The organism is Flintibacter sp. (genome assembly GCF_046973065.1).
The window spans coordinates 1-46089 of the sequence record NZ_JBKVXZ010000027.1 but is presented as its reverse complement, the minus strand read 5'-3'; the positions used below and the strand labels follow the sequence as shown (position 1 = coordinate 46089).

At 59.2% G+C, this 46089-nt stretch carries 46 protein-coding genes and 1 pseudogene; 9 read left to right on the top strand and 38 right to left on the bottom strand.

Going from position 1 to position 46089, the window contains the following annotated elements; translation table 11 throughout:
• The 3 genes from ACLTXB_RS10815 to ACLTXB_RS10805 form a co-directional block, all read left to right on the top strand.
• A partial coding sequence (locus ACLTXB_RS10815; protein ID WP_428226986.1) for a ribosomal RNA small subunit methyltransferase A occupies positions 1-433 on the top strand: 433 nt, incomplete at its 5' end.
• Between the two features lie 188 nt (positions 434-621).
• Positions 622-2229, top strand: coding sequence for a phosphoenolpyruvate carboxykinase (ATP) (pckA, locus tag ACLTXB_RS10810; protein WP_428226985.1), 1608 nt, complete (start codon positions 622-624; stop codon positions 2227-2229).
• Between the two features lie 70 nt (positions 2230-2299).
• Complete coding sequence (locus tag ACLTXB_RS10805) at positions 2300-2971, top strand: YoaK family protein (RefSeq protein WP_428226984.1); 672 nt, start codon at positions 2300-2302, stop codon at positions 2969-2971.
• A 46-nt stretch (positions 2972-3017) separates the two neighbouring features.
• Here the strand turns inward: ACLTXB_RS10805 and ACLTXB_RS10800 are convergent.
• The 6 genes and pseudogenes from ACLTXB_RS10800 to ACLTXB_RS10775 all read right to left on the bottom strand — a co-directional run bounded on the left by ACLTXB_RS10800 (position 3018) and on the right by ACLTXB_RS10775 (position 7974).
• Positions 3018-4081, bottom strand: a pseudogene (locus tag ACLTXB_RS10800) (diaminopropionate ammonia-lyase).
• Positions 4082-4227: 146 nt separating this feature from the next.
• Positions 4228-4371, bottom strand: coding sequence for a hypothetical protein (locus ACLTXB_RS10795; protein WP_191905297.1), 144 nt, complete (start codon positions 4369-4371; stop codon positions 4228-4230).
• Between the two features lie 129 nt (positions 4372-4500).
• Positions 4501-5580: an S-layer homology domain-containing protein gene (locus ACLTXB_RS10790; RefSeq protein ID WP_428226983.1), complete on the bottom strand. Its 1080-nt coding sequence runs from the start codon at positions 5578-5580 to the stop codon at positions 4501-4503.
• Positions 5577-6248 carry a redox-sensing transcriptional repressor Rex gene (locus ACLTXB_RS10785; RefSeq protein WP_008980982.1) on the bottom strand — a complete coding sequence of 224 codons (672 nt, stop codon included), beginning with the start codon at positions 6246-6248 and terminating at the stop codon, positions 5577-5579. The genes ACLTXB_RS10790 and ACLTXB_RS10785 overlap by 4 nt, the downstream gene beginning before the upstream one ends.
• Positions 6249-6352: 104 nt before the next feature.
• A complete protein-coding gene (gene sigE / locus ACLTXB_RS10780) occupies positions 6353-7072 on the bottom strand; it encodes an RNA polymerase sporulation sigma factor SigE (protein ID WP_428226989.1) in 720 nt (239 codons plus the stop codon).
• Positions 7073-7080: 8 nt separating this feature from the next.
• Entirely contained in the window at positions 7081-7974 is an 894-nt protein-coding gene (locus ACLTXB_RS10775; RefSeq protein ID WP_428226982.1) for a sigma-E processing peptidase SpoIIGA, read from the bottom strand.
• A gap of 139 nt (positions 7975-8113) precedes the next feature.
• Here ACLTXB_RS10775 and ACLTXB_RS10770 point away from each other — a divergent pair, with 139 nt between their 5' ends.
• From ACLTXB_RS10770 to ACLTXB_RS10755, 4 genes are all read left to right on the top strand, one after another.
• Complete coding sequence (locus ACLTXB_RS10770; protein ID WP_428226981.1) at positions 8114-8428, top strand: PadR family transcriptional regulator; 315 nt, start codon at positions 8114-8116, stop codon at positions 8426-8428.
• Between the two features lie 47 nt (positions 8429-8475).
• Positions 8476-9768, top strand: coding sequence for a DUF2812 domain-containing protein (locus ACLTXB_RS10765; protein WP_428226980.1), 1293 nt, complete (start codon positions 8476-8478; stop codon positions 9766-9768).
• A 25-nt stretch (positions 9769-9793) separates the two neighbouring features.
• Positions 9794-11002: a DUF2812 domain-containing protein gene (locus ACLTXB_RS10760; RefSeq protein ID WP_428226979.1), complete on the top strand. Its 1209-nt coding sequence runs from the start codon at positions 9794-9796 to the stop codon at positions 11000-11002.
• A gap of 210 nt (positions 11003-11212) precedes the next feature.
• On the top strand, positions 11213-11926 hold the full coding sequence (locus ACLTXB_RS10755; RefSeq protein WP_428226978.1) for a hypothetical protein: 714 nt from the start codon (positions 11213-11215) through the stop codon (positions 11924-11926).
• 87 nt (positions 11927-12013) lie between these two features.
• On the opposite strand, the gene ACLTXB_RS10750 is transcribed toward ACLTXB_RS10755, so the two are convergent.
• The 6 genes from ACLTXB_RS10750 to ACLTXB_RS10725 form a co-directional block, all read right to left on the bottom strand.
• On the bottom strand, positions 12014-12835 hold the full coding sequence (locus ACLTXB_RS10750; RefSeq protein ID WP_428226988.1) for an N-acetylmuramoyl-L-alanine amidase: 822 nt from the start codon (positions 12833-12835) through the stop codon (positions 12014-12016).
• Complete coding sequence (locus tag ACLTXB_RS10745) at positions 12832-13161, bottom strand: hypothetical protein (protein WP_428226977.1); 330 nt, start codon at positions 13159-13161, stop codon at positions 12832-12834. The genes ACLTXB_RS10750 and ACLTXB_RS10745 overlap by 4 nt, the downstream gene beginning before the upstream one ends.
• A gap of 81 nt (positions 13162-13242) precedes the next feature.
• Positions 13243-13467, bottom strand: a complete 225-nt coding sequence (locus ACLTXB_RS10740) for a hypothetical protein (RefSeq protein ID WP_008980991.1) — start codon at positions 13465-13467, stop codon at positions 13243-13245.
• Positions 13467-13949 carry a hypothetical protein gene (locus ACLTXB_RS10735; RefSeq protein WP_428226976.1) on the bottom strand — a complete coding sequence of 161 codons (483 nt, stop codon included), beginning with the start codon at positions 13947-13949 and terminating at the stop codon, positions 13467-13469. Before ACLTXB_RS10735 ends, ACLTXB_RS10740 begins: the two co-directional genes overlap by 1 nt.
• Complete coding sequence (locus ACLTXB_RS10730; protein ID WP_428226975.1) at positions 13942-14388, bottom strand: hypothetical protein; 447 nt, start codon at positions 14386-14388, stop codon at positions 13942-13944. Before ACLTXB_RS10730 ends, ACLTXB_RS10735 begins: the two co-directional genes overlap by 8 nt.
• Positions 14389-14602: 214 nt before the next feature.
• Positions 14603-15439 (bottom strand): hypothetical protein, encoded by an 837-nt coding sequence (locus ACLTXB_RS10725; protein WP_008980994.1) that lies wholly within the window; start codon positions 15437-15439, stop codon positions 14603-14605.
• Between the two features lie 183 nt (positions 15440-15622).
• Here ACLTXB_RS10725 and ACLTXB_RS10720 point away from each other — a divergent pair, with 183 nt between their 5' ends.
• Positions 15623-16183 (top strand): DUF4364 family protein, encoded by a 561-nt coding sequence (locus ACLTXB_RS10720; RefSeq protein ID WP_008980996.1) that lies wholly within the window; start codon positions 15623-15625, stop codon positions 16181-16183.
• A 71-nt stretch (positions 16184-16254) separates the two neighbouring features.
• On the opposite strand, the gene ACLTXB_RS10715 is transcribed toward ACLTXB_RS10720, so the two are convergent.
• The 5 genes from ACLTXB_RS10715 to ACLTXB_RS10695 form a co-directional block, all read right to left on the bottom strand.
• Positions 16255-17679, bottom strand: a complete 1425-nt coding sequence (locus ACLTXB_RS10715; protein WP_428226974.1) for a VanZ family protein — start codon at positions 17677-17679, stop codon at positions 16255-16257.
• 166 nt (positions 17680-17845) lie between these two features.
• On the bottom strand, positions 17846-19222 hold the full coding sequence (locus ACLTXB_RS10710) for a PLP-dependent aminotransferase family protein (RefSeq protein ID WP_428226973.1): 1377 nt from the start codon (positions 19220-19222) through the stop codon (positions 17846-17848).
• A gap of 22 nt (positions 19223-19244) precedes the next feature.
• Positions 19245-20168, bottom strand: coding sequence for a LysR family transcriptional regulator (locus ACLTXB_RS10705; protein ID WP_162598958.1), 924 nt, complete (start codon positions 20166-20168; stop codon positions 19245-19247).
• 277 nt (positions 20169-20445) lie between these two features.
• Positions 20446-20820, bottom strand: coding sequence for a thioesterase family protein (locus ACLTXB_RS10700; protein ID WP_428226972.1), 375 nt, complete (start codon positions 20818-20820; stop codon positions 20446-20448).
• Between the two features lies 1 nt (position 20821).
• Positions 20822-21757, bottom strand: coding sequence for a DMT family transporter (locus tag ACLTXB_RS10695; protein ID WP_008981001.1), 936 nt, complete (start codon positions 21755-21757; stop codon positions 20822-20824).
• Between the two features lie 200 nt (positions 21758-21957).
• Between ACLTXB_RS10695 and ACLTXB_RS10690 the strand changes: the two genes are divergently transcribed.
• Entirely contained in the window at positions 21958-22839 is an 882-nt protein-coding gene (locus tag ACLTXB_RS10690) for a DMT family transporter (protein ID WP_428226971.1), read from the top strand.
• A gap of 46 nt (positions 22840-22885) precedes the next feature.
• Here the strand turns inward: ACLTXB_RS10690 and gltA are convergent, their stop codons facing one another.
• From gltA to ACLTXB_RS10585, 21 genes are all read right to left on the bottom strand, one after another.
• A complete protein-coding gene (gene gltA, locus ACLTXB_RS10685) occupies positions 22886-24271 on the bottom strand; it encodes an NADPH-dependent glutamate synthase (RefSeq protein WP_302667298.1) in 1386 nt (461 codons plus the stop codon).
• Positions 24264-25112 carry a sulfide/dihydroorotate dehydrogenase-like FAD/NAD-binding protein gene (locus ACLTXB_RS10680; RefSeq protein ID WP_040649014.1) on the bottom strand — a complete coding sequence of 283 codons (849 nt, stop codon included), beginning with the start codon at positions 25110-25112 and terminating at the stop codon, positions 24264-24266. Before ACLTXB_RS10680 ends, gltA begins: the two co-directional genes overlap by 8 nt.
• 123 nt (positions 25113-25235) lie before the next feature.
• Entirely contained in the window at positions 25236-27176 is a 1941-nt protein-coding gene (locus ACLTXB_RS10675; RefSeq protein ID WP_428226970.1) for a bifunctional metallophosphatase/5'-nucleotidase, read from the bottom strand.
• 142 nt (positions 27177-27318) lie between these two features.
• On the bottom strand, positions 27319-28314 hold the full coding sequence (locus tag ACLTXB_RS10670) for an asparaginase (protein ID WP_428226969.1): 996 nt from the start codon (positions 28312-28314) through the stop codon (positions 27319-27321).
• A gap of 6 nt (positions 28315-28320) precedes the next feature.
• A complete protein-coding gene (locus ACLTXB_RS10665) occupies positions 28321-29067 on the bottom strand; it encodes an EFR1 family ferrodoxin (protein ID WP_008981005.1) in 747 nt (248 codons plus the stop codon).
• A gap of 51 nt (positions 29068-29118) precedes the next feature.
• Complete coding sequence (rfbA, locus tag ACLTXB_RS10660; RefSeq protein ID WP_428226968.1) at positions 29119-29976, bottom strand: glucose-1-phosphate thymidylyltransferase RfbA; 858 nt, start codon at positions 29974-29976, stop codon at positions 29119-29121.
• A 215-nt stretch (positions 29977-30191) separates the two neighbouring features.
• Entirely contained in the window at positions 30192-30848 is a 657-nt protein-coding gene (locus ACLTXB_RS10655; protein ID WP_008981008.1) for a hypothetical protein, read from the bottom strand.
• A complete protein-coding gene (locus ACLTXB_RS10650; protein WP_428226987.1) occupies positions 30835-31317 on the bottom strand; it encodes an RNA polymerase sigma factor in 483 nt (160 codons plus the stop codon). The genes ACLTXB_RS10655 and ACLTXB_RS10650 overlap by 14 nt, the downstream gene beginning before the upstream one ends.
• Before the next feature lie 203 nt (positions 31318-31520).
• Entirely contained in the window at positions 31521-33479 is a 1959-nt protein-coding gene (locus ACLTXB_RS10645) for a pyruvate carboxylase subunit B (protein ID WP_428226967.1), read from the bottom strand.
• A gap of 281 nt (positions 33480-33760) precedes the next feature.
• Entirely contained in the window at positions 33761-33892 is a 132-nt protein-coding gene (locus ACLTXB_RS10640) for a hypothetical protein (RefSeq protein WP_020989714.1), read from the bottom strand.
• Between the two features lie 414 nt (positions 33893-34306).
• Positions 34307-34828, bottom strand: a complete 522-nt coding sequence (locus ACLTXB_RS10635) for a hypothetical protein (protein ID WP_008981013.1) — start codon at positions 34826-34828, stop codon at positions 34307-34309.
• A gap of 3 nt (positions 34829-34831) precedes the next feature.
• Positions 34832-35329 carry a pantetheine-phosphate adenylyltransferase gene (coaD, locus tag ACLTXB_RS10630; RefSeq protein WP_008981014.1) on the bottom strand — a complete coding sequence of 166 codons (498 nt, stop codon included), beginning with the start codon at positions 35327-35329 and terminating at the stop codon, positions 34832-34834.
• The gene (gene rsmD, locus ACLTXB_RS10625) at positions 35326-35886 is read right to left on the bottom strand and encodes a 16S rRNA (guanine(966)-N(2))-methyltransferase RsmD (RefSeq protein WP_428226966.1); all 561 of its coding nucleotides are present in this window, start codon (positions 35884-35886) and stop codon (positions 35326-35328) included. The genes coaD and rsmD overlap by 4 nt, the downstream gene beginning before the upstream one ends.
• A gap of 31 nt (positions 35887-35917) precedes the next feature.
• Positions 35918-37747, bottom strand: a complete 1830-nt coding sequence (uvrC, locus tag ACLTXB_RS10620) for an excinuclease ABC subunit UvrC (protein ID WP_428226965.1) — start codon at positions 37745-37747, stop codon at positions 35918-35920.
• A 75-nt stretch (positions 37748-37822) separates the two neighbouring features.
• Positions 37823-38086 (bottom strand): HPr family phosphocarrier protein, encoded by a 264-nt coding sequence (locus ACLTXB_RS10615; protein WP_008981017.1) that lies wholly within the window; start codon positions 38084-38086, stop codon positions 37823-37825.
• Positions 38087-38457: 371 nt separating this feature from the next.
• Positions 38458-40827, bottom strand: a complete 2370-nt coding sequence (locus ACLTXB_RS10610; protein ID WP_008981018.1) for an endonuclease MutS2 — start codon at positions 40825-40827, stop codon at positions 38458-38460.
• 122 nt (positions 40828-40949) lie between these two features.
• Positions 40950-41123: a hypothetical protein gene (locus tag ACLTXB_RS10605; RefSeq protein ID WP_428226964.1), complete on the bottom strand. Its 174-nt coding sequence runs from the start codon at positions 41121-41123 to the stop codon at positions 40950-40952.
• Between the two features lie 54 nt (positions 41124-41177).
• A complete protein-coding gene (locus ACLTXB_RS10600; RefSeq protein ID WP_428226963.1) occupies positions 41178-42236 on the bottom strand; it encodes a M56 family metallopeptidase in 1059 nt (352 codons plus the stop codon).
• A gap of 36 nt (positions 42237-42272) precedes the next feature.
• Positions 42273-43559, bottom strand: coding sequence for a M56 family metallopeptidase (locus tag ACLTXB_RS10595; protein WP_428226962.1), 1287 nt, complete (start codon positions 43557-43559; stop codon positions 42273-42275).
• A gap of 42 nt (positions 43560-43601) precedes the next feature.
• Positions 43602-44897: a M56 family metallopeptidase gene (locus ACLTXB_RS10590; protein WP_428226961.1), complete on the bottom strand. Its 1296-nt coding sequence runs from the start codon at positions 44895-44897 to the stop codon at positions 43602-43604.
• Between the two features lie 42 nt (positions 44898-44939).
• On the bottom strand, positions 44940-46089 hold a 1150-nt coding region (locus ACLTXB_RS10585), incomplete at its 5' end, for a M56 family metallopeptidase (protein WP_428226960.1).

Genomic DNA, 46089 nt, shown 5'->3' with positions numbered 1-46089 from the left:
CACGGTGATGATCCAGCGGGAGGTGGCCCGGCGGATCTGCGCCGCCCCCGGCACCGGCGACTACGGCGCCTTCTCGGTGTACTGCCAGTACCACACCAAGCCGGAGATTCTCTTTGACGTGCCCCCCTCCTGCTTTATCCCCGCACCCAAGGTGACTTCCTCCGTGCTGCGCATGGTACCCCAGACCCCGCCCGCCGAGGTGGACGACCCGAAGCATTTCTTCCAGGTGGTCCGGGCCGCCTTTGCCCAGCGGCGCAAAACCTTACTGAACAGTTTAAGTTCTGCCTTAGGCGGCACATATCAGAAGGAAGCAATTGCAAACGCCATTGCTCAGTGCAGCTTGCCTGAAAATATCCGGGGCGAGAGGCTGTCTATTTCCGACTTCGCCGCCCTTTCCAAGGCTCTGCGCCGGCAGGAGACGCGCTCCCTCTGATTTTGGCTGATTATCCAACCTTTGGATAGCAAAACAGCAATATCACCTATAACTAAATTGCAATCCTTTGGGGAATTGACTTTATTGCCAACTCCGTGTATTATTATTTGTGTTTTGGGACTTCTCCGCGCGGAGCAGAGGACGTTTCTGCCCAGGGGAAGATCATTATAGAAAAGAGGTCATGCGCTATGGCAACCATCGATCTGAGCAAATATGGGATCACCGGTACCACTGAGATCATCCACAACCCCTCCTACGAGACTCTGTTTGAGGAGGAGACCAAGCCCGGTCTGGAAGGGTATGATAAGGGTCAGGTCACCGATCTGGGCGCCGTCAATGTTATGACCGGTATCTATACCGGCCGCTCCCCCAAGGATAAGTTCATTGTTATGGACGACACCTCCAAGGACACCGTGTGGTGGACCTCCGACGAGTTCAAGAACGACAACAAGCCCGCCTCTCAGCAGGCTTGGGACGAGTGCAAGAAGCTGGCTCAGGAGGAGCTGTCCAACAAGCGTCTGTTCGTGATGGACGTGTTCTGCGGCGCCAACCACGACTCCCGCATGGCCATCCGCTTCATCATGGAAGTGGCTTGGCAGGCTCACTTCGTAAAGAATATGTTCATCGAGCCCACCGCTGAGGAGCTGGAGAACTTCGAGCCTGACTTCATCTCCTACAACGCCGCCAAGGCCAAGGTGGAGAACTATCAGGAGCTGGGCCTGAATTCCGAGACCGCCGCCATCTTCAACCTCACCTCCCGGGAGCAGGTCATCCTGAACACCTGGTACGGCGGCGAGATGAAGAAGGGCATGTTCTCCATGATGAACTACTACCTGCCCCTGAAGGGCATGGCCTCCATGCACTGCTCCGCCAACACCGATATGAACGGCGAGAACACCGCCCTGTTCTTCGGTCTGTCCGGCACCGGCAAGACCACCCTGTCCACCGATCCCAAGCGTCTGCTCATCGGCGATGACGAGCACGGCTGGGACGACAACGGCATCTTCAACTTCGAGGGCGGCTGCTACGCCAAGGTCATCAACCTGGACAAGGACGCTGAGCCCGACATCTACAACGCCATCAAGCGCAACGCTCTGCTGGAGAACGTCACCGTGGACGAGAACGGCCACTGCGACTTCGCTGACAGCTCCGTCACCGAGAACACCCGTGTCTCCTACCCCATCGACCACATCGAGAAGATCGTGCGTCCCGTGTCCGCCGGCCCCGACGCCAAGAACGTGATCTTCCTGTCTGCCGACGCCTTCGGCGTGCTGCCTCCCGTGTCCATCCTGACTCCGGAGCAGACTCAGTACTACTTCCTGTCCGGCTTCACCTCCAAGCTGGCCGGCACCGAGCGCGGCATCACCGAGCCCACCCCCACCTTCTCCGCCTGCTTCGGCCAGGCCTTCCTGGAGCTGCACCCCACCAAGTACGGTGAGGAGCTGGTGAAGAAGATGCAGAAGAGCGGCGCCAAGGCCTACCTGGTCAACACTGGCTGGAACGGCACCGGCAAGCGTATCTCCATCAAGGACACCCGCGGCATCATCGACGCCATCCTGGACGGTTCCATCCTGAAGGCGGAGACCAAGACCATCCCCTACTTCAACCTGGCCGTTCCCACCGAGCTGCCCGGCGTGGACACCAACATTCTGGATCCCCGCAACACCTACGCCGATCCCACCGAGTGGGACACTAAGGCCAAGGATCTGGCCGCCCGCTTCGTAAAGAACTTCGCCAAGTACACCACCAACGACGCCGGCAAGGCTCTGGTCGCCGCTGGCCCCAAGGCGGAGTAATCCCGTTTCCCATACATAGGTTATTCGGGGCGCCGCAGCTGCGGCGCCCCGAATTTTATGAGGTAACCCCATGAAAAAGCGCTATCAAACTTCAGAGACTCTGCCGGTCGGCCTTCTGCTGGCCCTGGCAGGAGGTTTTCTGGACGCATACAGCTATTTGAACCGGGGACAGGTCTTCGCCACTGCGGAGACGGGCAACCTGGTGCTGCTGGGCATCAATTTCTCCATGGGCAATTGGTCCCAGGCCCTGCACTATCTGCTGCCCGTACTGGCCTATACCGCCGGCGTGCTGGTCACAGAGCTGCTGCGCCGCCGACTGGGCGAGGAGGGCGGATGGCTGCACTGGCGGCAATACCTGCTGCTGATGGAGTGCGTAGTCATCGGAGCCGTGGCTTTTCTTCCCCACTCCCTGGATCCCCTGGCCAACATTATGATCTCCTTTGCCAGCGCGGTACAGGTAGACTCCTTCCGGAAATTCAACGGCTGCGGCTGTGCCACTACCATGTGTACCGGCAACCTGAGAAGCGGTACGGAACACCTGTTTTTCTGGCTGTCTCACCGGGAGCATGACGCCCTGGCTAAGATGGGTGTGTATTACGGACTCATCCTCACCTTTGTGGTGGGTGCGGTGGCCAGCGGTCTGCTCAGTCGTTGGCTGTACAGCCAGACCGCTCTGATTGCCATTCTTCCCCTGCTCATCGCCTTCATCCTCATGTTCCGGGAACGGGCTCAGGATAAATAAATGAAAAATCGGCGCGCGCCCCTAACGGGGCCGCGCGCCGATGCTATTATTTTCTCTCTTGCAGGATCTTCTGATAGTTGGCCCGGTCCGTATCTCCCTCGGTGCTGATGCACAGTACCCGGGATCGCTCTCCCAGTCCCAGTGTCCAGCACAGGTCGTGAAGCTCCTCCTCATGGAGAATACCCGCCAGGGCGCCCACTCCCACTGCGCCGGATTCCCCCGAAACGATCACCGGATCGCTCCCTCGGGGTTGCCCCAGCAGCCGCATTCCCAGGGCGGCATAGTCATCGGAGCAGGACAAAAAGGCGTCGGCACAGGCTCCCAGGATGTCCCAGGCCAGGGTGCAGGGCTCTCCGCAGCACAACCCCGCCATCATGCTGTTCATATCCCCGGTCACCGGGTGGAGCTGCCCACGCCGGCCTGCAAAAACAGGTGGGTAGGAGGCTCCTCCCCCGCCTCAGTCAGCTGATCAAAGATCTCCCCGGCCAGGGTGGTATACCCCTCCATGATCCAGGCGGGGATCTGCTCATACCCCGGCCAGGCGGTATCCTGGATCAACACCCAGCTGTTTTCTTCGCTCTTGCGGGTGGCCAGGCGCACCGCGTCGTCGTAGTTGAGGTCGGTGATCTCTGCCCGGGCCCCCAGGGCCAGAATATTGTCCAGCCGTTCCTGGGCGCTCCCCTTGGGGAGATAGACCACCGCCCGGCAGCCCAGTTCCCGGGCCGCCCAGGCCACGCCCCTGCCGTGGTTTCCGTCGGTGGCGGTGACGAAGGTGACCTCTCCCAGCTTTTCCCGGGCTTTGGGCTCGGTGAGGGCGGGGAACGTGAGCTCGTCCCCCTCCAGTCCCAGTTTTTCTCCCATCCACCGGGCAATGGCCCAGCTGCCTCCCAGAGTCTTAAAAGCATTGAGCCCAAACCGCTTGGACTCATCCTTCACCCACAGCTTGGCTACTCCCAGTTCCCGGGCCAGGGCTGGCAGAGAGACCAGCGGGGTTGGCTCATAGCCGGGGATGGTGCGGTGAAAGTTCATGGCCCGCTGCACCGATTGTGCGTCCGTATGAGACAGGGCGGCGGGCTTGGGCTGGGACTTATGATTGATATAATAGTTCATAGGCGCTCCTCCACCGCCCGGCTCGGAATCTCCGGTGGGCGTTTTTGATTTATTATATCATATCCCCGCCGCCTGTGTCAGCCGCTTCTTCTCCACAAAAGATACCGGCCGCCCCAAAGGGCGGCCGGCGCGCATTGCTATGTGTCTCAGCAGCAGCCGCAGCCACTGTTTCCGCCGCAGCTGTTGTTGTTATAGCTGCTCCCATTGCCGCAGCAGCAGCACAGGATGAGGATGAGTACGATGATCCACAGGCAGCCACCGCCGCCAAAGCCGTTATTGCAGCACCCCATAATGAGTACCTCCTGAAAATGAAGTTTTGAGATAGCTGTGAGCCGCTCTCAGTTCCATACTATGTACCTCAGGCAAAAGGGTGCAGAAAAAATCCGCCCGGGAAAACCCGGGCGGATGACAGGTTGGATTTAACCGAGGAAACGGTTGCTGAAGTTCATCAGGATCCCGGCCACCTCAGCGCGGCTGGCCGTGTCAGCGGGACGGAGGGTATTCTCCGCCGAGGGGGTGATAAGGCCGTTGGCTACCGCCCAAGACACTGCCTCCTTGGCCCAGTCGGCCACCTGGTTATAGTCAGCGTACTGGGTGAGGTCGGTCTGACCGGTGAGCTCCATGCCCAGCTGGGAGGACGCAAAGCCCCGCAGCATCACCAGCACCTGCTGGCGGGTAACGCTCTGCTCCGGAGCAAACAGCCCGTCGCCCATGCCGGCGGTCACGCCCTGAGAGGCGCCCCAGCGGACAAAGGGTTCATACCAGCTGCCCACAGGCACGTCATCAAAGGCGGCCGTGGCGCTGTTCATCTGATCCTGGGGGGAGCCCGCCAGGCGGTAGAGCACGGTGACCAGCATAGCCCGGTCCATGGTGACGCCCGGTCCAAAGGTGTCCTCACTCATGCCGGAGAACAGTCCGTTTTCATAGACAAATTTCACCGACGCCTGGTACCAGTCCCAGGAAGCCACGTCCACAAAGGGCAGATGACTGGATGTGCTGTCGGTAAAGGTATAACTCCCCTGGAGTCCAAGATACATGATCCCCGAGGTCACCGTCACCTGGGCGGTGGTGTTCTCCCCCACCAGGTAGCGGTGTCCCGCCGTCAGACGGGCGCCGGAGGCCACCTCACGGCCATCCGTGACGTCCACCACAACGCCGTTGTGGCTCACCTGGGCAGAACCGGAGATAGAGAGGAATCCCGAGCCGGTGGACAGCCCGATCACGTCTCCCTGGGTGAAGGTGCGGCTGCTCAGATTGTCGCTGTACAGGCCACTGCCCCCTTCGCCGCCCTGGAGCTTGGCCACCGCCTCGTCGTAGGCCTCCAGAAGGGGCTGGGTGGCAGTCTGCTCCAGCTGGGTCTGGGCGGAGGGAAGGAAGGTATTTTTTAAATAGCTGAGAGAGACCAGACTATCTCCCCCGCTCAGAGCCAGGGCGCCCCCGGCCAGCGCCGCAGTCAGGGCCAGAGCACCCGCCACGACAAGGATCTTTTTGTACTTCATGTCTCGTCCTTTCCATCCTCCTGCTCCTGACCGTCCTCCCGCTGAGAGATCATATAGCTCAGGGCAAGCAGGCTGTCGGAAAAATGTACGCTCTCCACCACCACGTCCTCGCCGGGGAAGGCGATCTCGCAGTTGGTGAAGTTCCAGATGCCGTGGACTCCCGCCGCCACCAGCCGCTCCCCCATCACTTGGGCAGCGGACTTGGGCACCGTAAGCAGGCCCACGCTCACCGGGTTCTTCTGCAAAAACTCCTCCAGAGTGTCCGCGTGGTAGACGGGCACCCCGGCGATCTGTGTGCCTACCGTCCGCTCCTGCACATCGAAGGCGGCCAGCAGCTGAAAGCCGTTGTTGGAGAATTTAAAGTTTTCAATTAGGGCGCGGCCCAGGTTGCCCGCTCCCAATACTACAATGGTATGACCCCGGTTGATACCCAGGATCTCCCCGATCTGTTCCTTCAGGCTGTCCACCTTATAGCCATAGCCCTGCTGACCAAAGCCGCCGAAACAGAACAGATCCTGGCGAATCTGGGAGGCGGTCAGCCCCATGGACTTTCCCAATGCGCTGGACGAGATCCGGATCACACCCTTGCGCTGCAGCTCGGAGAGCTGGCGGTAATACCGGGGCAGACGCCGGATCACCGCGGTGGAAACTCTGGTGTTGCGTTTCATAGTCCCGCTCCAATACTCGAAAATATCGTTTACAGTTTACCCCATCCCTCTTTTTCTGTCAAACCATTTTCCCCGTCCCACTCTGGAAATTCCTGCGCCACCCCTTACATCAGGCGCAGCATCTCCTTCTTCAGCCGCTGGATGATCCGCTTCTCCAGCCGGGAGATGTAGGACTGAGAGATACCCATCCGGTCGGCCACCTCCTTCTGCGTCTGCTCATCCCCTCCTCCCAGGCCAAAGCGCAACGTGATGATGGTCCGCTCCCGCTCATCCAACTTCTCCAGGGCCTGACGTAGAAGCTGGCGGTCCACATCGGCCTCGATGGGCCGCATGACCAGGTCTCCGTCGGTGCCCAGGATATCGCTGAGCAGCAGCTCATTGCCGTCCCAGTCGGTGTTCAGCGGCTCATCAAAGGAGAGCTCCGTCTTCTGGCTGGAGGTCTTGCGCAGATACATGAGGATCTCATTTTCGATACACCGGGAGGCATAGGTGGCCAGTTTGATACTCCGGGCAGGCTGGTAGGTGCCCACCGCCTTAATGAGGCCAATGGTCCCGATGGAGATGAGGTCCTCAATGTTGATGCCCGTATTTTCAAACCGCCGGGCGATGTAGACCACCAGGCGCAGGTTGTGCTCAATGAGAGTCTGCCGCGCCCGCTGGTCTCCCTGCTGCAGGAGCTCCATCAGCTCCCCCTCCTCCTCCCGGCTCAGCGGGGTGGGGAGCGTGTCGCTGCCCCCGATGTACATCACTTTTCCCGGCGACCAAAGCCCCAACCGTTCCAGCAGGGCCAGAACCCGCGCTTTCCATCCGTTTTTCATATCCATCCATCCTTTCAGCATTCCCCCAGCAGGGCACCATAGCCGCCTCCGTCGGACACAGGGGTGGGAGATAAGGCCACCACCATGGCCCCCCGGTCCTCTCCGTCCACCACGGCCCGGTCCACCCGCACCGCAAGCAGCAGCCCCCGGTCCACCCCCACGGCGCGGTAGGGCAGCAGGCGGAAGTGGCCTCCCGCTCCGGTCAACCGCTCCAGCGCTCCAGCCGGGTCCCGCAGCTCCTGGACACTGGGGCGCTGTGAGACAGCAAACAGAGGCAGCAGCCGCTCTCCCTCGGCCACCATCACCCCTTGGCCGGTCACCGGGTCCGTGAGGGTATTGCCTGTGTCGGTCAGGGCAGTGAGCTCTACCGTCCGATCCTCCAGCTCCAGGCGCACCGCCTTCAATTCTCCCGTAAAGCTAGTATGCCTTACAGCCTTTTGGAGCAGCAGCGACAGCACCGCGTAGCACCCTGCTGCCGACAGCAGCACGATCTTCAGATCCATCCCCGAGTAGATAACTCCCCGGTTCAGGCTCAGCCCCTGGCCGCCCAGCATGGAGATGGCCAACACCCCTCCGGCAAAGGCGCAGGACAGGGCAAAAAAAATCAGCACCTGCCGCCCCAGCCGCCGGCTGCCCCAAAAGGCGGCCAGCACCATCAGCACCGCCGCCGCCAACCGGCAGGCCGGCCGCTCCAGAAACCCCAGCCCCGGCAGGAAGATGGCCACCGCATAGCCTCCCCCCAGCACTGCTCCCAGGGCAAAGCGCAGACGCTTCAAGGGTTCCCCTGCCAGCCGGGCGGCACACAGCAGCAGCAGGTAGTCCACCAGGGCGTTGAGCAGAAACAGGGTGTCTACATAGATCACGGTCATGGTCTCTTCCTCCTCCCCCTGCTTGTCAACACCGTCCATTATAGTGTCTCTCCCCAACGAAAGCCGTCACAACCCGGTGTCGCCCAGGGGAGAATTTTCGCCGCCCGTTGACAATATCGAGGGGCGATATTATAATATCATTAGACGATATCGAAACGCGATATTAGGAGGTGACGCCATGGGAGGCAAGAGCCGCGGCCCGCTCACCGAGCCTATGTTTTACGTGCTTATGGCCTTTCTCCACGGGGAGATGTGCGGCATCGACGTGGCCGCCTTTGTGGAAAAAAAGACCCGGGGACGAGTAAAGCTGGGACCGGGAACCTTGTACACCCTGCTGAATAAATTTCAGGATGAAACACTGATTGAAGAGATCGAAGTGGAGGGCCGCAAACGCACCTACCGCCTCACCGCCAAGGGCCGGGAGGCCTATGCGGAGGAGCTGGAGCGGCTGCGGGCCTGCCTGAGGGATGCGGAGGAGGAAGAGGGCCTGTGATTGGAACTCCGGTCCAACGGCAGTGGAACCTGAAAGGAGGGTTACCCATGGCGCGTAAGACACATCAGATCAAAAAATGGCTTCCCTGTCCCCTGTGGGATTTTGCCGGACTTCAGGACTGGCTCAACGAGCAGGCCCAGGCGGGCTATGCTCTGGAAAAGTGGCCGGGGTTCTGGTTCATCGGCAGGGTGATCTTCCGGAAGGACTCGTCGGCTGTCCACGCCCGCTACTGTCTGGACCCCATCCAGGAACATTTCGGCATCGCAAAACTGCGGGAACAGGAGGCCGGCTACCAGGAACTGGGGTGGCACTATGTGGACAAAATCCAGAATTATTACGCCATTTACCGCTGCGATGATCCCCAGGCTCCGGACCTCTACACCGATCTGGAGAGCCTGTCCTGGGCCATGAAAAAGCAGGTGCGGATAGCCTGTCTGCGTCTGTTGTTCTGGCTGGTGTGGGCTGCGGTGCTGTTTCAGGACGAGTGGCCCCGGCTGCTACATGAGCGGGAGGCCGTGGTCATGGAACTGATTCTCCACTCAGACGTGCTGATCCCCCTCTATGCTATCCTGTTGATTCTAATCCTCAACGCTCTGTTTCATGGGATCAACACCCTGCGGGGCGTGCGTCGGATTCGGGCCCGCCTGCGCCGGGGCGAGCAGCCCATTCCCCGCCCACGCCGCTACCCGGAGCCTCTCCACAACTTGGTGGACTGGTCTCTTTTAGGCGCTCTGGTTCTTTATCTGGGCTGTTTGGGTCTGTCGGGTACCATGCGCACGAAAACCCTCTCTGGACCGGAGGAATGGGCCTTCCCTCACGTTACCCTGGAGGAGGTCCTCCCTGCCGGGGCCACGTTCCAAGACTATGTTCACCAGGGGGTTCTCTCCTCCGACACCTTCGACCGCTCGTGGCTGGCCCCCGAGCAGTACGACGTGGCCCAGGGCGGTATGGTGCGGGTGGGAGATGCCGTCCAGCAGGAGACCCGGCTCTACCAGGAGTCGGTGCAGACCCTCTCCCCCACTCTGGCGCAGGGGATATACCGGGGCCGGGTGGCTTCCCAACACCGCTCTCTGGAGCTCTATCGTCTCAACTGGGAGAAAAACGCGCCCTACCTCCACCCCAGTCTTCCAAACGCCTATGGCGAGTTCCAGGAGGAAGCCCTGTCCTATCCTGGTCTGGACGGCCTGACCCGCTTTATTTCCCAGGTTTCCAACCAAACCGCCCCACATACGTTCTACATCGGCTGGGCAGACGATCGGGTGTTTGTGCTCCACTGCTCCGGCGCGGTGGACAGCAAGGCCGCTCTGGAGCTGCTGGTCCAGCGTCTGGCGGAGGATTGACTCTCTGCGAAACGGAGGAATTCTTATGAAATACATCCGCAAGCTGACTGCTGTACATTCCTACGACATTCCCGGCCTGGAGAGCTGGCTGGAGGAGCAGGCCGCCAAGGGACTATATCTCAAGCAATATGGCGCTCAGATCTGCACCTTTACCCGCGATACCCCACACACGGTCCGCTACCGTCTGGACTACTGCAATACCGACCGGGATCCTGACCCCGTCCCCGGTCTGCTCACTCTCTACCGCGAGATGGGGTGGGACTATGTGTGCCGCAGTGGGCCTCTGTTTCTTTTCTGTACCCGAGACCCCTACGCTCCGGAACCTCACACCGCCCCCCAGACCCACGCCCAACTTCTAAGACAGCTGGAGAGCCAAATCAAGCGCGGGTGCTCCTTTTTGGCTTGGATGCTGGTACTTTTCCTTTTCTTCTTTCTTTTGGGAATTCTGAATTATGGTTCTCCTCTTGTTGCTCTGGCCCAGGGCACGCTTGCCAACATCGGTCTTTTCCTTGGCCTCATCCAACTGATAAAGATGATTCCTGCCCTGTTGGATTGGCGGCGGGTACACCGCATGATCACCCATCTGGAGGCAGGCATTCCTCTGACCCCCATCCCCTCCGCCTCCCGCTGCCGCAGGGCAGTCAATGGGCTCGCTTTGGTTGCCACGCCTCTGATTTTGTGCGCTCTTCTGGCCTATTGGCTGCTTCCACACCCGCAAACCCGCTGGTCCCTGGGGACGGAAGGCCGTCCCGGAGACTTTGAGCCGGTCCTTCTTACCCAGTGGGAGGGAAAATCCTACCGCCCCGATCTTTTGGAAGTCGACGGTGTTACCATTCTCAATTCCTGTCAATGGGATATGACCCTCCTGTGCCCCACCCGGTGGGAGGTACGACAGAGTGGCAGCATCGTCAAAGACCAGATCTCGGTGCATATGACGCTCCACTGGTACCGTCCCCTCTTCCCAGCCCTGGACCGGCCTCTGGCTAGGGACCTGATGAACTACCTGACCACCCACGAGGAAAACACCCGGCAGGTAGACGAGGCGTCTCTTGGTCCGTGGACGGTGACGGAACATCAGGTGGAGGGGACGGACTATCTGGCCACTGCTTATAACCCCAACAGTGTCTATCAGTACGCTGTGGCTGCCGGAAACGGACGGACTGTGTCTCTGAGCTACCGGGGTCCTCAGGACCTGGAGGATCACCTGCCTGAGATCGCTGCCATGTTATCCTGACTGCTCCTTTCCCAATATAAAAAATGGCCGCAAAAGCGGCCATTTTTTATATCATACATTCTCTTGCACTTTAAACAAATCATCCCATTTTGTTCCCGTATGTCATTATTTTTCTGAATTATGCAACAAAATAGTTGACTTATAATTGCATATGATATATACTCTCCGCAGGTTAGCTAATGCTAACTAATTTTTCACTGGAGGAATGGTATGTATCTCTATATTCTGGTCTCCTTGGTATTGGCACTCATCTTTGCTTTTTCCTGTCATACCGCGATCCGACGGCATCCTGGTATATTTTATGGGATTGCCTTTTTCCTCGTACTGTCTGAGGTAATCTATTATCAATTCGGCATCCACGATATAGCGCCTCAATGGTTTACTGCCTACATCGTAAACCCCTTTAAACGCGGCGCCTTCTCAACTGTGCTGTTTATTATCGTCATGTACCTTGGTGCATTGGACAGCAAGCATCTCTTTGTCAGAAAACTGATGGGTATCCGTGGCCAGCTATCCATCCTTGCCTGCATCCTGACCCTGGGACACAACATCATCTATGGGAAAAAGCATTTTGTCAATCTGTTTACAAATCCCTGGGCGATGAAGCCTCAAACTCTGCTCGCCGCTGTTCTCTCAATTCTAATGATCTGCATCATGCTTCCCTTGATGATGACTTCTTTTCCATCTGTTCGCCGCAAAATGTCTGCCGGCAGTTGGAAAAGATTGCAGCGGCTGGCCTACCTGTTCTTTGCTCTGACGTATATTCATGTTATGGTACTGTTCATCCCCAATTGGGAGAAAAAAATCCCAGATATCATTGCCTACACTGTGATCTTTGGCACCTACCTAATCCTGCGTGTAGCAAAAGCAACAAAAAAGTCTTCTCGCACACTGGGATATGCTGGTTGTAACCCCATCTTCTAATCCAGCCCGATTCCCATATGCACAAGAAGGGCGCCCGCAGCAAAGCGGGCGCCCTTCTTCTCTTTTTTCCGTTGTATAAAACGGATTTCAGCTCCGGTTACTTCTCAGCAGTGCCACCCCCATGGTGGCCATCTCCTCCCGGGTTGGATTTGACTTGGGTCTGGCAATGGTAATCCCGCCCTGTCCATCCTCTACACCGTCTAAGATACCGGCCTGGATCGCCGTTTCGATGTAGGGCTTGGCCCAGTCGTCTGCCGGCTCCGCCGCCCGTCTTGCCTCCTGGGCGGCCAGTTCCTCCCGGACAATGGCCCGCACCTGCTCCTCTGTCATCTCATTCTCTCCCTTCATCGCCTGGACCACATCGGCCCGGAAGGTATCCATATTCTTGCCGAACTTAGGAAACCAGTGCATCACATCGGCGTGATTGCTGGCCACTCCCCGCGCGTACCCCTCGCTGTGGCAGATCACCACTCCATCTGCTGCTGGGTCCAGACCGTACTGTCTGCACAGGTCTGCCGTCAGCTCCACTGCCGTCTGATACACCTTGCCAAAGTAGTCGGCGTCCTCCAGACCGTCTTCGCAGAGTTCAAAGGAGATATGTGTGTCATTAGCGCTGCCCCGGCTACCCCTGCCGCAGTGCCAGCCCCGCATGTTCCAAGGCAGGGTTTGCACCACCCCTACACTGCCGTCAGCCATTTTTCCGAGAAAGGCATGGACGCAGGCCCCAGTGCCCGACCTATCCCAGTGATTGCCGCCGGTGTTCCAACCGATCTCCTCACTGCCGGGAACATACCGGCTCAGGCGGGGATTGTTCGCTCCGGTGGAGTGTACCATTACTCCAACCGGAACGATAGTCTGTCCGGCCCGGTAGCAGTCATTCCGGGTCAAGATCTGTTGATACCACTTCACGCCCTCTTCTCCCCGCTTTTCAGCCACCCAGCCTGCTCCACCATCTGCACCAATTTGTCATAGCCGTACATGGCTGCAAAGGCCACCAGGAAGCACAGGCCAATTAAACCAGCGATCATCCACCCCGTAATGGAAAACCCATAGTAGGACCACAGGGCAAAGCCGGTGCTCGCCGTAACCACTGCTGCAGTGAGAAACGCCAGCAAATTTGTGGGAATACGATCATACAGCAGGCCCTTGAGCACCTGCACGATGACATTGGTCATCAAAGTCAAACCCAGTACCGCCGTGAGCAGTACAGGCAGATAATCCATCAGTTCAGACATTTCACTCCTCCTCTCCCACCGGCCTGTCCGGCCGCTTTTTGTATTTACGCCACGTTTTGAACCGATCTCTCAGCACATCCCTCATCCTTTCACTCCCTTGAGGTCCCGGATGTCGTGCTGCACCTCGGTCATCTGGCCTTCCAGCTTGTAGGTGCGCTCCACTACATTGTTGTGCTCGGCCACCTTCTTTTCCAGCTGCTCAATGCGGTAGTTGGTTAGCCGGTTGGACACCAGAATACCCCCAAAGGTGCCTGCCAATGTGCCCACCAGAGACATACCCGCTACCGCAAGGCTGGTCAGGTCCATTAGAGGGCCACCTCCTGCACGTCCTCCGTGCTCCCCAGATCCTCCCAGGAGTCAGGCAGCTGAGAGGGAGGATAGACGGTGCTGTCCTTTTTGCAGCGCCATACATGCTCCTGCTCCACGCAGCACTCCCCCTCCTGCCACATCCCCCGGGACCCCTGAGGTGCGGTGTAAGGTTTGGCCTTGACGGGATCGGTGGTGTGGCATACATCCCACATACTCACCGCCTGGTCAGGGGACCAGTCAGGCTGCTCTGTGGCGTCGTGCTGCTGCCACAGTTTGTACACCTGTCCCTGCCATTTGTAGGGAGTCCCCACAGAGACGGAAGAATAGTCCCGCTGCCGCCAGGTGGGGACCATCTCCTCATGGTCGATCAGTTCCGTACCATCGGCGCTCCCCTCCACCGCCTTGGCCGCCAGGGCGGCCGCCTCAGCCGCGCCTCTCGCTTTCAGTTCCTCCTGGGCCATGGTCACGATATCAGCCATTGCTTTCCACTCCTTCCTCATACGCTGCCTCCAGCGCCTGGATGGTCTCCTGCTGGCTCTGGATAGTGGCCTCTTTGCTCTCCAACTCCTGGGCCTGCTGGGAAATGGTGGCCTCCTTCTCAGCCACAGCGCTCTCCAGCTCGCTCACCTGGGCCTCGTAGCCTGCCACGTCTCCCAGGTACTGCTGGGCCACCTGGAGCTCCACCGTGTAGCTGCGGGTCGCTGCGCTGTATCGAATGTCCGCTACCTCAAAGCCATAGCCCACAGGCAGGATACACTCCCCCTGGATCTCAGGCTTGTCCCAGGAGATGGCCTCGATGTCCTCCAGGGAGGCAAACTCCCGCTCGAACACTGCCAGGTACTTGCCGTTGCCGCTCCCCCGCATGACGATGCCGCAGGTTATACCGCCGATTTGAAGTTTGGTGCCATAAAGACTCATCGTATTTGCTCCTTTCTGCACATAGGTTCAACCTGGGTGGGCAGAGCAGCTTTGGTGTATCTTTCCGTGCTCCTTGTACGCAAATTTTTTGTGTATCTCCCTCCTCCATTCCTTCTGCACAGAAACCGTGTATAATATTTTGTATAGCTTCTTTCTTTAATTCAGGCATAAAAAAAGACACGACCGAAGTCGTGTCTTTGCATGGGGCACAAGTTCAGCAGCAGCCCCGTACGTCCTGATACTCCACCGATTTGGGAGCCGGACAGTGGTTGGGCGGGAAGAACTCGCCCACCGGGAACTGGACCTTCCGGAACAGCTCGCAGGGGTCCTCCTGACGGCAGTCGCAGCCGCAGTCACAGTCCTTCTCGGGCATGCAGTAGTCGTAAGCGGGCATGAGCAGCTGGGTATCCCGCTCCAAACGGATGATGGAGAACTGACCCAGGGTGACAAACAGGCGGTGCACATCGCCGCCGGTGACCAGCTCCTCGGGGAAGCAGGCGCACACAGCAGGGGGAATCTCGCAGCAGTTGTCGTGATGATGGCACTGGCATACCTCCACCAGCTTCATTCCCAGGATGATGGGGTCCACCGACTCCACCACAGCGGTGGGAGCAGTGGTGGCGGGCAGGCCCTGGATATCGCTGCCGCAGTTCTTCCCGGTGGAGGTAAACACCTTGGCGCTTCCTTCGCTGCCAAAGAGAATCACCCGCTTGTCAAACACGGCCAGACCGGTGATCTCCACCGGCCGGGCGGCTCCCACAAAGGCATCGGCGGTAATGCGGTAGAAGTACCGCACATCCACGGTGTAGAATCCCCGGTTGAAGGTGACCGGCTCCACATCGATGTACGCGTACAGCAGCTCGGCGCAGCCAGCCTTTACCGACACTGCCCGGTCGATGACCTCCTGGCAGCCCCGGGTGGGGTAGACCCGCAGGTCCTCGATACAATCCTTATCTTTGCAGGAATCAAAAATTTTCTTCGTGTGTATGCACACGGCCTCCCGAATGCGGCGCTCGTCGCTCACGGGACCGGGCACGACCTTTTCAGGCATATGGAATCCCTCCTAAGCTCTGGATGGCCCCGGCAAGGCCCTGGCAGGCCGCGCCGGGTACACCTCATACTATGACCGGAAAATTTTTTGGTGCGGCCCAAACCACCGGAAAAGAGCCCTTGTCCTTGGCTGCGTTTTTGGGTATAATACTTTTGTATGAGCCTTTGGAAGGAGGAGGACCCCATGTCCCGGACCGGATTTATTCAAAATGAAATGGATTTGAAGCTATTGGTGCTGTACATTATGGACCGCGCCGTGGCTCCCATCACCTTTTTGCAGCTGCTGGATCTGGCCCTGTGCGATGCGGGGGTAGACTACTTCTCCCTCACAGAGGCAGTCAATCACCTCACAGAGACGGAGCATCTCTCTCTGAACGGAGAGCTCTACTCCATCACCGAAAAGGGTAGGCGCAACATCGAGATCTGCCAGAGCAGCTTGCCCTACTCCGTGCGTCTGCGGTGCGATGAAAATCTGGTCAAGCTCAACGACGCCCTCATGCGCCAGGCCCAGGTGCAGACCGGTCTGCAGCCCAACGAGGACGGGACCTGTACCGTCCGGCTCTATCTGGCCGACGAGGCTGGTCCTCTCATGGAGCTCAAGCTCATCTCCCCCTCTCTAGCCCAGGGGCAAACGCTCACCAGTAAGTTCCAGCAGTCCCCCGAGGCCATCTACCACGAGATCATGGCTCTGCTGGTACGCCATTCCCAGGAAGAATCTGATTCATCTTCGGAACAAGAAGCGTAAAAACAGCCGCAAGCAGCTTGCTTGCGGCTGTTTTTGTTTCAAATCATAGAGCGCTTTTCAACAGAGCTATGTCATTTCAGTGCAGAGACATAATCTGTCATCCTTTCTTGATCTTGAAGCTGCAATTCCAGACGATAGACCGGCTGATAAAAGCCCTTTGTATCCGCTTTCCACTCCAACACGCAGGAAAGGACCGTGACTTGAGGTACCTGGTAATACTCCAGTATTTCCCCGTAGAAGCTATGGCCGTCGTACAGCTCCTGTACGGCTTGCGCAGGCCTTAAAATGGATTCCTCCCTGCACGGCAAAAGCGTGACAATACGGTAATCGATTTGGTCCAGCTCTGTTTTTCCGTCTTGGTAGTGCAGATCACACTGCAATGTACCGTACCATTGCTTTTCTGCTCCGGGAACCAATTCCACTTCTGCACTCGCTGTAAAAAACTCATTTTTGTCTGGAGATTGGATGGTAAATTGTATATTCTCGGGAACTTCTATCCTCAACTGATACAGAGCGTCCAATACATCCTCTGACCGGATTTCTTCAGGGTGTACATCAAATACTGGGGTGGTCTTCCTGCCAAGATTATACTCCCAGGTGCCGTCCAATCGATTCACAAAAAGGAAGTCTCCGCTGGAGTGGTTGCCAAACCAAATGGTATCATCATAGTAATAGATATCTTCGACGGAAAATCCTGCTTTTTGAGCAAACTGAGTCCCAAATTGCTCACATGCCGCCTGGTCCAACCGTCCCACCTTATATACCCAGGCTGTGACTGGCTCCTCCTGCGGGGTAAATTCCAATTCCCATCGCACATTCTTCAGGTTTGCCGTAACCACAGGCGCATCCTGCAAATTACCATACGGTTTTACTGCATAGCCCACAAAAATCCCCGCAAGCACCAGAATCAAAGCCATTGGTATGGATAGATAGGCAAGGGTTTGGACTTTCCATCCATTTTTCCGCTCCAGCACGCTCAAAATCAGCATGACAATGCTCCATCCCACCATTGTCCCCAGGGTATTGGTAAACAAATCGTCTACATCAAACATTCCCCTTGCGGTAGCCAGCTGCACCAACTCAATGGCAAGGGAGGATCCAAATCCCGCCAGCAGGACGGCATACCATTTTCGAAACACCCGGGCCAGCAGCGGAAGCAAAGTGCCCAACGGAACAAACAGCGCGATATTCAGCAGCACATTGAGCCACGCGCGCAGGGCAAACTGGTTCCAGGCCTCTCTCCATGCCAGAAAAAAATGAAAATTCCACTGCCGAGCCCCAGGCTCACCTCGAAACAACGTAACAAACAAGGTCAGTCCAAGCCAGCTGATCAGCAGCAACAGGGCAATCGCCCGCCGCCACGGAAAGCGGCATCCCTTTTCCCTCGAAATCCCCCATCCAGCCGCTAAAACCAGCACACAAAGTAAAACTGCCGGTACAACAAAGCAGATCCCTCGCTGAAGTAAGTAGAGAATATACTGAATGAAATCGTTCATGGCGGACCTTCTCTCTCTGCGTCCTCAATGATATTCCGGGATATTACCATCATAGCATGAAATAGTCCTCTTTTTTCTTAACTTCTTCTTAATTCCGTATGCCTCCTCATTCATGCATATTGAAACGATGAAACGGTCCCCGGCTTCATTGGCCGGGGACCGTTTTTTACAACAAAACTGCCAGACGTTCCAGCGCCTGGGGCAACCGCTCCAGATCGGCGCCGGGGTAGTTGACCACAAGCCAGTGCTCCTCTCCTCCTCCGTAATCGGTAAGGAAGGACAGGCGGATGCCCGCCTCCTGAGCCAGCCGGGCCAGCTCCCGGTCGCTGCGCCGGGTATCCAGCCCCACCAGGAAGTGAAGCCCCGCATCCTCTCCCCGCACCGCATAGCGGCCCTTCAAGGGACTTTCTTCCAGGGCAGAGAGCACCCGGTCCCGCCGCCCCCGGTAAAAGACCCGCATCCGGTTGACGTGGGTCTCAAACCCGCCGCCGGAGAGAAAACGGGCTAAGGTGTACTGCTCCATGGCAGGAACGGTACAGGAATAGAAGCCCAGTCTGCGGTGGTAGTCCTCCAGCAGGGCTGGGGGAAGCACCATGTAACTGATACGCAGCGAGGGAGCCAGGGTGCGGGAAAAGGTGTTCATATAGATGACCCGCCCGCTCCGGTCGATACTCTGAAGAGTAGGGATCGGACGGCCTGTAAAGCGGAACTCACTGTCGTAATCGTCCTCGATGATGTACCGTCCCTCCCCCTTTTGTGCCCAGCGCAGCAGGCTCTGCCGCCGGGCAATGGGGGTGACCACTCCGCTGGGGAACTGGTGGGAGGGGGACAGATGGATCACCTGGGCTCCGCTGTCCTCCACGCTCTCCACCCGCACCCCCTGCTCGTCCATGGCCAGAGGGACACACTTGGCTCCATTGAGGGCATATACCTTGCCCGCCTTGGGATAGCCGGGCTGCTCCAGGCCAAAGACCTTGTCCCGTCCCAGGAGCTGCACAATCAGGTTGTAGAGATACTCAGTACCAGCTCCTACCACCACCTGCTCCGGGGACACGTCAATGCCCCGGAACTGACGCAGATAGCCCACAATGGCCTGGCGCAGCTCGGGCACTCCGCTGTGGGGGGATACTTTCAGCAGCCGCTCCCCCTCATCCGAGATGACCCGGCGGAGAAGACGTGCCCATACCGCAAAGGGAAACCCTTCGGTACCCGAACCGCCGCTGCGCAGATCCAGCAGCCACTCCCCCTCCGGCTCCTCCGGCAAGGGCATGGTCCGGGCAGGGGGCGGACGTGCCCCTGTCTCCAGAGCACTGACGAAGTAGCCGCTCTTCTCTCGGGTGTACAGGTAGCCCTCCGCCACCAGCTGGGCATAGGCGTTTTCTACTGTAACTACCGACACCTCCAGGTTCCGGGCCAGAGCCCGCTTGGAGGGCAGCTTCTCCCCCGGCTTGAGCACCCCCGCCCAGATATCCTCCTTGATGCGGCGGCTGAGATAGTCGTACAGAGGCAGATCTCCCCGCTCCTCCAGGGAATAGGTCAGCATGCTCCTCTCTCCTTCCGTGTCATCATAGGACGACCTCGTCATATTCCGCCTGGTCTCCAGGCAGGCGGCTCCCGGTCTGCTCCCGCACCCAGGCGATAAATTCCCGCACCAGGCGGGAGGAGGGTCCCTCCCGGTTCCACACCAGCACATATTCCACCCGCCGGGCGGGCTGGGTGATCACCTTCACCCGCACCAGGGCGCTGGGGGTCTGGGCGGTCTGGGGAAAGATGCTGATGCCCACTCCCTGCTCCGTCAGCGCCACCGCGTCCACATAGTTGGACATGGTACACAGAAGATCGGGTTCCGCACCAATCTCCTGAAACCACCGGCGGATAGCCTGCACCCGGGACCCTCGGGAGGGAACAATCAGAGGCTGTCCTACCAGACGCTCCAGGGGGATGGTGTCCCCTGGCTCCTGGGCCAGGGCGCTCTCCAAGGGCAGAATCGCGGCCCACGGCTCCTCTCCCACCTGAAAGCCCTCCAGACGCTCCGTGTCGTAGGGGGCAGCCACAATGGCCAGATCGGCCAGGCCCTGGCGCAGACGGTCCAGCACATCGTCGCTGCTGCCGTTCCACAGGTTATAGTGTACCAGAGGGCAGCGTTTCCGAAAGCCGGCAATCCAACCGGCGGCCAGATAGGGGGCCTGCCCCTCCACCATTCCCAGATACAACGTACCTGACACCTGGTTTCTCCGCTCCCGCAGCTCCTGAGCAGTCTTTTCCGTCAACTCCAGAATCTGCTTGGCCCGGCGCAGCAGCAGGGCGCCGTCATCGGTGAGTTCCAGGCGGCGCTTGCCCCGCACAAACAACTGTACACCCAGTTCCTCCTCCAGACAGCGGATCTGGTGGCTGAGAGGCGGCTGACTCATATTCAGTTTTTCCGCCGCCCGGGTGATATTCCGTTCCTGGGCAACCACGGTAAAATACCGCAGCGTACGAAGATCCATGGTCTCTCCCCCTTTGGGAGTTATCATATCAAAAAAATATGGTAAGCACAATATGATATGTATTTTATTTTTATTTCGGGATGTGGTATTCTTAGCTTGTCTCCGGGAGTACCCCGGATGTTTTGTGCGTTTCCCCACACCCCTTCCAACGCGGGGCAGTTCCATCCATCCCTGTCCGGCGTTCGTGTGGTTTCTTTCCCTCAATGGGTCTTATGGCTATCACGCCAACTCCTCTCAAGTAAACTGGGAGCAGGTTTTACCTGCTCCCAGTTTGCTTTTATTGTCCCGCTTTGTTCTGAATTCCTTTCGGAGTGACCATGATACGCAGGTGGGAGCCCTCTCCGCACTTGCCTTTCTCATCAAAGACCTCCAGGTCAAACCACATTTTCCGCCGCTCGATGCTCCGCAGTCGGGCGGTAGCGCTTACCTTCATCCCCACAGGGGTGGGCACCAGATGGCGGCAGTGGATCTCCGCCCCCACGGTGGTCATTCCTTCGTCCAGATAGGCCTTGGCCAGCTCCAGCGCGGCCCCCTCCATCAGGGCCACCATATTGGGGGTAGACAGGATCTTGGATCCGGCGCTGCCGATGCGCTTGGCGGTCATCTCGTCGGTGACCTCCCAGGTCAGGGTGTATTCGGTGGGCTTTTCCATATTATACTTCCTCCTTTGTCGCTTCGCTCTCCCCGGCACTCCCGGCCCGCAGGGCCTTCAGGGAGTCCCACTGAGAGAGGACCAAGCCTGCCAGGGTCAGGGCCGTGCCCACCCCGGACAGGACGTTTACCGTCTCATGCAAGATCAGCACCGAGCAGATCACGGTGATCACCGGCACCAGATAAATATATACCATGGTTTTCACCGGTCCCAAGGTCTTGATGGCGTAGTTCCAGGTGACAAAGCACATGGCGCAGGCCCCCAGCCCCAGATAGAGGAGCATAGCGGCATAGCTTCCGTTGGCCAGTCGCCCCAAGTCCCATCGGAAGGGCAGGAAGGCAGAGGCCGGGATCATAAATAAAATTCCATAAAAGAAAATGCGCCGGGTCGTCAGAATCACATTCCAGCCAAAGCTGCCGATCTTCTTGGTGAGCAGGGAGTACACCGCCCACACCATGGCGGCGATCACCGCCAGCAGGTCACCCCGCAGGTCCAGAGACATCTGGCTGCCGTTGAAGCTGATGAGGCAGATGCCGCCCATAGACAGCAGAAAACCGCCCAGGAAATTCCACTTGGGCCGGTCCGCTCCCCGGCTCAGAACCAGGGAGAACAGGGCGGCAAACAGAGGCGAGGCAGATACGATCACGCCTACGTTGGAGGCGGTGCTGAAAGTCAGTGCAATGTTCTCCAGCAGGTAGTACAGGCACACACCCGTCAGTCCCGCCGCGGCAAACAGCCCCTCCTTCTTCCAGTCCCCCACCTTAAGCCGCCGGGGACAAGCCACCGCCAGGGCCACATAGCCCAGCACAAAACGGAAAATCAAGATCTCCAGCGGGGTAAACGCCTCCAACAGCACTTTAGTAGCAATAAACGTCGTCCCCCAGTTGACCACCGTAAACAGGGCCGCCAGATGGCCAAAGGAAAGCTTTGATTCCATGTCCCTTCTCCTCTCTCTCAGCGCGCTTTCCCTGTCAGTGTACCATGCCGGACCGTCTATGTAAAGGCGGCCCGGCCTTTTCTTTTGTCATAGACGTGTATTTTTTCTTTCCCCTTCCACTTATTTTTGTAATATGGTACAATATGGCCGGATACTCCCCCATTTCCTTGAACCATTTCTTTCTGGAGAGGATGTTTCTTATGCGCACGCAGGTAAAGGCCGACCTGATGCTGGTCCTGGTGACCTTTTTCTGGGGAATTTCCTATCTGCTCACCGACCTGGCGCTGGGAGAACTGGGGCCGTTCACCCTCAACGCCCTGCGCTTTCTCATCGCCTTTGCTGCCGCCGGGCTTTTGTTTTTCCGGCGGCTGCGCTCGCCCAGCCGCGCCACCTTGAAGCTGAGCCTGTGTACCGGGGCGGCTCTGCTAAGCATCTACTCCTTTAACACCTTCGGGGTAAAGTACACTAGCCTCACAAACGCTGGGTTTCTCTGCGCCATGACGGTGGTCTTTACCCCCCTTCTGGACTACCTCTTCTTCCGCACCCGCCCGTCCCGGAAGCTGTTTGTGGTATTGGTCATGTCGGTGACAGGCATCGCTCTGCTCACCCTGTCCAGCGCTCTGCGCCCCGCCCTGGGTGATATCCTATGTATTTTATGCGCCGTCTCCAACGCCGCCTACCTGTTGATCACCGAGCGGGGCGTGGCAGGCCAGGAGATCAACGCCTTCCAACTGGGCATTTACCAGCAGCTCTTTGCCGGTCTGGGCATGCTGATCCTGTCTCTGATCTTTGAGACCCCCGCCCTCCCCCGCAGCCCGGCGGTGTGGGGCAGCGTGCTGATCCTTGCCCTTTTCTGCACCGGAGCGGCCTTTCTCATCCAGGCTGTCGCCCTCCAGTATACCACTGCCTCCCACGTGGGGGTCATCTTCTGTCTGGAGCCGGTATTCAATTCCATTCTGGCCTTCTTTGTCGCCCACGAGGTGCTGACGCCCCAGGCCTATTTCGGCGGACTGCTGCTGCTTGCCAGCCTGCTGGTCATGGAGACAGATCTCTCACTTCTTTTCCGCCGCCGGAAAAAATAGCAAAAGAGGCACAGGCAAAACGCCTGTGCCTCTTTTTTCAAAGGGATTAACCCTTGCTCTTGATGTACTCGTCGATGGACTTGGCAGCATGCTTGCCAGCGCCCATGGCCAGGATGACGGTGGCCGCGCCGGTAGCAGCGTCGCCACCGGCATACACACCCTCCAGGCTGGTCTTGCCGCTCTCGTCGGCAGCCACACAGCCCTTGCGGGTCTTCTCCAGGCCCTCGGTGCCCTTGGTGCTCATGGGGTTGGGGCTGGTGCCCAGAGCCATGATGACCGCGTCGGCCTCTACCTTGAACTCGCTGCCCTCCACGGGAACGGGACGGCGGCGGCCAGAGGCGTCAGGCTCGCCCAGCTCCATGCGGATGCAGGTCAGAGACTGGACATGACCCTTCTCATCGCCCTCGATGGACACGGGGTTGGTGAGCAGATCGAAGATGATGCCCTCCTCCTTGGCGTGATGGACCTCCTCGGCACGGGCGGGGAGCTCGGCCTCAGAACGGCGGTAGATGATGTGGACCTCGGCGCCCAGGCGCTTAGCGCACCGGGCAGCGTCCATGGCCACGTTGCCGCCGCCCACCACGGCCACCTTCTGGTTGTGGAGGATAGGAGTGGGGCTGCCCTCCTTGTAGGCCTTCATCAGGTTGATGCGGGTGAGGTACTCGTTGGCGGAGTACACGCCCACCAGGCCCTCGCCGGGGATCTTCATAAACATGGGCAGGCCGGCGCCGGAGGCGATGAACACCGCCTCATAGCCCCGCTCAAAGATCTCAGGGATGGTGAGGATCTTGCCGATGACCATGTTCAGCTCAATGTCCACGCCCATCTTCACCAGGTTGTCCACCTCACGGGCCACGATGGCCTTGGGCAGACGGAACTCGGGGATGCCGTAGGTCAGCACGCCGCCGGCGGTGTGGAAAGCCTCGAACACGGTGACGGAGTAACCCATACGGGCCAGCTCACCGGCGCAGGTCAGACCGGCAGGACCGGAACCGATGACGGCCACCTTGTGACCGTTCTTGGGAGCGGTAGCCACATTGGCGATGCCCTGCTCGGCAGCCCAGTCGGCCACAAAGCGCTCCACGCGGCCGATGGCCACGGGCTCGCCCTTCACGCCGCGGACGCACTTGCCCTCGCACTGGTTCTCCTGGGGGCAGACGCGGCCGGAGATGGCGGGCAGCGCGTTGGCGTTGGAGAGGATCTCATAGGCAGCAGCGAAGTCCTCCTCCGCCACCTTAGCCAGGAAATCAGGGATGGGGATGCCCACGGGGCAGCCGGAGACACAGGCGGGGTTCTTGCAGTGGATGCACCGCTTGGCCTCGTTGACGGCCTGCTCGGCGGTGTAGCCCTGAGCCACCTCCAGGAAGTTGTGGTTACGTACCTGGGGCTCCTGCTCGGGCATGGGGGTCTTGTTCATCTGCATATTAGCCATTGAGGGCACCTCCTCCCAGACGGCAGAGGTGGGCCTCTTTCGCCTTGGACTCAAAATCACGATAGGTGGCGTTGCGGGCGATAACCTCGTCAAAGTCCACCTGATGGCCGTCGAAGTCGGGGCCGTCCACGCAGGCAAACTTCACCTCGCCGCCCACAGTCAGCCGGCAGCCGCCGCACATGCCGGTGCCGTCGATCATGATGGGGTTCATGCTGACGGTGGTGGGGATGTTGTACTTCTCGGTGAGCTTGCAGGCAAACTTCATCATCATCAGAGGACCGATAGCGAACACGTGGTCAAACTTCACGCCGCTGTTGATGAGCTCCTCCAGCTTCCCGGTGACAAAACCGTGGTAGCCGTAGGTGCCGTCGTCAGTGCAGATGTGCAGGTCGGTGCAGGCCTTGCCCATCTCCTCCTCCAGGATGACGATATCCTTGGTCTTGAAGCCGCCGATCAGGTCTACCTGATTGCCGGCCTCGTGCAGGGCCTTGGCCACCGGCAGCGCAATGGCACAACCCAGGCCGCCGCCCAGGACCGCCACGCGACCGTATCCTTCCACATGGGTCGGCTCACCCAGAGGGCCCACAAAGTCGTGCAGGCAATCGCCCTCATTGAGTTGATCCAGAGCCAACGTAGTGGCGCCTACCTTCTGGTAGATCACGGTGACCAGGTCATCCGCCGCGCTGGAGATGGTCAGAGGGATACGCTCCCCCTCCCCATCCACACGGAGGATGATGAACTGACCGGCCTTTGCCTTGGCAGCGATCAGCGGTGCGTAGACGGAGATCTGGCTGATCTCCGGCGTGAGCACCTTCTTCTTTGCGATCTCATACTGTTTCACTGTTTTTCCTCCTCGAACCGCACTTCGGTCCTCCGGCTTGCGTCAGAGCGCCTCCCTGCGTTTCTTATATGTATACGCGGCCCAGCCGCGCAGGGACAACAACATCAGGAAAGGGATCTTCCCTTACAGGAATCGCCGGCGGCGGTAGCCTCCGCCCCGTCTTCTCCGGCCCCGGCGAATGAGGGTCCGCACCAGGAAGACGACCAAAACCACCAGCAGGATAAGAACCAGCACCAGTCCTATGGAAAACAGGCTGGGGTTCTTCACCAGCTCGATGGGGTTCCAGCTGGTGCTGATGGTCTTGCAGCTGCCCACCTCATAGTGGGAGGGGACCCCGTCGGTGCCAAAGTTCTGGAGATAGGCCGCCAGGGCGTACCACTCTTTGATCTCATTGCCGTTTTTATCCCGGAGGATCCGGGTGGAGAAGTCAGTAATGGGCTGTCCGTTCTCGTCCTTGGGGACGATGGACAGGATACCGAAGGATTTGTCCTTCACGGTGCCCAGCATCTGGGCGGAGTACATCCCGGAAACCACCCGATAGAGCTTGTCGTTTTCCAGCTTGGACAGGCTCTGGGACCCGAAATTGACGGCGTAAGCCGGCTCCTCCAGCTGAGCACCGGTCACCCGGTTGAAAATCAGCCGGTGGGTATTAAAGGAATACTGAGCGCCGGACATGTAGAGCTGGGTGCCCGTCATGATGGGGGACACCGAGGCGTCCACCTCCATCACCGCTTTCAGCTCCTTGCCGGTGAGGTAACAGGATACCAGGGGATAGCCGGACTTTCCGTCCTCTCCCACGCCCATGGACAGTACGTCAAAGGCCTGGGAGGTGGTAATATTCCCCTTGTAGAGAGAGGCCCGCAGCACCCCGTCGGCCACCACCGCCACCGTCTCCACATCGGGGGCGTCTTCCACCAGTGTGGTGGAGGCCCAGTGGTAGGCATCGGCCACCAGGTTTCCAAGGGCGTTATCCACCCGGTCCTTGTTCTGGGGCTTGGGCAGGTCGTAGTCGCTGGTGGTGAGCACTTGGTCGTAGCTCAGGCCATAAGAGGCAAGATAGCTGGAGCTGACCTGATTTTTCCATCCCTCCACCAAGGTGGCGATGGTCTGGTCCTCCGCTACTGTCTCATCAATGGGTGTCAAGTGATAATCCTTTAGGGTCTTCTCCCCGTCCTCAGTCCACTCCAGAGTGATGGAGCCCAGGTTCTCACAGTAAGGCCCGGCAGAGACGATATAGGTATCCCCTTCTACGATGGGCTCGGTGAGGGTAGTGTGGGTGTGGCCGGAGATAATGAGGTCGATGCCGTCCACCTTTTTGGCCAGCTGCTGATCCTCCGACTTGCTCTCCTTAACGTTAGTGCCGCCGTGGGACAGGCAGATAATAAACTGGGCGCCCTGCTCCTCCAGAGCCTTCACACACCGCTTGGCAGCCTCAATGGGGTTCTCCAGGGTAAAACCGGGGGTGGGGGCGCAGTCATCGGAGTCGGTGCCCATCAGACCGAAAATGCCGTAGGTGATACCGCCCCGTTCCAGGAGCATATAGTCCTTCACCCCGTAGGCCGACATCGCCCGCTGGATATCCAGCTGGTCGGGGTTATCATCGGAGAGCTTGTAGTTTGCCATGAGCAAAGCAGGCACCGTATCCCCGCTGGTGCGGGCGGCGGTAAGCATCCGGGCAAAACCCAGTCCCTCGTGGTCAAACTCGTGGTTTCCGGCGGTGGTGGCGTCATAGCCTAGGGCTCCCATGGTACGCAGCTCCGGCGCTTTTGAGGTGTACAGAGTCTGGATCAGGGAACCAATGGAGAAGTCACCGCCATCCAGCGTCAAAGCGTCGGGATGCTGGGCGCGCTCCTGCCGGAGCACGGTAGCCAGCCGGGCATAGCCCCCCGACTCTCCGCCGTCGGCAGCCGTTTGGGGCAGAAAATGGGAGTGGAGGTCGTGGGTAAAGAGCACTGTGGTCTCATGGCTCTCCCCTTCCCCCACAGCCAGGACGGCGCAGGGCAGGGCAGCACACAAGAGCAGCAGCACCAGTATTATAGCCGCAGCAGCCCGCAATCTCTTCACAGCAGCGCCTCCTTTACACTTCCATATGAGCTTCATCGCTCCCTATTCTGCCACAAAATCCCCAAATAAGCAAGAGCGGAATCCATTGATTCCCTCTCTGGATTCCGCTCGTTTCTGTTTATTTTTATTTTTTAAGGTAATTTCAACGGATCAGGTCAAATTGTACCGGCTGTTCAAACAATTGCCGCACCTGTCCGCTCTCCCGGGTCTGTCCCAACGCCCACATCAGCTTGGCGGTGGCCGCCTCCAGGGTCATGTTATAGGCCTCCATCAGCTGATATTTCTCTTTTACTTGATAGCCCACCTGATAGACCTCCATATCGCTGCCCTCGTAGGGCACCTGGGTCATCATGACGATGGTCTTGCCCGCCTCCAGCCAGGACTCCATGGCCCGGGCCAGAGGCCCCGACGCGCCGCCGGGCAGACCGCCCACGCCGAAGCTCTGCAAAATCACCGCCTCATACCGGTCCCGCAGGGCCTCCAGCGCATCGGCCCCCATGCCGGGGATCAGGGTCAGCAGCAACACCCGCTCCTCCATCTCATGATAGAAGACCGGCCTGGGCCGGTACTCCAACTCGGCCAGATAGCGGATGAGCTTCCCATCCCGAATGACAGCTAGCTCGGGATAATCCACGCTGGAAAACGCATTAAAACTCTTGGTGCGCTCCTTCCGGGCACGGGTGCCCAGAATTACCTTGCCGTCAAAGACCAGACTCACCCCGTGGGAACCCTCCGCCGCGGCGTAGAGGAAGCTGTTGTACAGGTTGAGCCGGGCGTCGGTGTTCTCCAGACAGATGGACTTCTGAGAACCAGTGATGACGATGGGTTTTTCCGAATACTGGATGAGGTAGGACAGGGCGGCGGCGGTGTATGCCATGGTATCGGTACCGTGGGTGATCACAAAGCCGTCGTACTGGTCATAGTACTCCTCCACCGCCCGGGCCATCTCCTGCCAGTGGCGGGGAGTAATGTTAGTGCTGTCCAGGTTCATCAGCTGGATGGCCTCCACCTGGCACAGCTGGCCGATGGCAGGCACATAGCTCAAAATTTCCTGGGAAGTAATGGCGGGGGTCAGTCCCTGCCCGCTGTCCTTGGAGGCGATGGTGCCTCCGGTGGCCAGCATAAGGATCTTCTTCATGGACAATTAACCCTCCAGGAAGGTCTCCACCTCCCGGCGGGCAGAGAAATTAGCGGTGAGCTTCTGGGCCAGCAGAGAGCTGTTAAAGCCCAAAGCTCCGGTGGGACAGGCGGAGACACAGGACATGCAGCTGATGCACTTATCGTCCGCCCACATAAGGGTCTTCAGGTCCATGGCCTCGGTGGGGCAGGCCTTGGCGCAGATGGCGCAGCCCAGGCAGGTGTCCCAGTCCCGGTCCTTCTTCACCGGCACAGCGGGCTTGGGCGGAGGATTGGGGTTGCCGGGCACGGCGGCTTCCGCCCAGTTCTCTTCCGCCAGCTTCTCCTTCACACCCTGGACAAACTGCTCCAGAACGGTGGTGTCCTTCTCGTCCGGGCGACCCTCCCCCAAGGTAGGGGCAAAAATGTGGGGGGTGATGACCGCCGCAGCTCCGGCGCACCGGAAGCCCTGCTCCCCCAGGATGCGCTTAACCTGGGCCAGAGTCTCGTCATAGTGGCGGTTGCCGTAGGTGGCCAGAATGACGCAAGGGGTGTTCTCCCCCTTCAGGCCGTCCAGCAGTCCGGGCACCGCAGGCATCTGTCCGGCGTACACTGGCACCGCCAGCACCAGCAGCTCGTCCTTGCTGAAGTTCCGCTGCGCCCGGGTCCGGCCTCCCAGATTCACATACTCTTTTGCATCAAACAGGCCGCCTACCAGCTCACAGGCCCGCTTCGTTCCTCCCGAAGGACTGAAATAAGCACCAATCGCATTCATATGTTCTTCCCCTTTCGTTTAAAAAGAGGGCCGCGCGGCCCTCTTGATGGTTTATAGACACTGGAGGTATTTCCCGTACAGGGTCATGCTCAGCTCGTCGCCGATGGCGTGGACGTGATCCTGGTTGATCCACCCCTCCTGGAGTCCCAGCTCTTCCAGACAGCCCACATACCGGCCCGTCTCGTCCTGGATCTCCTTGATGGTCCGCCCGGCATCCAGCAGACTGTCCGCGGTGCCCGCGTCCAGCCAGGTGAAGTCCTTTTCCAGAGGCACCACCTGGAGCTGACCCCGATGAAGGTACTCCAGATTCACATCGGTGATCTCCAGCTCGCCCCGGGCGGAGGGCTTCAGATTCCCGGCGATCTCCATGACCTGGTTATCATAGAAGTACAAACCGGGAATGACATAATTGGACTTGGGATGGCGGGGCTTCTCCTCAATGGAAATGGCCTTGCCGTCCTTGTCAAACTCCACCACGCCGAAGGGATGGGGGTCTTCCACCCAGTAACCGAACACGGTAGCTCCCTTCTCATTGGCGGCAGCCTGCTTCAGGGTGTCGCCCAGGTTGGGCGCGTAGAAGATATTGTCTCCCAGCACCAGACACACCCGGTCCTCCCCCACAAATTCCCGGCCGATCAGCAGGGCGTCGGCAATGCCTCGGGCTACCGGCTGCTCGGCGTAGGTGATCTTCAGACCATACTGCTCGCCGTCTCCCAGCAGAGCCCGGAAGGTATCCGTCTCATCCGGGGGAACGATGACCATAATGTCTGAAATTCCCGCCTGCATCAAAATGGCAATGGGATAGTAGATCATGGGCTTGTCATACACAGGCAGCAGCGGCTTGCACACCGGCTTGGTCATAGGGTAGAGTCGGGTGCCCTTTCCGGCAGCCAATACGATTCCTTTCACAGCATCCTCCTGTTAACCGTCAGACCCGAACCGGGTCCATCACTTGTTCTATTCCAAGCCAGTGTACCATGTTTCCAGGGGCTTTTCAAGTAGAGCGCTCTTAAATCTTGTTTAAAATGACGCAAGGTTCTTCTTAAGGGTCGGGATCCCTGGTCAGTTTGCCCCATAAGACAAACGGGGCAGCGGGAAGTTCTCCCGCCGCCCCTGGCCGTGATTTATTTCTGATTTTCCTGCCACCGGGTATACCACAGCTCCCGGACCTGCTCCTGGCCCCGAGTAAACCACTCCACGTTGTTCTGCTCCCCCGGCGAAATGTCGGTACAGCTGCTCAGTATGCCGCTTCCCCCTCCGGAGCCGTCCGGGACAGTAACGCCTTCGTACCAACCGTAGTCCTCCGGGGTCCCGCCCACGATCACATAATAGAGGTTCCCCTCCCCGTCCCACCAGGTATCCACATAGGGCGTTTTCTCATCCACCTGATCGGTGACGTCCACCCGTTGGCCACGGGCCACCACCCACAGGCGGTCCTCTTCCAAGGAGACCACCAAAGGCTTTCCATTCTCATCATAGCCGTCTGAAGGATGGGCCTCCACATAGTGCTCTTCTCCGCTGTCGCCGATGGTGATCTGGCCGCCGCCTACCAGCTGAAAGATCCGCTCTCCGTATACCTCTGCGCAGCTCCAGCCCACCAGCCCCAGGCACACAGTAAGCGCCGCTGCTACCAACAGCACCCGCCGCTTCTGCACACGTCTCCGGCCCACCCGGGCGCGCACCAGTTCTTTGACTCGCTCCCGGTCCACAAGCCCTTCTCTGGGCTGCAATTCCTCGTCCACATACCCGTTCATCAGTTCGGAAATCTTAATCTTCTTCAAAGATATATCCCTCCCGTTCCAGCTGCCGTTTCAGCTTTTCCCGGCCCCGGCGCAGCCGGGTCTTGGCGGTGGAGCAGTTCATTCCCATCTCCTCCGCCGCCTTTTCTACGGTCTGACCATAGTAGTAGTGGCGGACAAACAGCTCCCGGTCCGATGGCTCTAACGTCTCCAAGGCTGCCCGCACCAGCTGTGCCGCCTCACGGGTCTCCAGCTCCCGCTGAGGGCTGTCCTGGGCCAATACCAGAACGTCCTCCTCCAGAGGCAGCAGCTCCCGCCGGTCCCGCAGCCGATTCAGCGCCCGGTTCCGGGCTACCGTTGCCAGCCAGCTCTTTACCTTTCCCGGCTGCAGCTTCTTTCGTTCCCGCCAGGCACACAGAAAGACGTCCGCCGTCAGTTCCTCCCACTCCTGGGGACAGCCCGGTATCATCCGGGCGGCGATGGCGGCGACATAAGGGGTGTAGCGCTCGATCAGAGCCTCCAGTCCCGCCGGGTCGCCCCGGTGCAGCCTCTTTAATACTTCCTGTTCGTCGATGTTCTCCGCCTCCTCTCTGTTTTGACGCGTCTACCCTATAAACACAAATTCCCAACGTTTGGTTTCAAATTGTGGCAGAAAAAATCCGCCCCCTCACTTGGAGGGGGCGGAAAAGATCGTGATGTATTGCCAGACTAGGCTCAGCCCAGGGTGACCAGCAGGTCGTCAGTGTTGACGGCAGTGCCCACCACAGCGGACACGGACTTGACAGTGCCGTCCACGGGAGCGGAGACTTCGATCTCCATCTTCATGGCTTCCAGCACCACCAGCACATCGCCGGCCTTCACGGCCTGGCCGGGCTTGCACTCCACCTTAAAGATGTTGCCGGGCATGGGGCTGTTGACGGCAGTCTCGCCGGCAGCCACAGCGGCGGGGGCAGCGGCAGGAGCTGCAGCGGGAGCGGGAGCAGCCGCAGGAGCAGGAGCCGCGGCGGGAGCGGGAGCAGCCACAGGAGCGGCGGCTACGGGAGCGGCGGCAGCGGCGGGAGCGTCAGCGCGCTCCACGGAGACCTGGAAGGGCTTGCCGTCGATGGTAATGGTAAAGGTACCGGTGCAATCGCCCTGGCTGCCCATCTTCAGGTGAGGAGGCTGATAGGAAGCGGCAAAGGCAGGGATGGGACGGCTGGTGTAGCCGGGCACCGCAGGAGCGGGAACCTCAGCATAGTACACAGGACCCTGCCAGGCGGGAGTGGGCGCAGGAGCGGGGGCCGCCTTGGGGGCGGGAGCCGCCTTCTTGGGCTCCTCCTTGGCGGGGAAGCCGGCCTCGCGGTCCTTGAAGAAGGCCATGGCCACCTGGGGGAAGGCGATGTAGCTCAGCACGTCCTCGTCGCTCTTGGCGGCGGCGCCCAGCTCCTTCTTGGTCTTCTCGAACTCGGGCTCCAGGCTGTCGGCGAAGCGGCCCTTCACCAGGGGGGTGTCGCCCAGGATCTTCTTCTGGATGGCGGGATCAATGGGAGCGGGAGTACGGCCGTACTCGCCGCGGCAGTAAGCCTTGATCTCCTTGCCGACCACCTTGTAGCGCTCGCCGGCCAGCACGTTCTGCACAGCCTGGGAACCAACCATCTGGCTGGTGGGAGTGACCAGAGGAGGATAGCCCATATCCTTGCGAACCTTGGGAGTCTCTTCCAGCACCTGGTCCAGCTTGTCGATGGCGTTCATCATCTTCAGCTGGGAGATGAGGTTGGACAGCATGCCGCCAGGGATCTGGTAGTTGAGGCACTGGGTATCAGTGGACATGGAGATGGGATCCAGAGTACCGCTCTTGAGGAAGTCGGCCCGGACGCCCTTGAAGAAGTCGGCCATCTCGGTCAGGGCCTTGTCGTTCAGGTCAACCTGATAGCCCATCTGACGGATGGAGTAGGCCACGGACTCGGTGGCGGGCTGAGAGGTGCCGCCGGAGAAGGGAGAAATGGCAGTATCCAGCACGTCGGCGCCGGCCTCCACAGCCTTGAGCTGGGTCATGTAGGCCAGACCGGTGGTGCAGTGGGTGTGGATGACCAGGGGCAGCTCAGGCACGGCGTCCTTGATGGCGGAAACCAGGTCGTAGGCCTCCTTGGGGCCCATCAGGCCGGCCATGTCCTTGATGCAGATGGACTTTACGCCCATGCTCTTCAGGTCCTTGACCATCTTCACGTAGTTCTCCAGGGTGTGCACGGGGCTGGTGGTATAGGAGATGGTACCGGAAGCGTGAGCGCCCTGCTTGACGGTCTCATCAATGGCCACTTCCAGGTTGCGCACGTCGTTGAGGGCGTCGAAAATACGGATGATATCGATACCGTTCTTCACGGAGTACTCGACAAACTTACGTACCACATCGTCGGGATAGTGCTTATAGCCCAGGATGTTCTGGCCGCGCAGCAGCATCTGCAGCTTGGTGTTGGGCATCTTGGCGCGGATCTTGCGCAGACGCTCCCAGGGATCTTCCCGCAGGTAACGCAGACACACGTCAAAGGTGGCGCCGCCCCAGACCTCGGCGGAGTAGAAGCCAGCCTTATCCATAGTCTCCAGGATGGGCTCAAACTTGCTGTAGGGAAGCCGGGTGGCGATCAGCGACTGATTCGCGTCACGCAGCACAGTTTCCGTAAACTGGACCTTTCTCATTCTGAATCAACCTCCATGTTGCTTGTCTCGCAATTTGCAGGTCTGCTTGCATTCAAACCTGACAAGTGACGCCGGCTAGGGCGCCGGAAGACTCACTTATTAGTATTTTAGTATATCTCGCTCCGCAACGCAACCCCCTGAGTCCAAATAATTGACAAATTCTTGGGTTTGCCGTTCCCGGGCTTCCTGCATTTTGGAGCAAATAAAAAAGCCGCCGGTAGTTGGGAAGGAAAACCGCCGCGGCTTTTAAAGATCGGTATTATCCATATTGTCCATGCCTCTCACCGGTCGCTGCACGGCTGAGACATCTCCCGGCCGTTGAGAGTCTCACCGGCGAAGATCAGATCATCGATATCCCGGTCTTCCCGTACCAGGCTCCAAATGCTGTTGGAGTCCCGCTTCACCATCGTCATGCTGTTCACCTCCTTCTTTCTTCTTTTCCGGCGGCATAGCCTCCCCCGAAATGCAGGGAAAATATCCATCGCCGCCGCATCCTGCAAGTTTCCCAAACAAAGAAAACACCGCGAAAACCATCCGGCCCGGAGCGATCCAACGGCGCTCCACCGGTTATTTCCGCGGGTAAAATCTATGAAATTGGTCATTTCTCAAAGATCAATTCATCTATTTGGGGACCCTGCTCGGAAACACCCGCCAGGCGAGCCTTTTCTTTTTTCGCCTAGCTGAAGTTATTTTAGAGCAGTTATGAAAAAATGTCAAGTGTTCCCGTATTAAAATGCAGTTAAGATTTTCTTTTCTTGCATTTTTATTTTCTGGCAAAAGAAAAAAGCCCGCAGGGACTATCCCCCACGGGCTTTTCATCCAAAGGCTCAATCCACGTCCGCAGCCGCATCATACACCGGCCGGGAACTGCCGGAACTGGCGGCAGCAGCGGCTCCCGCAGCAGCGCGGAAGCGGGCACGGGACTTCTTGATCTCATCGTAGGCCTCGGCCACCGCCTCTTCGGTGCGGCGCAGAGCGTCTTCGCAGTACTCGTTGGCCGAGCGCTTCAGCTCCCGGCTGCGCTCCTCGGCCTGCTGCATCATCTCGTTGGCCCGCTGCTTGGCCTGGAGGGTGATGACATCCTCCGACACCATCTGCCGGGCCTTATCCTCGGCCGCCTTTCGGATGGCCTCCGCCTCCCGCTTGGCCGAAGAGAGCATGTCTGCCCGGGTGGCCATGACCTTCTTGGCCTCGGTCAGCTCCACAGGGAACTGCGCACGGATATCGTCAATAAGATCCAACGCACGGTCCCGCTCAATCATACATTTATCGCTGGACAGGGGCACATTTTTGGCCTCGTCCACCATGTCAAACAACATGTCCAGCAGCTCTTCCACACCGCTCGCCATCTGTCAACCCTTCCTTTCCTGCAATTCCTTCATGCGCTGATTCACATCAGCCACGATTTCCCGGGGAATGAACTCCTCCAGGTTGGCTCCATACCGGGCCATCTCCTTGACCACCGTGGAGCTTAAGTAAGTGTATTTCTCACTGGAGGCCAGGAACATGGTCTCCAGACCAGGGTTCAGCTTGCGGTTGATGACCGCCATCTGTACCTCCTGCTCAAAGTCGGACACGGCACGCAGACCCTTGACCACCACATGGGCCTTCCGCCGTTTGGCGTAGGCGGCCAGCAGGCCCTCGGCAAAGTCCACTTCCACATTGGGAAAACGGGCGGTAGAGCGCCGCAGCAACTCCACCCGCTCCTCGGGGGTAAACATACCGTGCTTGTTGGAGTTGATCATCACGCACACAATGAGCTTGTCAAAGCATAGGGCGGCGCGCTTGATAATATTCAAATGCCCCAGCGTCACCGGGTCAAAGCTGCCGGGGTAGATTGCGATTTTCATCCGTGGAGTTCCCTCCCAGTTTTCCGGTAGATGGTCAGCTTGATCTTGCCGTACCGGTACTCCTTTCCCCGCTCATAGGGGGCGTTCAGTGTGGGCAAAACCTTGTCCAGCGCACTTTCGCACACCATTATACCATGTTCCCGAAGAATGTCAAATGCAGCGATAGCCTCCACCGCCCGCTCCAGCAGGTCGGCGCGGTAGGGCGGATCGAGGAAAATCACGTCGAACTGTTCCCCGCAGTTCTGGAGAAAACCCAGGGAATCTCCCTGCACCACCCGGCCTTTTCCGGCCAAATCCGTCACTTTTAAATTGTTTTTGATGAGGGTCACCGCATCGCTGCGCTGGTCCACAAAGGTGCAGTGCTCCGCGCCCCGGGACAGGGCCTCGATTCCCAGCTGGCCGGTGCCTCCAAACAGATCCAGGATTTTCCTTCCCGGCACTTCAAACTGTACGATATTGAACAAGGCTTCTTTTACCCGGTCGGTGGTAGGGCGGGTCTCCATTCCCTCCAGCTCTCCCAGCCGACGTCCCCGGGCGGTTCCTGAAATCACGCGCATATCGGTCACCTCACATCCAAAGTATTCATTCTTAATCCTCCGTCTCTTCCCTGCGGAAGAACTGATATACCGCCTGTGCCGTGTTTTTCGGCACCACCTTTTCCAGTTCCTCCAAAGGAGCCTGGCGGATGGCTTTGACGCTCTTGAATGCTTTCAGCAGCTGGGCGCGCCGCTTCTCCCCCACTCCGGGGATCTTATCCAGCGCCGAGCCCTGGACTCGGCCTTTCCGCTGTTGGCGGTTAAACTCAATGGCAAAACGGTGGGTCTCCTCCTGGATCTGACCGATGAGGGCAAACACCGCCGGGATGGCCTGGATGCCGATCTCCCGTCCATCCGGAGCCACCAGAGCCCGGGTACGGTGGCGGTCGTCCTTCACCATGCCGAAGGCGGGGATGTCCAGGCCGAAGTCGTCCAGCACCCGCCGGGCGATCTTCACGTGGTTCTCACCGCCGTCAATGAGCATCAGGTCAGGGAGAGTCCCAAACTTCTCGTCCCCGTCCAAATACCGCTGAAAGCGCCGCTTGAGCACCTGTTCCATGGAGGCGTAGTCGTCGGGCCCGGTCAGGTCTTTGATTTTAAAGCGGCGGTAGTCTCGCTTCAGGGGCCGCCCGTTCTCAAAGACCACCATGGAGGCCACCATGTCATCCGCGCCAGTGTTGGAGATGTCGTAGGACTCGGTGCGCCGGGGCGCCTGCTCCAGGCCCAGCATCTTCCCCAAGGTCTCCAGCAGTTTATTTTGCCGCTCCTCCCGGGTGGTGGCCCGGGTGACCTCCTCCACGGCGTTCTGGTTGGCCAGCTTGATGAGATCCATTTTGGCTCCCCGCTGGGGGGTGATGAGCTCCACCCGCCGCCCGGCCTGCTCGCTGAGCATGCGGGTAAGCGGCACCTGGTCATCCAGTTCACAGGGGAGCAAAATCTGCCGGGGCAGGCGGCTGCGCCCGGCGTAATACTGGCGCAGCAAAGCGGAGAGGATCTCCCCCGTCTCCTCTTCCATGGGCCGCTCCATCAGGTCCATGTCCTTGGCGGCCAGTTCTCCGTCCAGATAGTGGAGCACCACAAAGCAGCTTTTGGCCTCGCCCCGGAAAAAGCCTGTGACGTCGGTGTCGGCCAGGGAACCTGCCACTACCTTCTGCCGCTCTCCCAGCAGCTGGATGGCCTTGATGCGGTCCCGGATCTGAGCGGCCTTTTCAAAGCGCAGCTCCTCGGCAGCCTGCTCCATCTGGGCGGTGAGGTCCGCCTTGACCTCCTTAAATTTCCCCTCCAGCAGGGACACTGCCTGGGCGATGGCCTGGTCGTAGCGCTCTTTTGTCATCTCCCGGCGGCAGTAGCCGTCGCACTTTCCCATATGGAAGTTGAGGCAGGGGCGCTCCTTGCCGATGTCCCGAGGGAACTGCCTGCGGCAGGTGGGCAGGCGCAGAGCCGTACGCAGGGCATCCACGATCTGCTGGGTACTGTGGCGGCTGGCGTAGGGACCAAAGTACCGTGCCCCATCCTCTGCCACCCGGTTGGCCAGAGAAAAGCGGGGATACTCCTCTTTTGACAGACGAATATAAGGATACCCCTTGTCGTCCTTCAAAAGAATGTTGTACCGGGGCTGGTGGCGCTTGATGAGGGAGTTTTCCAGCACCAGGGCTTCAAACTCACTGTCGGCGATGATCACGTCGAAGTAGTCGATCTGAGAGACCATAGCCCGGGTCTTTTCCGTGTGGGAGGCGGAGTCCTGGAAATACTGGCTGACCCGGTTTTTCAGGGCCTTGGCCTTGCCCACATAGATAACGGTACTGTGTACATCCTGCATGATATACACGCCGGGTTTCAGCGGCAAAGCATGGGCTTTTTCTTTGAGTTCATCGAAAGTCAATTTCCAGCTCCTCCTCTCTGCCTGAGAAGAAAAAAGGCACCGCCGCAGCGGTGCCTTTTCCGTTGAAATACTTGATTACTCGGAGAAATCAGAGGAAATCATCTTAAACAGGGCCTCTACCGCTTCCTTCTCGTCGGGGCCATCCGCGATCAGCTTGATCGGAGTGCCCTTCACGATACCAAGGGACAGAACGCCCAGCAGGCTCTTGGCATTCACCTTCCGCTCGTCCTTCTCAACCCAAATGGCACTCTTGAACTCGTTAGCCTTCTGGATGAAGAAAGTAGCAGGTCTGGCGTGCAGGCCAACCTGGTTGTTTACGACCGCTTCCTGACTATACATACAACCGTACCTCCGCACTCGTCATATTGTGTCCTTAGCATAGCAGATTTATGCCGTTCCCGTCAATGACATTTTTCACAAATCTACGCAAAACTGTCCCAAAAAATTCCGGGCGCACATTTCTTTCGTCTGAATGACGATTTTTTATTTTTCTTCAAAAAATTTTTTGTATATTTTGACCGCAAGTCGAAATCTAGTATTTTAACTTACCATTTATTTCAGCGTCGCCACCGTGACACCGTCCTCACAGGCGCGGGCGTTTCCTGCGGGAAACGCTTTGCCCTTCGGGCTCCGCGCCTTCTGGGGGGAATCAATTCCCCCCAGATACCCCCCATGCTCTCCGAGGGAGACGTGGGGATTTTCTTTCCTGCTTATTTCAGCGTCACCACGGTCACACCATCCTCGCCTTCGCCGTAACGGCCGGGACGGAAGGCTTTCACATAGCGGCTGCGCTTGAGATAGCTGCGTACGGCATTGCGCACCGCACCGGTTCCCTTGCCGTGAATGATGGTCACCGTCTCCAGCTTGCCCATCATGGCGGTGTCCAGGAACCGCTCCACCGCCATCACCGCCTCATCGGTCATCATGCCCCGCAGGTCGATCTCACTGGGCACCGCGGCGGTACGGATGGTGCGCTCCGCTCTGGCAATGATCTTCCGGGTGGCCTTCTGGGTCTCGGTCTCCCCTTCCACAACCCGCACTTCGCTCTGCTTAGCGGAGATCTTCAAAATGCCCGCCTGGAGCTGAAGGGTGCCGTCCTTGTTCACCGAGAGGACCGTAGCCTTGGTGCCCATTTTCAGCAGCTCCACTGTGTCGCCCACAGCCGCGTCTCGGGTGGGCGGGGGTGCTTCGGGCTCCTGGGCAGGACCGCCGATGTTCCGCTCCGCCTCGTTCAGGAGGCGGCGGGCCTCGGCCCGGCTGTCGTTCACCTGCTGCCAGTCCAGCTTATCCTGGCGCTTTTTGATCTCTTTCAGCTCAGCCAGAGCCAGGTCGCTGGCCGCCCGGGCCTCCTCGATGATGGCACGGGCCTCGGCCTGGGCCTTCTCCACCACCTTGGCGCGCTCAGCCTCCAGCTTCTCCCGGTACTCCCGGGCCTTGCTAGCCGATTGCTCCATCTCCAGCTTCAGGCGTTTGGCCTCGGCCCGTTCGGCCTCCATCTCCTGGCGCTGCTGATCCAGCCGGGTGAGCACGTCCTCAAAGCGGACGTTCTCCGCATCCAGCCGGGCAGCGGCCTTTTCGATGATATACTCCGGCAGTCCCAGCCGCCGGGAAATGGCAAAGGCGTTGGACTTGCCGGGAATGCCCAGAATCAGCCGGTAGGTGGGCGCCAGCGTCTCCACGTTGAACTCGCAAGAGGCGTTCTCCACTCCGGGAGTGGTCATGGCGTATACCTTCAGCTCGGCGTAGTGGGTAGTGGCGGCCACGGCAGCCCCCATACCCCGAGCACTTTCGATGATGGCGGCAGCCAGAGCCGCGCCCTCCACCGGGTCGGTGCCTGCGCCCAGCTCGTCCAGCAGAATGAGGGTGCGGTCATCCGCCTCCTCCAGAATGCCCACAATGTTGGTCATGTGGGAGGAGAAGGTGGAGAGGGACTGGGCAATGGACTGCTCGTCACCGATATCGGAGAGCACCCGGTCAAAAATCCGCACCGTGGAGTCCGCCCCGGCGGGGATATGCAGGCCGCACTGGGCCATGAGGGTGATGAGGCCAATGGTCTTCAGGGTGACCGTCTTACCGCCGGTGTTGGGGCCGGTGATCATCAGAGTGTCGAAGGTGTCACCCAGCTCCAGGTCGTTGGGCACTGCTTTTTTCTTATCCAGCAGCGGGTGCCTAGCCTTACGCAAGCGTAAATACTTGTCAGACAGTTTGGGCTGGGAGCCCTCCATTTTCAAAGACAGCTGGCCCCGGGCAAAGATACCGTCCAGCCACACCAGCAGCTGGTAGTCCTCCAGAATGTCCTCTTTGTGGGCAGCACACTGGGCAGACAGTTCGGCCAGGATACGCTCAATCTCCTTTTTCTCCTTGGCCAGCAGCTCCCGCAGCTCGTTGTTGGCCTTTACCACTCCCATGGGCTCAATAAAGAAGGTGGAGCCAGAGGCCGACACATCGTGGACCAGGCCGGGAATGGCGTTTTTGTGCTCCGACTTCACCGGCACCACATACCGGTCGGAGCGGATGGTGATGATGGACTCCTGCAAATACTTGGACTGGTTGGAGGAGATGAGCTTTTGCAGGATATCCCGCACCTTGGCCTCAGTGGCACGCATGTGGCGGCGGATCGAGGCCAGCTCGCTGCTGGCCGAGTCGGCCAGCTCGTCCTCCCCCACGATGGAGTTGGTGATGGTGTCTTCCAAAAAGCGGTTTGGGGTGAGGGCGTGGAAGAGGTGGGAGATGGGGGTCTTCTCCTCGCTGTCTCCGTACTCTTTGGCAGTACGGGCGCAGCGGAGCACTGCCGCCACCTCCAGCAGCTCCCGGGTGTTGAGGCTGCCCCCCATGTCCGCCCGGTGGAGGATGGCTCCCACCGGTTTTACTCCGGACAGGCCCGGGCTGCCCCGAAGCACCAGCATCTTCACCGCCGCCGAGGTCTCCTCCTGGGCACGCTGCACATCGTCCAGGTCGGTCATAGGCCGCAGCTGGAGGGCCTTCTCCTTGCCCTCTTGGGTGGCAGCACAGGCAGAGAGCTGCTCCAGTACCCGGGGCAGCTCCAGTGTGATCATGGATTTTTCAAACAGGTCGGTCATGGTTTCCTCCCGTTTCACATTCAAAGGATGCTTTATTTTCTCACATTTCATGCCATTTGACAAGTGGACGCAAAAAAGCCCGGGATACCAGCGTTCCCGGGCCTATTTGCGTTAAAATCGTCTTACCACAGTCCCTCCTGGGCACCGGTCAGATCCGGAGTGCCCAACATGGTCTCCCAGTCACTCATGCGCAAAAAAGTTCCGTCCCATGCACTGCACCAATAGCTCATTTTGTGCCACTTCCCTGTGGTATCCTTGGCCAGCAGGGCCATATCTCCGTCCTGTTCCACCCGCATCCAGCGCTCTACCGGCGTCCAGTCTCCCGAAAGCTCTACCTCAATGTCCGCCTGCTACCATTTCCAAACCACATCCTCAGGCAGGAAGGGAATGTTCCTGGGGCCCCCCACAAAGAACAGGAACAACAGCACAAAAGCGCACCACTTGCCCAACTTAACCCACCACCGGGGTTTATGCCAGGCTATCGCCGCCTTTACCCGGGCTACCGCGCCGCACTCCCCGAAGGCCAGAGGTTCGCCCCACAGCATCTTTCCCGAGGCCAGCTCCACCAAAGTCTGGGCGTACTGTTTCCTCTGCTCTCCCTTCTCCAGATCCCGCAGAGTTTTTTCATCACAGGCCAGTTCCATATCCCGGCAGAAGTAGTAGTAGGATGCCCACAAAATAGGATTCCACCACCAAGCTACCAGCACCAGACTGGCCCAGGACTTCATCCATCTGTGGCGCATTCGCAGATGGTTCCACTCATGGCGCAGTACCAGCTCCCGCCGCTGGGGCGACAGCTCCGCCTGGAGGTAAATCATATCGTACCGTTTCCCATCGATTTTTTCTCCGCCCTGGTACACAAAGCTGGTAGGCAGCCCCCGGCACAGCCGTACCGCTGTGTCCCGGTCCTCCTGGAGCCATTTCAGGCCGGAATCTTTGGGGGCCAGTAGTTCCCCCTGCCGTCCCAAGGCTTTCAGCCTCCGGCTTCTTCGCCACATCCAAATGCTCAGCGCCGCGATGCCCGCCAGCCATACCAAAGTCACGGCCAGGACCATCCAGTCGGTCAGTTCTACCCACACCGCCTTGCCTCCCGGCAGAGCCATGACATACTCCCCCGTCCCCCGGTAGTCCACCGGGAGATAGGCTGGTAACTCATTTTCGGTTCTGCCGGTGGTGCGCGGGGTGATGAGATCCCGGAAGGTAACGGGCAGGATATGTACCCATCCCAGTACGCTGAACAGGTTGATCATCCCGGTACCATACCACCCCAGCATACCCAGCCACGTCCGCTGCCGGGCGGTCAGAAGCCGGAGCAGCACCGGGCGCAGCACCAGCATCCCGCCCAGCATCATCCCGGCGGCAATGCCCATATTCCAAAGCATCAAAGCGATATTTGCCAGTGCGTACATATTTTTATCCCTCCCAGGTATCGCGCCGTCTTTTCTTTACCACAGTCCCTGCTGAAAGCCGGTGAGGTCGGGGGTGCCGGATAGGGTCTCCCAGCCACCCGTCTGGTAAAAGCGCCCGTCCCATGCACTGCACCAATAATTCATCTCGTGCCACACCCCTTGGGTGTCTTTAGCCAGCAGGGTCACATCGCCGTTGCGCTCCACGCTCATCCAGCGCTCCTCCGGCCTCCAGCCGCCGGGCAGCTCCACTTCCACCTTCGCCTGCTGCCAGGCTTGCACGACCTCCACAGGCAGGAAGGGAATGTCACTGGGCCCGCCCACAAAGAACAGGAACACCAGCGCAAAGACACACCATCTGCCCAGCGCGATCCACCACGTTTGCCTGTGCCAAGCCAACGCCGCCTTCACCCGTGCCACCGCGCCGCACTCCCCAAAGGCCAGAGGCTCGCCCCACAGCATCTTTCCTGAGGCCAGCTCTACCAGGGTCTGAGCATACTGTTTCCGCTTCTCTCCCATCTCCAGATCCTGCAGGGTCCTCTCGTCGCAGGCAAGCTCCATATCCCGGCAGAAGTAGTAGTAAGCCACCCACAAAATGGGGTTCCACCACCAAGATACCAGTACAATATTGGCCCAGGACTTCATCCAGCTGTGGCGCATCCGCAGGTGGTTCCATTCATGGCGCAGCACCAGTTCCCGCCGCTGGGGTGGCAGCTCCGCCTGGAGGTAAATCATGTCGTACCGTTTCCCATCGATTTTTTCTTCGCCCTGGTACACAAAGCTGGTGGGCAGCCCCCGGCACAGCCGTACCGCTGTGTCCCGGTCCTCCTGGAGCCATTTCAGGCCGGAGTCTTTGGGGTCCAGTAGTTCTCCCTGCCGTCCCAAGGCTTTCAGCCGCCGGCTTCTGCGCCACATCCAAATGCTCAGAGCCGCGATGCCCGCCAGCCACACCACAACTGCAGCCAGTAGCATCCCGTCGGTGAGTTCCACCCACACTGCCTTGCCTCCTGGCAGAGCAACCGCGTACTCCCCCGTGCCCCGGTAGACGTCTGGGAGATACGCAGGCCACTGGTATACGGTTCTGCTGATGGTACGTGGGGTGATGAGGTCCCGGAAGGTAACAGGTAAAATATGTACCCATCCCAACACACCAAAAACATTGATCATCCCAGTCCCATACCATCCCAGCATCCCCAGCCACGTCCGCTGCCGGGCGGTCAGAAGCCGGAGCAGCACCGGGCGCAGCACCAGCATCCCGCCCAGCATCAGCCCGGCAACGATCCCCATGTTCCAAAGCATCAAAATGCCGCTCATCCAACCGTTCATACTCTTACACCTCCTGGGTGCTCCCATGGAGTTTCCTCCCAGTTACCACAGCCCCTGCTGAAAGCCAGTGAGGTCGGGGACCTCGTCCAGGGTCATCCATCGGTCGCTGGTCTTAAAATCTTTGTCCTGTTCGTCCCAAAGATAGCTGCTTTTATGCCAGGTCCCCTGAATGTCCTTGGCCAGCAGAATCACCGAACCGCGCCCATCCGCCCGCAACCAGCGCTCCTCAGGCGCCCAGCCGCTTGGCACCGTAACCTCAACAGCCTCCTGCTGCCAGTACCGGACCAGCTTCTGGGACAGGTAGGGGATGTCCCGGGGGCCTCCCACAAAGAACAGGAATACCAGCACACAGGCGCACCACTTACCCGCCTTTTCCCACCCGGTGGGCTTATGCCAGGCCACCGCCGCCTTTACCCGGGGCACCGCATCGCACTCCCCAAAAGCCAGTGGAACATCCCACAGCATCTTTCCAACTGCCAGCTCCACCAGGGTTTGGGCGTACTGTTTGCGCTCCTCCGGCCCTGCCAGATCACGAAGGGTTCTCTCGTCGCAGGCCAGCTCCAGATCCCGGCAGAAATAGTAATAAGCCGCCCACAAGATGGGGTTCCACCAGTATAAAATCAGCGCTATATTGGCCCACCCCTTCATCCAGCCGTGATACAGGCGGATGTGGTTCCACTCGTGGCGCAGCACCAGCTCCCGCCGCTGGGGCGGCAGCTCCGCCTGGAGGTAGATCATATTGTGCTTTTTCCCGTCGATTCGTTCTCCGTTCTGGTACACAAAGCTGGTGGGCAGGCCCCGGCACAGCCGTACTCCCACCGGCTCGTCATCCGGCCGCCGGGACAGGCTGCGCAGCAGCAGGGGGTCATCGTCTGCCAACAGCTGTCCCTGCCGCCCCAAGGTTTTCAGTCTCCGGGTCCTCCGCCACAGCACAAATCCCAGTGCGGCGGCTCCGGCCAGCCAGACCAATACCAGCGCCAGCATTCTCTCGTCCGTCAGCTCCACCCAAAAGGCCTTGCCTCCCGGCAGGGTCAGGGCGTACTCCCCTGCCCCATCATAGCTCACCGGCAGATAGGCCGGGGTACTGCTGCCCATCTCTGTCCGAGGCGTGATCAGGTCCTGGAATGTAACAGGAAAAACATGCAGCCAGTTCATCAGAGAATACAGAAACCCCAGCGAGGCTCCATACCACCCCATCACGCCAAACCAAGCCCGCTGCTGGGCCGTCAGAACCTTTACCAATACAGGCCGCAGCACCAGCATACAGCCCAGAATCAATCCTGCCGCCAGCCCCATGTTCCACACATTCAAAGCAACATTGATAAAAAACCATTCCATGGTCCCACTCCTCACAAATGCATGAGCGGGCTGTCCCCTTCTTTACCACAGCCCCTGCTGGAACCCGGTAAGGTCGGGGGGCTCAGACAGAGTATACCAGCTGTCGCTGCCATGAAAACCTCGGTCCCGGGTCCGATAGACATACATCTGCTCATGCCAGATCCCCTGAGTGTCCTTAGCCAGCAGGGTTACAAAGCCATTCTGATCTACGCTCATCCAGCGCTCCGCCGGCGTCCAGTCTCCAGGCAGCTCTACTTCCACTGTCTCCTGCTGCCAGTACTGGACCAGCTCCTGGGGCAGGTAGGGGATGTTCTGTGGTCCGCCCACAAAGAATAGGAACACCAGGGCAAAGGCGCACCACTTGGCGTTTTTGACCCACTCCTTGGGCTCGTGCCAGGCCACCACCGCCTTCACCCGGGGAATGGCGTCACACTCCCCGAAGGCCATGGGAACGTCCCACAGCATCTTCCCTGCCGCCAGCTCCACCAGGGTCTGGGCGTACTGTTTCCGCTCCTCCGACCCGGTCAGGTCGTCCAGGGTCTTTTCGTCGCAGGCCATCTCCAGATCCCGGCAGAAGAAGTAGTAGGCCACCCACAAAATAGGGTTCCACCAGAACAGGATCAGCAGCGCACTGGCCCAGCACTTCATCCAACTGTGGTGCAGGCGGATGTGGTTCCACTCATGGCGCAGCACCAGCACTCGCCGCTGGGGGGACAATTCCTCCTGGAGGTAGATCATGTTGTACCGCTTCCCGTTGATCTTTTCCCCATCCTGGTACACAAAGCTGGTGGGCAGCCCCCGGCACAGCCGCACCCCCACCGGCTTATCCTCCGGCCGCCGGGACAGGCTGCGGAACAGCAGCGGGTCGTCGTCGGCCAGCAACAGTCCCTGCCGTCCCAGGGCTTTCATCTGGTTGCTTCTGCGCGTCAGCCACAGCGTCAGGGCCACGACCACACCGATCCAGAGCAGGGCCAGGGCGATCACGATGCCGTCGCTGAACTCCACCCACACCGCCCTGCCTCCAGGCAGGGCCACGGCGTATTCCCCCGCGCCTTGGTAGTTTTCGGGCAAATAGGCTGGGATTTCACAGCTGCTGATCCCGGTGCGCGGCGTGATCAAATCCCGAAACGTGACCGGAAGAATATGGAGCCACCCCAGCAAGCCGAACATGGGCGCAAACCCAGTCCCGTAC

Bases quoted from the DNA above. Each gene is read 5' to 3' on its own strand.
- pckA (WP_428226985.1), top strand. From the start codon at position 622: ATGGCAACCATCGATCTGAGCAAATATGGGATCACCGGTACCACTGAG.
- ACLTXB_RS10805 (WP_428226984.1), top strand. From the start codon at position 2,300: ATGAAAAAGCGCTATCAAACTTCAGAGACTCTGCCGGTCGGCCTTCTG.
- ACLTXB_RS10795 (WP_191905297.1), bottom strand. From the start codon at position 4,371: ATGGGGTGCTGCAATAACGGCTTTGGCGGCGGTGGCTGCCTGTGGATC.
- ACLTXB_RS10790 (WP_428226983.1), bottom strand. From the start codon at position 5,580: ATGAAGTACAAAAAGATCCTTGTCGTGGCGGGTGCTCTGGCCCTGACT.
- ACLTXB_RS10785 (WP_008980982.1), bottom strand. From the start codon at position 6,248: ATGAAACGCAACACCAGAGTTTCCACCGCGGTGATCCGGCGTCTGCCC.
- sigE (WP_428226989.1), bottom strand. From the start codon at position 7,072: ATGGATATGAAAAACGGATGGAAAGCGCGGGTTCTGGCCCTGCTGGAA.
- ACLTXB_RS10775 (WP_428226982.1), bottom strand. From the start codon at position 7,974: ATGGACGGTGTTGACAAGCAGGGGGAGGAGGAAGAGACCATGACCGTG.
- ACLTXB_RS10770 (WP_428226981.1), top strand. From the start codon at position 8,114: ATGGGAGGCAAGAGCCGCGGCCCGCTCACCGAGCCTATGTTTTACGTG.
- ACLTXB_RS10765 (WP_428226980.1), top strand. From the start codon at position 8,476: ATGGCGCGTAAGACACATCAGATCAAAAAATGGCTTCCCTGTCCCCTG.
- ACLTXB_RS10760 (WP_428226979.1), top strand. From the start codon at position 9,794: ATGAAATACATCCGCAAGCTGACTGCTGTACATTCCTACGACATTCCC.
- ACLTXB_RS10755 (WP_428226978.1), top strand. From the start codon at position 11,213: ATGTATCTCTATATTCTGGTCTCCTTGGTATTGGCACTCATCTTTGCT.
- ACLTXB_RS10745 (WP_428226977.1), bottom strand. From the start codon at position 13,161: ATGTCTGAACTGATGGATTATCTGCCTGTACTGCTCACGGCGGTACTG.
- ACLTXB_RS10740 (WP_008980991.1), bottom strand. From the start codon at position 13,467: ATGGACCTGACCAGCCTTGCGGTAGCGGGTATGTCTCTGGTGGGCACA.
- ACLTXB_RS10735 (WP_428226976.1), bottom strand. From the start codon at position 13,949: ATGGCTGATATCGTGACCATGGCCCAGGAGGAACTGAAAGCGAGAGGC.
- ACLTXB_RS10730 (WP_428226975.1), bottom strand. From the start codon at position 14,388: ATGAGTCTTTATGGCACCAAACTTCAAATCGGCGGTATAACCTGCGGC.
- ACLTXB_RS10725 (WP_008980994.1), bottom strand. From the start codon at position 15,439: ATGCCTGAAAAGGTCGTGCCCGGTCCCGTGAGCGACGAGCGCCGCATT.
- ACLTXB_RS10720 (WP_008980996.1), top strand. From the start codon at position 15,623: ATGTCCCGGACCGGATTTATTCAAAATGAAATGGATTTGAAGCTATTG.
- ACLTXB_RS10715 (WP_428226974.1), bottom strand. From the start codon at position 17,679: ATGAACGATTTCATTCAGTATATTCTCTACTTACTTCAGCGAGGGATC.
- ACLTXB_RS10710 (WP_428226973.1), bottom strand. From the start codon at position 19,222: ATGCTGACCTATTCCCTGGAGGAGCGGGGAGATCTGCCTCTGTACGAC.
- ACLTXB_RS10705 (WP_162598958.1), bottom strand. From the start codon at position 20,168: ATGGATCTTCGTACGCTGCGGTATTTTACCGTGGTTGCCCAGGAACGG.
- ACLTXB_RS10700 (WP_428226972.1), bottom strand. From the start codon at position 20,820: ATGGAAAAGCCCACCGAATACACCCTGACCTGGGAGGTCACCGACGAG.
- ACLTXB_RS10695 (WP_008981001.1), bottom strand. From the start codon at position 21,757: ATGGAATCAAAGCTTTCCTTTGGCCATCTGGCGGCCCTGTTTACGGTG.
- ACLTXB_RS10690 (WP_428226971.1), top strand. From the start codon at position 21,958: ATGCGCACGCAGGTAAAGGCCGACCTGATGCTGGTCCTGGTGACCTTT.
- gltA (WP_302667298.1), bottom strand. From the start codon at position 24,271: ATGGCTAATATGCAGATGAACAAGACCCCCATGCCCGAGCAGGAGCCC.
- ACLTXB_RS10670 (WP_428226969.1), bottom strand. From the start codon at position 28,314: ATGAAGAAGATCCTTATGCTGGCCACCGGAGGCACCATCGCCTCCAAG.
- ACLTXB_RS10665 (WP_008981005.1), bottom strand. From the start codon at position 29,067: ATGAATGCGATTGGTGCTTATTTCAGTCCTTCGGGAGGAACGAAGCGG.
- ACLTXB_RS10645 (WP_428226967.1), bottom strand. From the start codon at position 33,479: ATGAGAAAGGTCCAGTTTACGGAAACTGTGCTGCGTGACGCGAATCAG.
- ACLTXB_RS10640 (WP_020989714.1), bottom strand. From the start codon at position 33,892: ATGACGATGGTGAAGCGGGACTCCAACAGCATTTGGAGCCTGGTACGG.
- ACLTXB_RS10635 (WP_008981013.1), bottom strand. From the start codon at position 34,828: ATGGCGAGCGGTGTGGAAGAGCTGCTGGACATGTTGTTTGACATGGTG.
- coaD (WP_008981014.1), bottom strand. From the start codon at position 35,329: ATGAAAATCGCAATCTACCCCGGCAGCTTTGACCCGGTGACGCTGGGG.
- rsmD (WP_428226966.1), bottom strand. From the start codon at position 35,886: ATGCGCGTGATTTCAGGAACCGCCCGGGGACGTCGGCTGGGAGAGCTG.
- ACLTXB_RS10615 (WP_008981017.1), bottom strand. From the start codon at position 38,086: ATGTATAGTCAGGAAGCGGTCGTAAACAACCAGGTTGGCCTGCACGCC.
- ACLTXB_RS10610 (WP_008981018.1), bottom strand. From the start codon at position 40,827: ATGACCGACCTGTTTGAAAAATCCATGATCACACTGGAGCTGCCCCGG.
- ACLTXB_RS10605 (WP_428226964.1), bottom strand. From the start codon at position 41,123: ATGCGGGTGGAACAGGACGGAGATATGGCCCTGCTGGCCAAGGATACC.
- ACLTXB_RS10600 (WP_428226963.1), bottom strand. From the start codon at position 42,236: ATGTACGCACTGGCAAATATCGCTTTGATGCTTTGGAATATGGGCATT.
- ACLTXB_RS10595 (WP_428226962.1), bottom strand. From the start codon at position 43,559: ATGAACGGTTGGATGAGCGGCATTTTGATGCTTTGGAACATGGGGATC.
- ACLTXB_RS10590 (WP_428226961.1), bottom strand. From the start codon at position 44,897: ATGGAATGGTTTTTTATCAATGTTGCTTTGAATGTGTGGAACATGGGG.